At 72.3% G+C, this 57,671-nt stretch carries 46 protein-coding genes and 1 tRNA gene (1 of these 47 running past the window's edge); 18 read left to right on the top strand and 29 right to left on the bottom strand.

Annotated features, from left to right (window positions below):
* A protein-coding gene (locus tag ACZ4QV_RS32990; RefSeq protein WP_467763790.1) for a hypothetical protein crosses the window boundary here: on the bottom strand, window positions 1-94 show its start. The gene continues 476 nt to the left of window position 1, outside the view; the window shows 94 of its 570 coding nt (coding positions 1-94); it begins with the start codon at window positions 92-94; the stop codon falls past the left edge of the window.
* A gap of 107 nt (window positions 95-201) precedes the next feature.
* Window positions 202-1,140, bottom strand: coding sequence for a tRNA (adenosine(37)-N6)-dimethylallyltransferase MiaA (gene miaA, locus ACZ4QV_RS32985; protein WP_361155707.1), 939 nt, complete (start codon window positions 1,138-1,140; stop codon window positions 202-204).
* Between the two features lie 182 nt (window positions 1,141-1,322).
* On the opposite strand from miaA, the gene ACZ4QV_RS32980 reads away from it, so the two are divergent.
* Both ACZ4QV_RS32980 and ACZ4QV_RS32975 read left to right on the top strand, forming a co-directional pair.
* A complete protein-coding gene (locus tag ACZ4QV_RS32980; RefSeq protein WP_361155705.1) occupies window positions 1,323-1,613 on the top strand; it encodes a gliding motility protein in 291 nt (96 codons plus the stop codon).
* 38 nt (window positions 1,614-1,651) lie between these two features.
* Complete coding sequence (locus tag ACZ4QV_RS32975) at window positions 1,652-1,918, top strand: antitoxin (protein WP_361155703.1); 267 nt, start codon at window positions 1,652-1,654, stop codon at window positions 1,916-1,918.
* Window positions 1,919-2,108: 190 nt separating this feature from the next.
* Here the strand turns inward: ACZ4QV_RS32975 and ACZ4QV_RS32970 are convergent, their stop codons facing one another.
* Both ACZ4QV_RS32970 and miaB read right to left on the bottom strand, forming a co-directional pair.
* Window positions 2,109-2,819 carry a class III extradiol dioxygenase subunit B-like domain-containing protein gene (locus ACZ4QV_RS32970; protein ID WP_361589963.1) on the bottom strand — a complete coding sequence of 237 codons (711 nt, stop codon included), beginning with the start codon at window positions 2,817-2,819 and terminating at the stop codon, window positions 2,109-2,111.
* Window positions 2,820-2,926: 107 nt separating this feature from the next.
* Window positions 2,927-4,411 carry a tRNA (N6-isopentenyl adenosine(37)-C2)-methylthiotransferase MiaB gene (gene miaB / locus ACZ4QV_RS32965; RefSeq protein ID WP_361589960.1) on the bottom strand — a complete coding sequence of 495 codons (1,485 nt, stop codon included), beginning with the start codon at window positions 4,409-4,411 and terminating at the stop codon, window positions 2,927-2,929.
* Window positions 4,412-4,489: 78 nt separating this feature from the next.
* On the opposite strand from miaB, the gene ACZ4QV_RS32960 reads away from it, so the two are divergent.
* Complete coding sequence (locus ACZ4QV_RS32960) at window positions 4,490-5,491, top strand: TAXI family TRAP transporter solute-binding subunit (RefSeq protein WP_361155698.1); 1,002 nt, start codon at window positions 4,490-4,492, stop codon at window positions 5,489-5,491.
* An 85-nt stretch (window positions 5,492-5,576) separates the two neighbouring features.
* On the opposite strand, the gene ACZ4QV_RS32955 is transcribed toward ACZ4QV_RS32960, so the two are convergent.
* From ACZ4QV_RS32955 to ACZ4QV_RS32940, 4 genes are all read right to left on the bottom strand, one after another.
* Window positions 5,577-7,007, bottom strand: coding sequence for a DEAD/DEAH box helicase (locus ACZ4QV_RS32955; protein ID WP_361591356.1), 1,431 nt, complete (start codon window positions 7,005-7,007; stop codon window positions 5,577-5,579).
* Between the two features lie 235 nt (window positions 7,008-7,242).
* Window positions 7,243-7,446: a cold-shock protein gene (locus tag ACZ4QV_RS32950; RefSeq protein ID WP_031008163.1), complete on the bottom strand. Its 204-nt coding sequence runs from the start codon at window positions 7,444-7,446 to the stop codon at window positions 7,243-7,245.
* A gap of 293 nt (window positions 7,447-7,739) precedes the next feature.
* Window positions 7,740-9,146 carry a sensor histidine kinase gene (locus tag ACZ4QV_RS32945; RefSeq protein WP_361155696.1) on the bottom strand — a complete coding sequence of 469 codons (1,407 nt, stop codon included), beginning with the start codon at window positions 9,144-9,146 and terminating at the stop codon, window positions 7,740-7,742.
* An 18-nt stretch (window positions 9,147-9,164) separates the two neighbouring features.
* A complete protein-coding gene (locus tag ACZ4QV_RS32940; RefSeq protein ID WP_361155694.1) occupies window positions 9,165-9,905 on the bottom strand; it encodes a response regulator transcription factor in 741 nt (246 codons plus the stop codon).
* 339 nt (window positions 9,906-10,244) lie between these two features.
* On the opposite strand from ACZ4QV_RS32940, the gene ACZ4QV_RS32935 reads away from it, so the two are divergent.
* The 8 genes from ACZ4QV_RS32935 to ACZ4QV_RS32900 all read left to right on the top strand — a co-directional run bounded on the left by ACZ4QV_RS32935 (window position 10,245) and on the right by ACZ4QV_RS32900 (window position 17,497).
* Window positions 10,245-11,030: an amino acid ABC transporter ATP-binding protein gene (locus ACZ4QV_RS32935; RefSeq protein WP_361591357.1), complete on the top strand. Its 786-nt coding sequence runs from the start codon at window positions 10,245-10,247 to the stop codon at window positions 11,028-11,030.
* Between the two features lie 55 nt (window positions 11,031-11,085).
* The gene (locus tag ACZ4QV_RS32930; RefSeq protein ID WP_361155691.1) at window positions 11,086-11,994 is read left to right on the top strand and encodes a glutamate ABC transporter substrate-binding protein; all 909 of its coding nucleotides are present in this window, start codon (window positions 11,086-11,088) and stop codon (window positions 11,992-11,994) included.
* A 278-nt stretch (window positions 11,995-12,272) separates the two neighbouring features.
* Entirely contained in the window at window positions 12,273-12,920 is a 648-nt protein-coding gene (locus tag ACZ4QV_RS32925) for an amino acid ABC transporter permease (RefSeq protein WP_361155690.1), read from the top strand.
* Entirely contained in the window at window positions 12,917-13,882 is a 966-nt protein-coding gene (locus tag ACZ4QV_RS32920) for an amino acid ABC transporter permease (protein ID WP_361591358.1), read from the top strand. Before ACZ4QV_RS32925 ends, ACZ4QV_RS32920 begins: the two co-directional genes overlap by 4 nt.
* Window positions 13,883-14,045: 163 nt before the next feature.
* A complete protein-coding gene (locus ACZ4QV_RS32915) occupies window positions 14,046-16,301 on the top strand; it encodes an FAD-dependent monooxygenase (protein WP_361591359.1) in 2,256 nt (751 codons plus the stop codon).
* Window positions 16,302-16,408: 107 nt separating this feature from the next.
* On the top strand, window positions 16,409-16,495 hold the full coding sequence (locus tag ACZ4QV_RS32910) for a putative leader peptide (protein WP_324607239.1): 87 nt from the start codon (window positions 16,409-16,411) through the stop codon (window positions 16,493-16,495).
* A gap of 76 nt (window positions 16,496-16,571) precedes the next feature.
* Window positions 16,572-17,111 (top strand): cupin domain-containing protein, encoded by a 540-nt coding sequence (locus ACZ4QV_RS32905; RefSeq protein WP_361155684.1) that lies wholly within the window; start codon window positions 16,572-16,574, stop codon window positions 17,109-17,111.
* Window positions 17,108-17,497, top strand: coding sequence for a rhodanese-like domain-containing protein (locus ACZ4QV_RS32900; RefSeq protein ID WP_361591360.1), 390 nt, complete (start codon window positions 17,108-17,110; stop codon window positions 17,495-17,497). The genes ACZ4QV_RS32905 and ACZ4QV_RS32900 overlap by 4 nt, the downstream gene beginning before the upstream one ends.
* A gap of 84 nt (window positions 17,498-17,581) precedes the next feature.
* Here the strand turns inward: ACZ4QV_RS32900 and ACZ4QV_RS32895 are convergent, their stop codons facing one another.
* The 5 genes from ACZ4QV_RS32895 to ACZ4QV_RS32875 all read right to left on the bottom strand — a co-directional run bounded on the left by ACZ4QV_RS32895 (window position 17,582) and on the right by ACZ4QV_RS32875 (window position 23,680).
* Window positions 17,582-18,679 (bottom strand): alpha/beta hydrolase, encoded by a 1,098-nt coding sequence (locus ACZ4QV_RS32895; protein ID WP_361591362.1) that lies wholly within the window; start codon window positions 18,677-18,679, stop codon window positions 17,582-17,584.
* A 1,288-nt stretch (window positions 18,680-19,967) separates the two neighbouring features.
* Window positions 19,968-20,660, bottom strand: a complete 693-nt coding sequence (recX, locus tag ACZ4QV_RS32890; RefSeq protein ID WP_361155681.1) for a recombination regulator RecX — start codon at window positions 20,658-20,660, stop codon at window positions 19,968-19,970.
* Between the two features lie 6 nt (window positions 20,661-20,666).
* The gene (gene recA / locus ACZ4QV_RS32885; RefSeq protein WP_125053912.1) at window positions 20,667-21,794 is read right to left on the bottom strand and encodes a recombinase RecA; all 1,128 of its coding nucleotides are present in this window, start codon (window positions 21,792-21,794) and stop codon (window positions 20,667-20,669) included.
* A gap of 219 nt (window positions 21,795-22,013) precedes the next feature.
* Complete coding sequence (locus ACZ4QV_RS32880) at window positions 22,014-23,249, bottom strand: AI-2E family transporter (protein WP_467763801.1); 1,236 nt, start codon at window positions 23,247-23,249, stop codon at window positions 22,014-22,016.
* Between the two features lie 236 nt (window positions 23,250-23,485).
* Window positions 23,486-23,680, bottom strand: coding sequence for a DUF3046 domain-containing protein (locus ACZ4QV_RS32875; RefSeq protein WP_361155678.1), 195 nt, complete (start codon window positions 23,678-23,680; stop codon window positions 23,486-23,488).
* A 339-nt stretch (window positions 23,681-24,019) separates the two neighbouring features.
* Between ACZ4QV_RS32875 and ACZ4QV_RS32870 the strand changes: the two genes are divergently transcribed.
* Window positions 24,020-24,946, top strand: coding sequence for a hypothetical protein (locus ACZ4QV_RS32870; protein ID WP_361591366.1), 927 nt, complete (start codon window positions 24,020-24,022; stop codon window positions 24,944-24,946).
* A 39-nt stretch (window positions 24,947-24,985) separates the two neighbouring features.
* Here the strand turns inward: ACZ4QV_RS32870 and ACZ4QV_RS32865 are convergent, their stop codons facing one another.
* Complete coding sequence (locus ACZ4QV_RS32865; RefSeq protein ID WP_361638509.1) at window positions 24,986-25,132, bottom strand: hypothetical protein; 147 nt, start codon at window positions 25,130-25,132, stop codon at window positions 24,986-24,988.
* 412 nt (window positions 25,133-25,544) lie between these two features.
* Between ACZ4QV_RS32865 and ACZ4QV_RS32860 the strand changes: the two genes are divergently transcribed.
* Window positions 25,545-26,939, top strand: a complete 1,395-nt coding sequence (locus tag ACZ4QV_RS32860; protein ID WP_361638507.1) for an MFS transporter — start codon at window positions 25,545-25,547, stop codon at window positions 26,937-26,939.
* A gap of 44 nt (window positions 26,940-26,983) precedes the next feature.
* Here the strand turns inward: ACZ4QV_RS32860 and ACZ4QV_RS32855 are convergent, their stop codons facing one another.
* The 3 genes from ACZ4QV_RS32855 to ACZ4QV_RS32845 all read right to left on the bottom strand — a co-directional run bounded on the left by ACZ4QV_RS32855 (window position 26,984) and on the right by ACZ4QV_RS32845 (window position 29,296).
* Window positions 26,984-27,292 carry an AzlD domain-containing protein gene (locus tag ACZ4QV_RS32855; protein ID WP_361155671.1) on the bottom strand — a complete coding sequence of 103 codons (309 nt, stop codon included), beginning with the start codon at window positions 27,290-27,292 and terminating at the stop codon, window positions 26,984-26,986.
* Window positions 27,289-28,071, bottom strand: coding sequence for an AzlC family ABC transporter permease (locus ACZ4QV_RS32850; RefSeq protein ID WP_361618357.1), 783 nt, complete (start codon window positions 28,069-28,071; stop codon window positions 27,289-27,291). The genes ACZ4QV_RS32855 and ACZ4QV_RS32850 overlap by 4 nt, the downstream gene beginning before the upstream one ends.
* Before the next feature lie 244 nt (window positions 28,072-28,315).
* The gene (locus ACZ4QV_RS32845) at window positions 28,316-29,296 is read right to left on the bottom strand and encodes an AraC family transcriptional regulator (RefSeq protein WP_361155669.1); all 981 of its coding nucleotides are present in this window, start codon (window positions 29,294-29,296) and stop codon (window positions 28,316-28,318) included.
* A gap of 143 nt (window positions 29,297-29,439) precedes the next feature.
* Here ACZ4QV_RS32845 and ACZ4QV_RS32840 point away from each other — a divergent pair, with 143 nt between their 5' ends.
* The 4 genes from ACZ4QV_RS32840 (at window position 29,440) to ACZ4QV_RS32825 (ending at window position 37,862) form a co-directional block, all read left to right on the top strand.
* Window positions 29,440-34,239: an ATP-dependent helicase gene (locus ACZ4QV_RS32840; RefSeq protein ID WP_361638505.1), complete on the top strand. Its 4,800-nt coding sequence runs from the start codon at window positions 29,440-29,442 to the stop codon at window positions 34,237-34,239.
* A gap of 286 nt (window positions 34,240-34,525) precedes the next feature.
* The gene (locus ACZ4QV_RS32835) at window positions 34,526-35,362 is read left to right on the top strand and encodes an Fpg/Nei family DNA glycosylase (RefSeq protein ID WP_361618350.1); all 837 of its coding nucleotides are present in this window, start codon (window positions 34,526-34,528) and stop codon (window positions 35,360-35,362) included.
* 850 nt (window positions 35,363-36,212) lie between these two features.
* Window positions 36,213-37,232, top strand: coding sequence for a hydroxymethylbilane synthase (gene hemC / locus ACZ4QV_RS32830; RefSeq protein ID WP_361155665.1), 1,020 nt, complete (start codon window positions 36,213-36,215; stop codon window positions 37,230-37,232).
* A gap of 120 nt (window positions 37,233-37,352) precedes the next feature.
* The gene (locus ACZ4QV_RS32825) at window positions 37,353-37,862 is read left to right on the top strand and encodes a hypothetical protein (protein WP_361155664.1); all 510 of its coding nucleotides are present in this window, start codon (window positions 37,353-37,355) and stop codon (window positions 37,860-37,862) included.
* Between the two features lie 89 nt (window positions 37,863-37,951).
* Here the strand turns inward: ACZ4QV_RS32825 and ACZ4QV_RS32820 are convergent, their stop codons facing one another.
* The 10 genes from ACZ4QV_RS32820 to ACZ4QV_RS32775 form a co-directional block, all read right to left on the bottom strand.
* The gene (locus ACZ4QV_RS32820; RefSeq protein ID WP_361155662.1) at window positions 37,952-38,371 is read right to left on the bottom strand and encodes a PPOX class F420-dependent oxidoreductase; all 420 of its coding nucleotides are present in this window, start codon (window positions 38,369-38,371) and stop codon (window positions 37,952-37,954) included.
* Between the two features lie 281 nt (window positions 38,372-38,652).
* Entirely contained in the window at window positions 38,653-39,123 is a 471-nt protein-coding gene (locus tag ACZ4QV_RS32815) for a Dps family protein (protein WP_125044652.1), read from the bottom strand.
* 343 nt (window positions 39,124-39,466) lie between these two features.
* Window positions 39,467-39,850, bottom strand: a complete 384-nt coding sequence (locus ACZ4QV_RS32810) for a helix-turn-helix domain-containing protein (protein ID WP_030024638.1) — start codon at window positions 39,848-39,850, stop codon at window positions 39,467-39,469.
* A 109-nt stretch (window positions 39,851-39,959) separates the two neighbouring features.
* Entirely contained in the window at window positions 39,960-40,517 is a 558-nt protein-coding gene (locus ACZ4QV_RS32805) for a CinA family protein (protein WP_467763800.1), read from the bottom strand.
* Window positions 40,518-40,667: 150 nt separating this feature from the next.
* Window positions 40,668-41,411 carry a CDP-diacylglycerol--glycerol-3-phosphate 3-phosphatidyltransferase gene (gene pgsA / locus ACZ4QV_RS32800; RefSeq protein ID WP_361155660.1) on the bottom strand — a complete coding sequence of 248 codons (744 nt, stop codon included), beginning with the start codon at window positions 41,409-41,411 and terminating at the stop codon, window positions 40,668-40,670.
* On the bottom strand, window positions 41,408-42,901 hold the full coding sequence (gene rimO, locus ACZ4QV_RS32795; protein WP_361155658.1) for a 30S ribosomal protein S12 methylthiotransferase RimO: 1,494 nt from the start codon (window positions 42,899-42,901) through the stop codon (window positions 41,408-41,410). Before rimO ends, pgsA begins: the two co-directional genes overlap by 4 nt.
* Before the next feature lie 102 nt (window positions 42,902-43,003).
* Complete coding sequence (locus ACZ4QV_RS32790) at window positions 43,004-43,819, bottom strand: helix-turn-helix domain-containing protein (protein ID WP_361155657.1); 816 nt, start codon at window positions 43,817-43,819, stop codon at window positions 43,004-43,006.
* A 329-nt stretch (window positions 43,820-44,148) separates the two neighbouring features.
* Window positions 44,149-46,974, bottom strand: coding sequence for a DNA translocase FtsK (locus ACZ4QV_RS32785; RefSeq protein WP_361591388.1), 2,826 nt, complete (start codon window positions 46,972-46,974; stop codon window positions 44,149-44,151).
* Between the two features lie 226 nt (window positions 46,975-47,200).
* Window positions 47,201-47,860, bottom strand: coding sequence for a response regulator (locus ACZ4QV_RS32780; RefSeq protein WP_031008240.1), 660 nt, complete (start codon window positions 47,858-47,860; stop codon window positions 47,201-47,203).
* A 253-nt stretch (window positions 47,861-48,113) separates the two neighbouring features.
* On the bottom strand, window positions 48,114-53,624 hold the full coding sequence (locus tag ACZ4QV_RS32775; protein ID WP_361638502.1) for a HAMP domain-containing protein: 5,511 nt from the start codon (window positions 53,622-53,624) through the stop codon (window positions 48,114-48,116).
* Between the two features lie 288 nt (window positions 53,625-53,912).
* Here ACZ4QV_RS32775 and ACZ4QV_RS32770 point away from each other — a divergent pair, with 288 nt between their 5' ends.
* A complete protein-coding gene (locus tag ACZ4QV_RS32770; RefSeq protein ID WP_361155651.1) occupies window positions 53,913-56,555 on the top strand; it encodes a SpoIIE family protein phosphatase in 2,643 nt (880 codons plus the stop codon).
* Between the two features lie 76 nt (window positions 56,556-56,631).
* On the opposite strand, the gene ACZ4QV_RS32765 is transcribed toward ACZ4QV_RS32770, so the two are convergent.
* Both ACZ4QV_RS32765 and ACZ4QV_RS32760 read right to left on the bottom strand, forming a co-directional pair.
* Window positions 56,632-56,707 (bottom strand) — tRNA-Thr (locus ACZ4QV_RS32765).
* A 109-nt stretch (window positions 56,708-56,816) separates the two neighbouring features.
* Window positions 56,817-57,515, bottom strand: a complete 699-nt coding sequence (locus tag ACZ4QV_RS32760; protein ID WP_467763789.1) for a DegT/DnrJ/EryC1/StrS family aminotransferase — start codon at window positions 57,513-57,515, stop codon at window positions 56,817-56,819.
* Window positions 57,516-57,671 lie beyond the last annotated feature (156 nt).

Here is a 57,671-nt window from a genome sequence, read left to right as displayed (position 1 = left end):
CGGGTCCGTCCTGGGTCAGCGACTCGGTCGCGTCCCGCTGTCCGTCTCTCGGCCCGTCCGGTTGCTGCGGTCTGTTGCGAGGGCCGGCCTCCATCGCCACGCGCCCTCCCCACTCCGACTGCACGCCTCGATCGAAGGTCGATGATGACACGCTCCCGGGGGCACGGATGACGGGCGGAGCGTCCCGATGCCATGACGTGATCAGGCTGTGACCGGTCGTTCGACCAACGCCAGCGCCCGCCCCGGGAGTTCCGCGCGGTCCGCGGCGGCGCCGCTGAGCCAGTGGACCCGGGGGTCCCGGCGGAACCAGGAGTCCTGGCGGCGCGCGAAGCGCTTGGTGGCACGGACCGTCTCGGCCCGGGCCTGCTCCTCCGTGCACTCCCCCGCGAGCTGGGCGAGCACCTGCTGGTAGCCGAGGGCGCGGGAGGCGGTACGGCCCTCGCGCAGCCCTTCGCCCTCCAGCCGCTGCACCTCGTCGACCAGCCCTTCCTCCCACATCCGGTCCACCCTGCGGGCGATGCGGTCGTCGAGTTCGGGGCGTGCCACGTCGACGCCGATCTGCACGGTGTCGTAGACCGCCTCGTGCCCGGGGAGGTTGGCGGTGAAGGGGCGGCCGGTGATCTCGATGACCTCCAGGGCGCGCACGATGCGGCGCCCGTTGCTCGCCAGGATGGCGCGGGCGGCCTCCGGGTCGGCGGCGGCGAGCCGGGCGTGCAGGGCGCCGCTGCCCTGCTCGGCGAGCTCGGTCTCCAGCCGGGCCCGCACCTCCGGGTCCGTGCCGGGGAAGTCCAGGGCGTCGATGGCGCCCCGTACGTACAGGCCGGAGCCGCCGACGAGGACGGGGGTGCGGCCCTCGGCGAGCAGCCGGTCGATCTCGGCGCGGGCCAGCCGCTGGTACTCGGCGACGTTCGCGGCCCGGGTCACGTCCCAGATGTCCAGGAGGTGGTGCGGGACGCCGTGGCGCTCGGGCACCGTCAGCTTGGCGGTGCCGATGTCCATTCCCCGGTAGAGCTGCATGGAGTCGGCGTTGACGACTTCGCCACCGAGATGGCGGGCGAGTGCGACGCCCAGATCGGACTTTCCGGCCGCGGTGGGACCGACGACGGCGATGACCCGGGGTGCGGGAACTGCGGTGTTCACCGGCCCAGTCTCGCAAACCTGCGGGCCACATCTCGAACGAGCGACGTGACGGCTCGCCTCCGTGTTCGTTGCCTGTTGCGAGGTTCCGGCCGCCGGTTCACGGACCGGGGCCCGCGGGCGGCGCAATGGGACGCTCCGGGCGCCCCGGGATTTCGCCCACACGAGTAGGCTATGGAGTAGTTATGGGCGTGTTTTCACGGTTTCGTCGCAAGGCAGCAGAGGCATCGACGGAGGAAGCCGCCGCCGCCACGCTGACGGCGGAGCCGTCGGCTCCGGAGGGCGGGGAGCCCGCCGCCGAGCAGTCCGCCGAGGCCGCTACGGAGGCGGAGCAGGGCGCGGCGGCAGCCGCGGACGGGAAGCCATCCGCGGAGGAGGCCGGCGAGGCGGCGATCGCCGAGGGGGTCGAGATCCCCAAGCAGCAGTCGGCCGAGGAGGCTGCGGACCGCGAAGCCGGGGAAGGCGCCCGCAAGTAGGACGCACGCCGCACGAAGCAGCACGAAGGAAGGTGCCCATGGGTCTGCTGGACAACCTCAAGGCCAAGCTCGGTCCTCTGAAGAGCAAGGCCGGTGACCTCGCGCAGCAGCACGGGGACAAGATCGAGCAGGGGCTCGACAAGGCCGCGCGGGCGGTCGACGAGAGGACCAAGGGCAAGTACAGCAGCCAGATCGGCACCGGTGCGGGCAAGGCGAAGGACGCCCTCGGCCGGCTGTCCGAGGAGTCCCGCCGCACCGGGGGCCAGGGCTCCGGCGGCTCCGGCCCGCAGGGACCGGCTTCCTGACCTTTTCGCCGGGCCCGCGGCGGGGCGGCCCGGACGGACGGCACCACGGCCGCGGAGCGACCCGCTCCGCGGCCGTCGCGCGGTCCCGGGGGGCGCGGCGAACGCCGCTTCCGTACAGCTCAGAGCCAGCTCCCGCCGATCCCGTACGCCTCGGCACACTTCCGTACGCCTCAGCACACTTCCGTACGCCTCAGGACCAGGCCGCCACGAAGTACCCCACTCCGTACGGCGCCTCCTCGCGCAGCAGCTCGCCGTGCAGACCGGCGCCCTGTGCGGCGCCTGCCAGGACCTGCCAGCAGGACCGGCCCGAGACCTTCAGCTCCTCCGCCAGCTCCGCGTCCAGCCCGGTCAGCGCCTCGGTGTCGGCGGCGCCCAGGGCGCGTCCCACGGCGGCGTCGAAGTCCTCGGCCCGCTCGTCGTAGTAGCCCGGCGCCTTCACCGTGCGGCACGCGCTGCCGTCGCCCATGACCAGCAGGGCGACCCGCTCCGCCGATGCCGCGATGTCCCGTCCGGCCTGCACGCAGCGGTCGGTGGCCAGCGGTTCGCCGACGCCCAGCCCTGCCATCGGCGCGTCGGCCCAGTCCGTACGGGCCAGCAGCCAGGCGCCGACCGACAGCGACGGTGGAAGCGGCCGTTCCGGGGTGGTCCCGGCGGCGCCCAGGCGGACTTCGAGGTCCACGCCGAAGCCGCGGAACGAGCCCACCGCGCCCTGTTCGTACGGCCCGCGGCCGGCCTCTCCGGCGGGGCCGGCGACGACCAGACGGTCCGGCCGGGCCGCCGCGAGCACGCCGATCGCGTCGAGGGCGGCGGCCCGCAGGCCGTCCAGCTCGGGTGCGGCTCCGGAGGCGACCTCCGGGACGAGCACCGGCGGACACGGGCAGACGGCGGCGGCGACAAGCATGGCTGGAACCCTAGCAAGGCCGCGGCGCCGGGCCCGCGGTCCCGGGCGGCGGGTCCGCGACGCTTCCGGCGCCGGTCGTACGGGGCGGCTGTCCCGCCCTCACGCCGTCAGTCGCACCCGCAGCCCGCGGCCGGGGCCGGGGCCGGTGCCGGGGCGCCGATCGTCGGCAGGCCGAGCATGACGCCGGCCGGCTTGTCGGCCGGTGCGGCGTTGCGCTTCTCCCAGGCGTCGCCCGCGCGCGTACGGCGGACGGCCTGGGCGGGGCCCTCGGCGAGCAGGTGGTGCGGCGCGGCGTAGGTGATCTCGACGGTCACCATGTCGCCGGGGCGGACCGGCTCCTCGGGGCGGGTGAAGTGCACCAGACGGTTGTCGGGCGCGCGGCCGGACAGGCGGCGCGTGGCGTCGTCCTTGCGCCCCTCGCCCTCGGCGACCATGACCTCCAGCACGCGGCCGACCTGCTTCTTGTTCTCCTCCCAGGAGATCTCCTCCTGGAGGGCCACCAGCCGCTCGTAACGCGCCTGGACGACCTCCTTGGGGATCTGGCCGTCCATCGTGGCGGCCGGGGTCCCGGGGCGCTTGGAGTACTGGAAGGTGAAGGCCTGCGCGAAGCGGGACTCGCGGACCGTGTGCAGGGTCTGCTCGAAGTCCTCCTCGGTCTCGCCCGGGAAGCCGACGATGATGTCCGTGGAGATGGCGGCGTCCGGCATCGCGGCGCGCACCTTCTCGATGATGCCGAGGAAGCGCTCCTGGCGGTACGAGCGGCGCATCGCCTTGAGGACCGTGTCCGAGCCGGACTGCAGCGGCATGTGCAGCTGCGGCATCACGTTCGGCGTCTCGGCCATGGCGGCGATGACGTCGTCGGTGAAGTCGCGGGGGTGCGGCGAGGTGAACCGGACCCGCTCCAGCCCTTCGATCTTGCCGCAGGCGCGCAGCAGCTTGCTGAACGCCTCGCGGTCGCCGATGTCGGAGCCGTACGCGTTGACGTTCTGGCCGAGCAGGGTGATCTCGGAGACGCCCTCGCCCACCAGTGCCTCGATCTCGGCGAGGATGTCGCCGGGGCGGCGGTCCTTCTCCTTGCCGCGCAGGGCCGGGACGATGCAGAAGGTGCAGGTGTTGTTGCAGCCCACGGAGATCGAGACCCAGGCCGCGTACGCGCTCTCGCGGCGGGTGGGCAGCGTGGAGGGGAACGCCTCCAGCGACTCGGCGATCTCGACCTGGGCCTCCTCCTGGACGCGGGCCCGCTCCAGGAGCACCGGCAGCTTGCCGATGTTGTGCGTCCCGAAGACCACGTCGACCCAGGGGGCCTTCCTGACGATGGTGTCGCGGTCCTTCTGGGCCAGACAGCCGCCGACGGCGATCTGCATCCCGGGCCGCGCGGCCTTGCGGGGCGCGAGCTGGCCGAGGTTGCCGTAGAGCCGGTTGTCGGCGTTCTCCCGCACCGCGCAGGTGTTGAAGACGACGACATCGGCCCCGTCGGCGCCCTGCGGCGCGGGGACGTATCCGGCGTCCTCCAGCAGGCCCGACAGCCGCTCGGAGTCGTGGACGTTCATCTGGCACCCGTAGGTGCGCACCTCGTATGTCTTCGCACTCATCTCAATCGACCAGGGTACGTGCTTCCACCATCACCTCGCCCCTCCCTTTCCCGGTACCGGGCTGGCAGGATCCCGCCCATGGTTTCCGCATTCCCCCGTTCCGGCGGCCGCCGGGCGTTCCTCGCGGTTGCCGCGGTACTGGCCGTACTCGGCCTGCTGCTGTGGTGGCTGCCGCCGGTGGTGGCCAGGCCGCCCGCGCCCGGCGGGCAGCTCACGCTGTCCACCGGCGTGCGCTCCGGGGTGTACGCGCGCTACGGGGAGCTCCTCAAGCAGGATCTGCGCCGGGACCTGCCGCGGGTGGACGTACGGCTGATGAACAGCGCGGGGTCACTGGACAATCTGGAGCACCTGGCGACCGGGAAGGCGCAGTTCGCGATCGCGACCGCGGACGCGGTGGCCGAGCGGCAGCGTCTCCATCCGCGGCAGGCGGCAAGGCTGCGGGCCTGCGCGCGGCTGTACGACGACTACCTGCAACTGATCGTGCCCGCGGACTCACCGGTCGGCTCGGCCAAGGACCTCGGGAAGCTGCGCGTCGGCGTGGGGGCGGACGGCTCCGGCGTCCAACTGACCACCCGGCGGCTGGTCGCGGCGGCCGGGCTGGACTTCGACCACGGCATCGAGGCGGTGCGGGTCGGCATCGACCGGATGCCGAAGCTGCTGGAGGAGGGGAAGCTGGACGCCTTCTTCTGGTCGGGCGGGCTGCCGACCTCGGCCGTGCAGCAGGTGGCCCGGCGGATGCCGATACGGCTCGTCCAGCTCGGGGACCTGATTCCGGCGCTGCACCGGCAGGGCGGGCGGAGCCGTCACTACCGGGCGGCCGTGATGCCGGCCGACGCCTATCCGCTGGTCCAGAAGGGGCAGGCGGTCAGGACGATCGCGGTCGCGAATCTCCTGGTCACCACCGACCGGCAGGACCCGGTTCGGACGGAGGCGATCACCCGGACCGTCATAAGGAGCCGGGACCGCATCGGTACCGAGGTGCATGCCGCGCAGAAGGTGGATCTGCGGACCGCGGTGTTCACCGATCCGCTGCCGCTGCACGAGGGCGCGCGGCGTTATTACGTGTCGGAGAAGCCGTAGCGGGCCGTTCCCGGGAAGGGGCGGCTTCCGAGGTGCCCGAAGGCGCCGGGGCGTGCGCGGACTTCCGTGCACGCCCCGGCGCGCGTCATGCCTTGGGCGCCCGCGGGGTGCGCGGCGCCTTGGGGGCACGGGAGGGACGCCGGGACGGACGGCCGCCGCCCGCCGCGCCGGTGCCGCCGCCCGCCGCGCCGCCGGAGCCACCGCGGCGCGGACGCCGCCGCCCGCCGCCGCCCGTGGACTTGGGCCGGTCCTGCTGCGCGGGGACGGCGATCACGACCGGCTGGCCGGACGGCGCCTGGGCGCCCGTGATCCGTATGAGCTCGCTGTCGCCGGGCCGGACCCGGGCCGTACCGGGGGTGATCTTCGCCCGGGACATCAGCCGGGTCATGTCCCGGCGCTGGCCGGGCGTGACCAGGGTGACGACGGTGCCCGACTCGCCGGCTCGCGCGGTACGGCCGCCGCGGTGCAGGTAGTCCTTGGCCTCGGTCGGCGGGTCGACGTTGACCACGAGGTCGAGGCCGTCGATGTGGATGCCGCGGGCGGCGACGTTGGTGGCGATCAGCGCGGTGGCCTGGCCGGTGCGGAACTGCTCCAGGGTGCGGGTGCGCTGCGGCTGGGACTTGCCGCCGTGCAGCGCCGCGGCCCGTACACCCTGCGACAGCAGGTGCTTGGTCAGCCGGTCGGCGCCGCGCTTGGTGTCCACGAACATGATCACGCGGCCGTCGCGGGCGGCGATCTCGGTGGTGGTGGCCCGCTTGTCGGTGTCGTCCACGTACAGGACGTGGTGCTCCATGGTGGTGACCGTCGCGGCCGACGGGTCCACGGAGTGGGTGACCGGGTCGGTCAGGAACCGGCGCACGAGCTTGTCGACGTTGCGGTCCAGCGTCGCGGAGAACAGCATCCGCTGGCCGTTCGGGTCCACCTTCTCCATCAGGCGGGTGACCTGCGGCAGGAAGCCCATGTCGGTCATCTGGTCGGCCTCGTCGAGGACGGTGACGGTGACCTGGTCGAGCTTGCAGGCGCGGCGGTCCAGCAGGTCGGCGAGCCGGCCCGGGGTGGCGACCAGGATCTCGGCGCCCTTGCGCAGCGCGTCGACCTGGCGGTTGATCGAGGTGCCGCCGACGACCGTGGTCGTGCGCAGACCGACCGCGGTGGCGTACGGGGCGAGCGCCTGGGAGACCTGGGTGGCCAGCTCACGGGTGGGCACGAGCACCATCGCGAGGGGGCTCTTGCTCTCGGCGCGGCGCCCCGCCGTACGGCTGAGCATCGCCAGTCCGAAGGCCAGGGTCTTGCCGGAGCCGGTCCGGCCGCGGCCGAGGACGTCCCGGCCCGCGAGGGTGGCGGGCAGCGTCGCGGCCTGGATGGGGAACGGCTCGGTGACGCCCTGCGCGCGCAGCGCGGTGAGAAGGGCCGGTGCCAGCGGCAGCTCGTCGAAGGAGACGGCGGGCGGCTGGGGGGCCGTCCGCGGGGACGGCTGGGATGCGGCGCTCTGTCGCGGTGCGGTCGCTCGGGTCACTGAAAGCCCTTCTGTGGCGGGAGGCCGAGCGCGTACGGCACGGTGCCGTGCGGTCTCGGGCCGCATGGGTACGGGGTGTACGCATACGGGTGTCGTGCGGCTGCGGTGTGCTCGCGCGACGACGTTCGGCGCGGACGGCGAGCCGCGCGGGGACGGGGGTACGGCGGTGGGCCGTACGGATACGGACGGGGCCCGCACCGGCCGGTGCGGGCCCCGTCCGCTGACGTGCGGTCCGTCAGGCGGGGATGATGTTCTCCGCCTGCGGGCCCTTCGGGCCCTGGGTCACGTCGAAGCTGACCTTCTGGCCCTCCAGGAGCTCGCGGAAGCCCTGCGCCTGGATGTTCGAGTAGTGGGCGAAGACGTCGGGGCCGCCGCCGTCCTGCTCGATGAAGCCGAAGCCCTTTTCCGCGTTGAACCACTTCACGGTGCCGGTGGCCATGTTTTTCTCCTTCTAGGGGCAAACCGAAGACCGCACTGCGCGGCCTCCCTGTCGCCGAGATGATCGCCCCACACCGGAGAAAGGTCCGGAAAAACAAGGAACGCCCGGGGCTTCCAGCCACCGGGCGCGCACAAAGTTCATGGGTACCACAACTGCAACACCGTCAACGGTAACACAACACTTTCACGGTCCTGAAGCGGGCTGTCCGGGGCCGGACCTGGAACGGGCCCGGACCGGGCCGGGACTGGTCGGGGCCGGGACCGGTCGGGGCCGGGACTGGTCGGGACCGGCGGTCACGGCGCGCTGCGCGGCACCACCACGGTCACCCGCAGCCCGTGCGGCCGGTGCGGCGCGAAGGAGAGCGTGGCGCCGCCGGCGGCGAGCAGCGCGCGGGTGATCGACAAGCCCAGCCCGGAGCCGGAGACGTTCTGGTGGCGGCCGCTGCGCCAGAAACGGTCACCGATCCGGGCCAGCTCGTCCTCGGTGAGGCCGGGGCCGTGATCGCAGACGGTGATCCGTACGCACTCGCCGTCCGGCGCCACCCCGACAGTGACCCGTTCCCCGGCGGGCGTGAACTTCAGGGCGTTGTCGACCAGGGCGTCCAGGGCGCTGGACAGGGCGACCGGATCCGCCCAGCCCGTCACGGCCCGCTGGCCCTCGTAGGACAGCAGCACCCCTTTGTCGTCGGCCAGCGGGCGCCAGGAGCCGACCCGCTCGGCGGTGAGCGCGGCGATGTCGGTGAGCTGGAGGTCGGCGGCAGCGTGCTCGGCCAGCGCCAGGCCCAGGAGGTCGTCCAGGACCCGGGCCAGGCGCTTGCCCTCCGTACGGACGGAGGCGATCTCCTCGTTGCCGTCGGGGAGTTCCAGGGCGAGGAGTTCGATGCGCAGCAGCAGTGCGGAGAGCGGGTTGCGCAGTTGGTGGGAGGCGTCGGCGACGAAGGCTCGCTGCTGTTCCAGCACCTCCTCGACGTTGTCGGCCATCTCGTTGAACGAACGGGCCAGGCGGCGGAGTTCCGGGGGGCCGGAAGCGGCCGCGACCCGGGACTTCATCCGGCCGGTGGCGATGTCGTGACTCGCGGCGTCCAGGACGCGCACCGGGCGCAGCACCCAGCCGGTGAGCCGGAAGGCGGCGCCCACCGCGACGAGCATGGCCGCGCACTCCCCCGCCCCGATCAGCAGCCAGCCGTGCAGGGTGCGGGAGCGCATCCGCCCGGTGGGCGAGTCGGTGACGACGACGGCCACCACGTCACCGTCCCGGACGACGGGCGAGGCGACGGGGATCCGGCCGCCGTCGTCCCAGGGCCAGATCTGGTGCGGGTCGTGGCTGCGGCGGCCCGCCAGGGCCTCGCTGAAGGCCCGTGCGCCTTCGCCCTCCTCCGGTACGCGCCAGTCGGCGGGGGCCGCCGCCATGGGCGTCCCGTCGCGGAAGAACACGCCGGCGCGGATGCCGTAGAGCTGGTGGTAGCGCTTGAGTTCGGCACTCAGCGTGGCCTGCCGTTCGTCCTCGTCGGGGGTCTTGCCGGCGCCCGGGCGGGCGGTGACGTACTGGGCGAGGGAGGCGAACCGCGCCGCGTCGTCGATCCGGTCGACGACCACCCGCTGTTGTTCGACGCCGGCGGTGATGCCGGCGAGCGGGAAGCCGAGCGCGAGCAGCACCCCGGCCATCAGGACGATCAGGAGCGGGAGGAGTCGGGTGCGCACGGTACGGGCCGCCGGCCGTCAGGAGGCCGGGCCGGCCGGTGACACGGCGGCGGGCGGTGTCACGAGGCGGTAGCCGACGCCGCGCACCGTCTCGATCAGCGCGGGCATCCGCAGCTTGGCGCGCAGCGACGCGATGTGCACTTCCAGGGTCCGGCCGGTCCCCTCCCAGCTGGTGCGCCACACCTCGCTGATGATCTGCTCGCGGCGGAAGACGACGCCCGGCCGCTGCGCGAGCAGGGCGAGCAGGTCGAACTCCTTGCGGGTCAGGGGGACGGCGGTGCCGGCCACGGTCACCTGCCGGGTGGACAGTTCGATGGTGACGGCGCCGAGCCGCAGGTCACCGGGCGGGGCGCCCTCCTGTGCGGGCGGCTCCCCCGCGGCGGCGGGCGTGGCGGCGCGGCGGCGGCTGACGGCGTGGATGCGGGCGAGCAGTTCGCCGGTGTCGTAGGGCTTGACCACGTAGTCGTCGGCGCCGAGGTTCAGGCCGTGGATCCGGGACCGTACGTCCGCCCGCGCGGTCACCATGATCACCGGGCTGCCGCACATCCGCCGGATCCGCCCGCAGACCTCGAAGCCGTCCTGGTCGGGCAGGCCGAGGTCGAGCAGGACCACACCGAAGGGCTCCCGGTCGCCGGGCAGCAGGGCTTGCAGCGCCTCCTCACCGTTGCGGGCGTGGGTGACGTCGAAGCCGTGCCGGGACAGCACGGCGGACAGGGCGGCCGCGACATGGTCGTCGTCCTCCACGAGCAGCAGCCGCACCGGCCCCCTCCTCACAGTGTGTGCCCGGCCGCGCATACCTGGACGCGCGGGTGCATGGGTGTACACCCGTACGCGGGCGCGTACGGATCGCGGGCCGTCCACGGAGCGGCCAAAAGGCATCTACGGCGATGGACGGCACGCACGTCAAGGGGGTATTCCCGGAGGGGCGGTTCCGTTATGCAGCCGGTACACCGGGGCGCCCGGTCCGCGCGCCCCGTTCACGCCGTGTGTCCCTTCGCGGCCGTATCGTTATGCTCAAATCCCGCTCAGATGTAATGACGCTGGTCGCAGGGCGTTACTAGGGTCCTCCCCAACCGAGGAGGACGGAGCTGTACGCCGATGAGCGAAGTATCGGTGACCAAGAGCGACAAGGGGCCCGCGCCGGCGGGCGACCCGCTGGTCGTGCTGGACAACGTGAACAAGCACTTCGGCGCGCTGCACGTACTCCAGGACATCGACCTGACCATCCGGCGCGGTGAGGTGGTCGTGGTGATCGGGCCCTCCGGGTCCGGCAAGTCGACGTTGTGCCGCACGATCAACCGGCTGGAGACCGTGGACTCCGGCGCCATCACGATCGACGGCAAGCCGCTGCCGCAGGAGGGGCGCGAGCTGGCCCGGCTCCGTGCCGACGTGGGCATGGTCTTCCAGTCCTTCAACCTCTTCGCGCACAAGACGGTGCTGGAGAACGTGATGCTGGGCCAGACCAAGGTCCGCTGCACGGACAAGAAGGCGGCCGAGGAGAAGGCCCGGGCCCTGCTGGACCGGGTGGGGGTCGGCACGCAGGCGGAGAAGTACCCCGCCCAGCTGTCCGGCGGACAGCAGCAGCGGGTGGCCATCGCCCGGGCCCTGGCGATGGACCCCAAGGTCATGCTTTTCGACGAGCCGACCTCCGCACTCGACCCGGAGATGATCAACGAGGTGCTGGAGGTCATGCAGCAGCTCGCCCGGGACGGCATGACGATGGTCGTGGTCACGCACGAGATGGGCTTCGCCCGCTCGGCGGCCCACCGCGTCGTCTTCATGGCGGACGGCCGCATCGTCGAAGAGGCCGAGCCGAACCAGTTCTTCAACAACCCGCGCAGCGACCGGGCCAAGGACTTCCTCTCGAAGATCCTCCACCACTGACCCTGCGGCCGGTCGTCATGATTGCCACCTTCCGCTGAACCAAAGGATGTTCACCATGAGGATTCGTAAGACGGCCGCGGCGGGTGCGGTGGTGCTCGCGCTGACGGCGACCGCGACCGCGTGCGGCGGCGAGTCGGGCACGGCCGGCGACAAGGCGTCCGGCGGAGAAGTCTTCAGCGGTACGTACGCGGTCAACGCCAAGGCGAACGTGAACTCGCCGGCCTGGAAGAAGGCCAAGCAGGCCGGGAAGATCACCATCGGCGCCAAGGCCGACCAGCCCTACCTCGGCTTCCAGGACACCACCGGCAAGCGGAGCGGCTTCGACATCGAGATCGCCAAGATGATCGCCGCCGAACTGGGCTTCTCCGAGAAGCAGATCGAGTTCAAGACGGTCGACTCCAACGTCCGCGAGACCGCGATCTCCAAGGGTCAGGTCGACTACTACGTCGGCACGTACACGATCAACGAGGAGCGCAAGAAGCAGATCGACTTCGCGGGCCCGTACTACACCGCGGGCGCGGACCTCCTGGTGCGCAGGGACGACAAGTCCATCACCGGCCCGGACACCGTCAAGGGCAAGAAGGTCTGCTCGATCGTCGGCTCCACCCCGCTCCAGGAGATCAAGAAGCCGAAGTACGGGGCCACCACCACCGAGCTGGCCAAGTACTCGCTGTGCGTCAAGCAGCTCCTCGACGGCCAGGTGGACGCGGTCACCACGGACGACGCGATCCTCAAGGGGTACGCGGCCGAGCGGCCCAAGAAGCTGCGGGTCGTCGGCAAGCCGTTCACCAAGGAGCCGTACGGCGTCGGCCTGACGAAGGGCGACAAGGCGCTGCGGGACGCGATCACCGACGCGCTGGAGAAGCACATCAAGAACGGCGACTACAAGAAGGCGTACGAAGGCACCCTCGGCAAGTCCGGGACCAGCTTCGTCGCGCCGGAGACGCCGCTGCCGCGCGGCTGACCCGGGTCGCGCACCCGCCGTCCACCGCCGCACGCCCCGTACGCCGCTCCGGCGGGTGTACGGGGCGCGGGTGCCTGAGGATCCACGCGCCGGGGCGCCCGTGCGCACACCGTCGCGGACCGCGCCCGCGCTCCCGGCCGTACACCGGTACGCCGCGCACGCAAGCGCCCGCACGCCGGGCCGCGCTCCCGTACCCCGCGCGCCGCGCACGCCCCGCGCACCCCGCACCGGGCCGTCCACCCGTCCGCCGCTGACCTGACCGCTACCGCGGAGAACCCATGAACGTACTCCTCGACTATCTTCCCGAGTTCCGCACCGGGTTCCTCGGAACCGTGTCGCTCACCGCGGCCAGCGGGGCGCTCGCCCTCCTGCTGGGCCTCCTCGTCGCCGGTTTCCGGGTCTCGCCGGTGCCCCCGCTGCGCGCCTTCGGGACGGCCTGGGTGACGCTGCTGCGCAACACCCCGCTCACCCTGCTGTTCCTGGTCGCCTTCTTCGTCGTCCCGCAGATCTTCTTCCCGGGCATCAGCCCGTTCGTGCTCGCGACGCTGGCCCTGGGCTTCTACACGTCCTCGTTCATCTGCGAGGCCGTCCGCTCGGGCATCAACACCGTGCCGCTGGGCCAGGCGGAGGCCGCCCGCAGCATCGGGATGACCTTCGTCCAGACACTGCGCATCATCGTCCTGCCGCAGGCCACCCGCACCGTGATCCCGCCGCTGAGCAGCATCCTGATCGCGCTCACCAAGAACTCGGCCATCGCGGGCGCCTTCAGCAACGCGGAGCTGTTCAACGTCTCCAAGCTCCTGAACGACCAGGGTCGGCCGATCGGCTGGATCTTCCTCTGGATCGCCCTCGCCTACTTGATCATCACGTTCGCCATCAGCGGCATCTTCCGGCTGCTCGAACGCCGCCTGGAGGTGGCCCGATGACCAGCGTCCTCTACGACGCCCCGGGGCCCAAGGCCAAGGTCCGCAACCGCGTCTACACCGTCGCCGGCGCGCTCGCCGTGCTCGGCCTGCTCGCCTTCGCCGTGCTGCGACTGGCCGCGAAGGGCCAGTTCGAGCCGGAGATGTGGAACATCTTCAACAACGCCGGCGTGCGGACCAACATCCGCAACGGCGTCCTGACGACCCTCCAGGTCTTCGCGGTCGCCGCGGTGCTCTCCCTCGCGCTCGGCGTGCTGCTCGCCGTCGCCCGGCTCTCCGACCACAAGCCGGTGCGCTGGCTGGCCACCGGGTTCATCGAGCTCTTCCGGGCCGTCCCGCTGCTGATCACGATCTACGCCCTGTGGGTGATCCTGCTCTCCTACAAGGAGGAGCTGGGCCTGACCGGCGACTCGCCGCAGTTCTGGGCCCTGGTCGTGGGTCTGACCGTCTACAACGGCTCGGTGCAGGCGGAGGTGCTGCGGGCCGGCATCAACGCGGTGCCCCGGGGCCAGCGCGAGGCGGCGTACGCGCTCGGCATGAGCAAGACGCAGGTCATGACGACGGTGCTGATGCCGCAGGCCGTCCGGGCGATGCTCCCGACGATCATCAGCCAGTTGGTGGTGACCCTCAAGGACACCTCGCTCGGTTACGTGATCACCTTCGAGGAGCTGCTCTACACGATCCAGCAGATGGCCAGCACCATCGTCGTCAACGACGAGAACCCGTACGTGCCGATGATCATCGTGGCCGGTGCGATCTACGTGGCGATGTGTCTGGCGCTGTCCGCGCTGGCCAACTGGATCGAGCGGCGTGGCCGGCGGGCCAAGACCGGCATCGTGATGGCCGGGGCGGCCGAGCCGGTCACCGCGTCGGACGCGCTGGAAGGCGCCGACGGCACGGTCGGCGGCCCGGTCGGCACCCGGCGGCCCCCGGACATGGGCGGCGGGGGCGGCATCACGCCCTGACGGTGTGACACCGTGAACGGGGGCAGTGCCGCGGGCGCCGCTGCCCCCGTCACTTGACGCGGGCGCCCGCAATGGGTTGCATACGCTGTGTGATCGCGCACCGGGCTCCAACTGCCAGTTCCTGTACGTCCCGTAAGAACCCGCGGACCGGGGGAGCCACGCCGTGGACCCGGTGATCGTCGTCGGGGCCGGGCCCGTCGGCCTCGCGCTCGCCCTCGCCCTCGCCCGCCTCGACGTCCCGTGCGTGGTGCTGGACGAAGCCCCCGGTGCGATCGATCCGCGGCCCGCCCGCACCGTGGTCCTGCGGCCGGACACCGCCGCGTTCCTGGAGCGGCTGGGCTGCGGTCCGGCCCTGGAGTCCGCGGGCACCCGCTGGACGGCCTGGCGCTCGGTGCGGCGGAGGCGGCTGCTGGAGCGGGTGGAGTTCGGCCCGGAGTCGCCGTTTTCCGGCTCACCCGCTTCACCCGCTTCTCCTGTTTCTCCCGTTTTCCCCGCTTCTCCCGCTTCCCCTGTGTCTCCCGTGCACGTGCCGCAGCACGCGCTGGCCCGGGCCCTGCGCACCGCGCTCGCGGCGCAGCCCGGCGCCCGGATCGTCGCCGGCAGCCGACTCGACGACCTGCGGCAGGACGAGTACGGGGTCAGCGCGCACACCCGTGGCGCCAACGGCGCGTGGTGGCGCGCCAGTTACCTGGTCGGCTGCGACGGCCCGCGCTCGACGGTCCGCAAACTGCTGGAGATCCGCTTCCCGGGGCGTACGGCAGTCGAGCGGCACGCCGTGGCGGCGCTGCGTACGGAACTCCCCTGGCCGGGCGAGGCGTTGCTGCACCGCTCGCCCGCGCGGCAGGGCGGCGGCGGGTCCGGCGGCGAGGTCACCGCCCGGCCGCTGCCCGGCGGGGTGTGGCGGCTGGACTGGCTGCTGCCGCCCGGCCGCGATCTGGTCACCCCGGACGCGCTGGTGGCCCGGATCCGCGACTCGCTGGCGGTGTGGACCGCCGAGGCGGAGGCAGGGGCCGGGTCGGGGGCGGGGATTGGCCCGGGGGCGGGAATCGTCTCGGGGGCCGACGCCGGAATCGGGCCCGGCTCCGGGAACCGGGCCGGGTCGGAGGCGGGCGCCGGGGCCTGGGGCGGGCCCGGCGCGGGCGCCGGGCCGGTGCCTGGTTCCGGCGGGAGGGGTGGGGGCCGGGGTGGCCCGCACGTTCCCGCCGTACCGCCGTACGAACTCCTCGACACCGGCGTGCACACGGTCCACCACCGGCTGGCCCGGCGCTGGCGGCGCGGCCGCGCCTTCCTCGCCGGCGACGCCGCCCACCTGCTCGGCGCGCTCGGCACCCAGGGCCTGGACGAGGGCCTGCGGGACGCCGAGAACCTCGCATGGAAGCTGGCCCTGGCCTGGCACCAGGGCGCTTCGGAAGCCCTGCTGGACAGTTATCAGGCCGAGCGCAGGGGCGCCGTCACGGCTCGGCTGCGCGCCGCCGACCGGGCCCTGCCGCTGCTGCGCGACGGCGAGCGGGGCGGCCGGTGGCGGGCCGTCCTGCCGGGGGCGGCCCGCGGGCACACGGCGATGCTCACCGACGGGCACTTGGGGCGCGGACCGCTCGGCGCGCCCCCCGCGTACGCCCGCTCACCGCTCGCCCCGGCCACCGACCCGTCGTGCGCGATGACGGTGGGCACGCAGGTCGGCGCGCCGGTCGCGGACGTCCCCGTGACGGCCTCGGACGGCTCCGAGGTACCGCTCCGGGCCCGGCTGGGACGGGGACTGCTGGTGGTGCTGGTGGCGCCCGGTACGGGCGTGTGGGACCGGCGGCACTGGAAGTCGGCCGGCCTGATGCCGCGCCTCTCGAAGACGGTGGACGCCCTGCCGATGCCCGCCGAGGTACTGGTCGCCGAGTCCTACCCGGGCGCGGTCGCCCACACCGTCCTGGTCGTACGACCGGACGGGCACCTGGTCGCGGCCATGGGCGGTGTCCGGCCGGCGGAACTGTACGCGTGCGCGGAGGCGGTACGGGGCGGGGGCTCGGGGGGCGGCCCGGAGGACGGCCCGCGGGACGGGACGGGGGACGGTTCGGGAGCTGCGGGGCGCGCGGAGGGCGCAGGGCTTGCGGGGCGCGCGGAGGGCGCTGCGGTGTTCGAAGGGGAGGCGCGGGTCAGGGCTGAGAACGGGGGTGGGGCCGGGGGTGGGCTCGGGGCCAGGAACGGGACCGAGGCCGGGGCCGGGATCGGAACCGGGGCCGGGGCGGGTTCGGAGGGGCCGTTCGCGCATCCGGCACGGCCGGAGGGCGGGCGTGAGCCTGCCGGGGGAACGCCGTCCCCGCAGGCCGACAGGGACGCGGGGCGGGACATGGCTCGGGGCACGGATCGGGACGCGGCCCGGGACGTTACGGAAGCGGAGGTCCGGTCGGGGGGCGGGGCCGGCCGGTGAGCGCTCCGGCGAGCCTCGATGCGCCGGTCGGCGTGCGCCCCTTTACGCACCTCTCGGCGCCGGTCGGCGGTTGACCCTGCGGGAAGCCCCGTGCTTGACTCCGGAACGTGACGGAGAACGGTTCGCGCTTCTGGCGGAGGGTCCATCTGGACCTGGTCCGCTACGCGGGCTGCGTGTGTCGTCCGTCCTGCTGATCCGCATCCCTTTCCCGCGCGCCGCCGCGTTCGCCGCCGGTCGCGCGCCTCTTCGCGATCACTCAGGACGGTTCCTGTGCCCGACGTACGTACCCCGGCGCGCCCGCGTCCGGACGCCACCGGCGGCCCCACCGCCGCCGAACTCCTCGACTTCGCCCGCCGTACCGCCGCCGACGCCTCGCTCATCGCCTCGCTGCCCCTCGACCCCGAAGGCCGGACCTGGATCCGTCTGGACGGTCCCGGCGGCAGCGAGGCGTGGCTGATCGGCTGGCCGCCCGGTACGGGCACCGGCTGGCACGACCACGGCGGTTCGCACGGCGCGTTCGCCGCCGCCGCGGGCGAACTGACCGAGCAGTCGCTCGCCGCCCAACTGCCCACCGAGGGCTGGAAGACACTGGAACTGGCGGACGGCGTGGACCGGCAACGGAAGCTGGCCGGCGGCCGCGGCCGCGCCTTCGGCCCGCACCACGTCCACCAGGTGCTCAATCTCTCCGACGACGCGCACGCCGTCTCGGTGCACGCCTACTACCCGCCGTTGCCGCTGATGCGCCGCTACAGCCGCACCGGTCCCGTCCTGCGCCTCGAAGAGGTCGAGTTGCCCGAGGACTGGCGGTGAGCGCGGTCGACGCGCTTCTGGAGGCGGCGCGTGCCGGGCTGGACCGGGTGTCCCCCGGGCAGGCCGCGTCGCTCCAGCGGGACGGCGGGCTGCTGGTCGACATCCGCTACGCGGCGCTGCGTGAACGTGACGGCACCATCCCGGGTGCGCTGATCGTCGAACGCAACGAGCTGGAGTGGCGCCTTGACCCCACCGGGGCCCACCGCGCCCCGGAAGCCACCGGCCACGACCTGGCGGTGGTCGTCGTCTGCAACGAGGGCTACGCGTCGAGCCTCGCGGCCGTCTCCCTGCGGCAGCTGGGCCTGTACCGGGCAACCGACCTGGTGGGCGGCTTCCAGGCATGGCGGGCGGCGGGACTGCCGGTCCGCGCCCACGTCCCCGGATGAGGTGACGGCGGGTCCGCCCGGAGCGGACCCGCCGTCGGCGCAGAGGGCGGCGTCCCGGTGTGCGGCGTCTCAGGGTGTGGCGTCTCAGGGAGCGGCGTCGAACTGCCTGACCACGAGCGGCAGGGCCTTGCGCACCGTCCCGTTGTGGTCCACGTCCCCGACGTCCGTGAGCCGGTGGGCGGCCCCGTTGGCGGTCAGCTGCCGTTCGCAGTGGCGCGCGTTCTCGAACGCCACGTCCTTGTCGCCCTTGGCGTGGTACAGGTGCACCGGAACCTCCGGGCGCCAGTCACAGGTGGTGTCCAGCGCCTCCAGTTGCCGCCGCAGCTTCCCCCGCGGGCTGCGGATCGTGTCGAGGAATTCCGGCGTGAACAGTTCCTTCGAGGTCGCCGGCAGCGCCGCCGCGATCTCCGCCGACTTGTGGTCGCCGTCGAACAGGGACTCCACCGTCTTGTCGTACGGCGCACGGAACGCCTGCCCCGGTGTGTCGTACAAGCCGTACATCCGGTCCCACGCGGTCACGAAGTAGGCCAGGTAGAGCGACGACCGGATGATCTCGTCGTCGGCCGCGGCGGCCTCGAACCCGCTCAGGTCGAAGGGCCCGGCGATGGGGGCGAGCGCCCCCGGCCGGAAGTACGGGTCGGCGCCCCGCTGGAGGGCCCGGCCGACCATCATGGTGGCGGGACCCCCCTGGGAGAAGCCGCTGACCAGCACGTTCCTGTCGAGGGTGCGCTGCTCCCGCCGGACGAACGCCCGTGCCGCGCGCAGCGCGTCGACCGAGGCGGTGACGGTCGCCTGCGGATGGCCGTACGGGTGGATGCCGGGGCCCTCGCCCAGCCCCAGGTAGTCCGGCGCGGAGACGGCCCGGCCGGTCGAAGCGAAGAGCAGGGCCGCCGCGCGGTCGGTGGACCGCTCGTTCACCGAGGCCGCGTCCCCTCGGTACACGGTTGTCCCGTGCAGCCAGGACACGGTCCGGAGGGCACGCTTGCCGTTCTTGGGCACGGCGACCAGCTGGCTGGCCGTGGTGGGCTCGCCCCGGACGCCGCGGGTGCGGTAGACGAGGCGGTGGGCGCGTACGCCGTAGCGCACCTGGGCCGCGTCGATACCGGCTGCCTCCAGGCGGTCCGCGACCTCCTTCGCCTTCAGGTCGGCGACGAGAGTGACGGAAACAACCGAACCAGGCACCGGGCGCCGCTCGACGGCGTCGGGTCCGGCAGTGGGTGAGGTTCTGGTTGCGGCTGTGGGTGCGGCTGAGGTTCCGGTCGCGGTGGCGGTGGCGGTCGTCGTGTCCGTCCCCGTACCAGGGCTCTTGGGCAACGCTGACGCAGTGGTCGTCGCCACTGCCCCCGTGGCCAGTAAGGCCGCGGCGCATCCCAGGACGAGGACGCCGGGCGCGGCGGACCATCCACGGTGTTTCCGAGTGAAGATCATGCACCGCACTCTGCCGCCCACGGCATGCCCAGCACATTGCGGCCAGCCCCCTCCCCGGAGGGGGGTTCCCCAGAAACCGGAAAGCCGACTGGCGCAGCTCCGACCGCCGAAGAGGCGAACACGGCTGTGGGCACCGGCCCCGTCACCAGCCGAACTGTCCGTACGGGCCGGACGGCACACCGCAGGCCTGTACCAGCCGTCACAAGGTTCGACCGCACGCCACAGGCCGCACCGAACGCCACAGGACCTGGCCGCACGCCACAGGCCGCACCAGCCGTCGCACGGCTCGACCGCACGCCACAGGCCATACCGAACGCCACAGAGCCTGGCCGCACCAGCCCTCGCGGGGCGCGACCGCACGTCACAGGCCGTACCGAACCGCCACGGGGCCTGGCCGCGCGCCACAGGCCATATCGGACGTCACGGGGCCTGGCCGCACGCCGCAGGCCATGCAGCCGTCGCAGGGCTCGGCCGCACGTCGCAGAGCCTGGCCGCACGTCACAGGCCGCACCAGCCGTCGCGGAGCTCGATCGCACGTCACAGGGCGTACCAGCCGTGGGGAACCCGCCCTGGGGCGCTGCACTGAGCCAGTCGCGGCCGAGACCACTGCACGGTCACGGGTCCGCAGAACGTAGCGGCGCGTGCACCCGTGGCACGTCCACCCGACGGGCGAGCGTCCGCGCCTCCCGGCTGACGGCCGACCAACAGCAGCCGACGGCCGTCTCGCCCGCCACGCCTGCCGTCCCACTCCCCCGGCCGCACAGCTACGGCCTCGCTCCTCGCCGGGGCACTGCTCCGCCGGGCCACCGCTCCCCGGAGTCACAGCTCCGCCGAGCCACGCCTGCTCGATCTCATGCCCCACCGGGCCCTGGGCCACCTCCTCGCCGAGCCGCGTCCCCACCGGGCCGCGCCTCCGCCAGGTCACCACCACCGGCTCGGGTCCCCGCCGGATCACGTCTCCACCGGCTCACACCACCGCCAGGCACGCCCCACCGGCTCATGCCCCACCAGGCCACGCCCCTACCGGCTCACGCCCACCGGATCACGCGTCCGGCAAGTGGTACTCCATCAGCTCCGGATCTTCCCCCTCCTCCTCCAGTGCCTGCCGGACCACCCGCAGGGCCAGGCCCTCCGGGTAGCCCTTGCGGGCCAGCATTCCCGCGAGGCGCCGTATCCGCTTCTCCCGGTCCAGGCCCCGGGTCGTCCGCAGCTTGCGGTCGACCAGTTCGCGGGCCGTGCGTTCCTCCTGCTCGGAGTCCAGCTGTCCGAGGGCTTCGTCGACCGTCGAGGGGTCGACGCCCTTGGTGCGCAGCTCGCGGGCGAGCGCCCGGCGGGCCAGCCCCCGGCCGTGGTGCCGGGACTCCACCCAGGCGTCGGCGAACTTCGCGTCGTCGATCAGCCCCACCTCCTCGAAGCGGGACAGCACCTCCTGTGCGGCGTCCTCGGGGATGCCCCGCTCGCGCAGGGCGTCCCCGAGCTGCTTGCGCGTCCGCGCGGACCCGGTGAGCAGGCGCAGACAGATGGCCCGCGCCTGCTCCTCGGGCGTACGCGGCGGTCCCGCCTCGGCCCTCGACGAGGAGGAACCACCGCCGTCCTTGCGTTTCCTACGGTTCTCGGCGCCGCCCGCGGCGCTGCCGCTCCCGCCCCGGCCGTCGTCGTCACGTCCCCCGTCGTGACCGACTCCCGCGCCGAGGCCGTAGCCGTGGTCGTCGGGCCATTCCGTTCGCCGCGTCACGACGGACTAGCTCTTGGCCGCGGCGGCCTTGGTGCCCTTGGCGCCCTTGGCGGCCGGTGCCGGTACGGACTTGGCCGGGGCCTCCGCGTCGGCCGCCGCACCCGCCGCGTCCGCGCCGGGCTCCGCCAGGTCCGCCGGCTTGACGCCGATGCCCAGCTTCTCCTTGATCTTTTTCTCCACCTCGTTGGCGAGGTCGGGGTTGTCCTTGAGGAAGTTGCGGGCGTTCTCCTTGCCCTGGCCGAGCTGGTCGCCCTCGTAGGTGTACCAGGCGCCGGACTTGCGGATGAAGCCGTGCTCCACACCCATGTCGATCAGGCCGCCCTCGCGGCTGATGCCCTGGCCGTACAGGATGTCGAACTCCGCCTGCTTGAAGGGCGGGGCGACCTTGTTCTTGACGACCTTGCAGCGGGTGCGGTTGCCGACCGCCTCGGTGCCGTCCTTGAGGGTCTCGATACGGCGGATGTCGATCCGCACCGAGGCGTAGAACTTCAGGGCGCGGCCACCGGTCGTGGTCTCCGGCGAGCCGAACATCACGCCGATCTTCTCGCGGAGCTGGTTGATGAAGATCGCGGTGGTCTTGGACTGGTTGAGCGCGCTGGTGATCTTCCGCAGCGCCTGGCTCATCAGCCGGGCCTGGAGACCCACGTGGGAGTCGCCCATCTCACCCTCGATCTCGGCCCGGGGCACCAGTGCGGCGACCGAGTCGATCACGATGAGGTCGAGCGCGCCGGAGCGGACCAGCATGTCCGTGATCTCCAGGGCCTGCTCGCCGTTGTCCGGCTGGGACAGGATCAGCGCGTCCGTGTCCACGCCCAGCTTCTTGGCGTACTCGGGGTCGAGCGCGTGCTCGGCGTCGATGAAGGCGACGGAGCCGCCGGCCTTCTGCGCGTTCGCCACCGCGTGCAGGGTCAGGGTCGTCTTGCCGGAGGACTCCGGGCCGTAGACCTCCACCACACGGCCGCGCGGGATGCCGCCGACGCCGAGCGCGACATCGAGTGCGGTCGACCCGGTGGGGATGACCTCGATGGGCTCGTTCGGGCGTTCGCCCATCCGCATCACGGCGCCCTTGCCGAATTGCCGTTCAATCTGTGCGAGCGCGGCGTCCAGCGCCTTCTCGCGGTCAGTGCCTGCCATGGCTTCCACCCGGTTTGCTTGAGTCGATCGCTTCACGTCCATGACGCTAACGCCTGCCACTGACAATGCGCCCGGACCCGGCTCCGGCCTGTGGATAACTCCCGGGAACTCCGGGCGGAAACACGGGTCGGACGTCTCATAAGAATAGATGTTCGATTTCAGTGTCAAGCGCACCACGCGGGGTCCGGTCCGGTCGCCCCGGACCGGCCGCCCGGCCTCTCAGCCCTCCTTGTCCCCCGCGCCGGGCCCGTTCCCGCCGCGCCCGCCGCGATCACCCTCGTCCCCGGCCCCGGACCCGTTCCCGTCCCCACCGGTTCCGCGGTCCTCCAGCGGTGCGGCCGGCGGCTCGTCGTGCAGGGACCGGCGCAGCCGCCGCAGGGCCGAGGTCGCGCGCCGGCGCCGGCCGCCGCCCCGTACCCGGGCGTCGTCCGTGATCTCGTACCGCTTCACGTACGCCCCCAGGAACGCCTGCAGTGTCGCGGTCGCCGGGATGGCGATCAGCGCCCCGACCGCGCCCATCAGCGCCGTACCGGCGATCACCGACCCGAAGGCGACGGCCGGGTGGATGTCCACGGTCTTGGCCGTGATGCGCGGCTGGAGCAGGTAGTTCTCGAACTGCTGGTAGACCACGACGAACCCGAAGACCCACAGCGCGTACCAGGGATTGACGGTGAAGGCGATCAGGATCGGCAGCGCGCCGGCGAGGTACGTGCCGATGGTCGGGATGAACTGGGAGACGAGCCCGACCCACATGCCGAGCGCGGGTGCGTACGGCACGCCCAGGATCTCCAGCAGGACGTAGTGCGCGATGCCGGAGATCAGTGCCATCAGACCGCGGGAGTAGAGGTACCCGCCGGTCTTGGCGACCGCGATCTCCCAGGCGCGCAGCACCTCGGCCTGCCGGGACGGCGGCAGGACCGAGCACAGGGCGCGGCGCAGCCGGGGGCCGTCGGCGGCGAAGTAGAAGGAGAACAGCGCCACGGTCAGGAGGTTGAACAGGCTGCCCAGGACGGTCGCGGAGACGGCGAGCACATTGTTGGCGCTGTCCTGGACGTACTTCTGCAGCCAGTCGGACTTCAGCAGATTGTTCTGCACCTCGACCCGCGAGAGGTGGGTGTGGAAGGTGGTGTTGATCCAGCTGATCACCGAGTCCAGGTACTGCGGGAACTCCTGGACCATGGTGGCGATCTGGCCCGCGAGCATCGAACCGAGCAGCGCGAAGAAGCCCGCGGTCCCGACGAGTATGCCGAGGAAGACCAGCCCGGTGGCGCCCCCTCGGCGCATCCCGCGCGCCGCCATCCAGTCCACGGCCGGCTCGACGGCCAGCGCGAGGAAGAAGGCGATCAGCACGTTGAGCAGCAGCGAGATGAGCTGGTGGAACGCCCAGCTGGCAAGCTGGAAGCAGGCCACGAGGGCGAGCGCCAGCACCATGGCGCGGGGCAGCCACCGTGGCATCCGCTGGGCGGCACCCCTGGGGCGCGGGTCGTCGTGGGTGGTGGGATTCTCGGTCGCTGGCACGGGCCCAGTGTCGCTCACACGTCTGACAACTCCCGCCCTGCCCCGCTCGGCACGGCCGCCCGCCGCCGCCCGAAACCTCCGTGCGGCCCCACCGCCCAGGAAGCGTCTCCCCCGGGACCGTCGCCCCCGAAGCCGACGCCCCTGGAACCGTCACCCCGGAGCCGTGACTCCCGTCAGCGCTTGTCGTACGGCACGTCCATCGTCGCGCAGACCACCCGCCACACGTCCTTGGCCTCCCACCCGTCCGCCAGCGCCTGATGCACGGTCCGCCCGCCGAGCCCGGACATCACATGATCGCGCGCGAACGAGTCCGCGTACGCCTCGCCGAAGTGATCCGCCATCCGCTCCCAGAAGACCGTCAACCGCATGAAACCCACTCCACACTCGCCTTGACCTGCACGTATCTCATATCCCGCACTCCCGCACGACCGCCAGGGGCCTCTCGAAGGAGTGCCCTCCCCTGCGGCAGGGCCGCGCCACCCTGGCGACGCGGCCTCCCGAACCGGCACGAAGGACGTTCATGTACGCAGAGTAAAGCCCGGGCCCTCCGCCACCGAGTGGCCATCCGCTGTCAGGCAGCCGTCCGCCACACGGCAGCCGTCCGCCGCCGGCCGGCCGTCAACCGCGCACGTCCGGTACCCCGCCCCTGAGAGTGCAGCCGCGTCCACGCCGATGCCGGGCGGAGCGCACGGCCCTACCGTCGGTCCATGGCGGAAAACGGAGCACCACAGCCGACCTCACTGGCACGTGCCGAGCGCTTCATCTGGCTCACTGCCCGGGTGCTCGAACAGCGCCGTTTCGCGTACCACTTCCTGGGAGGGAGCGCGGACGGTGTCGACGCCGCGCTCGCCGCGTACGCGAATCCCGACGGCGGTTACGGACACGCCCTGGAGCCCGACCTGCGCGGCCCGGTCAGCCAGCCGCTGCACACCGCGCACGCCCTGTACGTCCTCGACCTGATCGGGCGCTGCGGCGGGCAGCGGGCCGAGCGGATCTGCCGCTATCTGACCAGGGTGTCCACTCCGGAGGGCGCGCTGCCCGCCGTGCGTCCCGAGTTGCGCGGCTATCCGGCCGCGCCGTGGCTTCCGGTGCCCGACGACCCGCCGAGCGCCCTCCTGACCACCGGGCCCGTCGTGGGCCTGCTGCACCGCAACGAGGTGTGGCACGCCTGGCTCTTCCGGGCCACGGACTTCTGCTGGCAGGCGGTGGAGTCCTTGGAGAACACCCATCCGTACGAGGTCCAGGCGGCGCTCGCCTTCCTGGAGGGCGCACCCGACCGGCTGCGCGCCGAGGCGGCCGCGCAGCGCCTGGGCATCATGGTGCGCGAGCAGCGGCTGGTCCTGCTGGACCCGGACCGGACGGCGGACGCCCCCGTGCCCGACGGCTACGCGCCAGGTGAGCATCATTTCGCGTACGACTACGCGGCGAACCCCGGCTCGCTCGCCCGCCGCTGGTTCACCGACACGGAGACGGACCGGGCGCTGGACCACCTCGCCGCCCTCCAGCGGGAGGACGGCGGCTGGCCCGTGAACTGGCGCGTGTGGGCCCCCGGGACAGCGCTGGAGGGCCGCCCGATGGTGACGGTCAAGGCGCTGCTGACGTTGCGCGCGTACGGGCGCCTGACCGCCCGGTAGCGGTCGGCGGCGGGCCGGGCCCGTCCGCGTCCTCCTGGCTCAGCAGCGGGGCCGCCAGGGCGAGGCGGTGCCGTGCGGCGACGTCAGGTCGATGCCGGTCAGCTCACTGATCCGGGTGAGCCGGTTGTCCACCGTGTCCAGGATCTCGGCGTGACCGGGCAAGCCTTCGAAGGCGCTCGCGGACACCGGACTCGTACGGACGGGGCTGACCGACCGGAGGACCGACCGACCGGAGGACCAACAGCGGCACCTGGCCGGCACAGGTGCCCGACGCGCATGAGGAGCCGCTCGGCATGACGGATGGCAGAACGCAGCACGGTCCGCACAGGAAGAGCACCGGGGCGGGGGCCGGAGCCCCCGGCCCCGCTCTCAAGGGCGTCTCCGGGTCGGCCCCCGGGCACCTCGCGTACGCGAACCGCATCAGGGCGGGCGGGGACTCCCTGCCGCCCCACTGCACGGGCGCGTACGCCGGGGCTGGGCCGGTACGACCGGAAGCCGGCTCGTCCCAAGCCCACGCCGGTGGCGCAGAGCGGGGCAGGGGGGCCGTTCGGTGACCCGGGGCGCCGGAACCGGGGCACACCCCGGCAAGCAATCCGGAATGACTGCTTCCGAGCGTCGGCGGGCCTGGCGCACCACCTGGCTACTGGTCGCCTTCATGCTCGTCAACTTCGCCGACAAGACGGTGATGGGCCTGGTCGCCAACCCGGTGATGGCCGAACTGCACCTGACCCGCGAACAGTTCGGCACCGCGTCCGCCGCATTCTTCGCGCTCTTCAGCCTGGCGGCGCTCGGCGGCTCCTTCCTCACCCGTACGGCAGGTACCCCGGTCCTGCTGCTCGGCATGGCGCTGCTCTGGTCCGCGGCCCAGTTGCCGATGCTGTTCGGCGTGGCCGGGTTCGGCGTCCTGGTCGCCACCCGGGTGCTGCTGGGCGCGGCGGAGGGCCCGGCGACCCCGGTGGCGGTGCACCACCTGCACGGCTGGTTCGAGGAGCGCGACCGTACGCTGCCGACCGCGATCTTCCTGGGCGGCGCGGCGGTGGGTGTCGCCGTCGCGGCGCCCGTACTCGGCGCGGTCACCGCCGCGTGGGGCTGGCGCTGGGCGTTCGGCGTGGTGGGCCTCGTCGGCCTGGTGTGGGCGGCGGTGTGGCTCCGGTACGGCGAGGAAGGACCACTGGCGCCCCCGGTGGGGCGGCGGCCCGCCGACAGCGTCCCGGTAGGACAGCGGCCCGCCGGTAGCGTCCCGAGGGAACGGCAGGTTGTCGGTAGCGACCCGGTAGGTCAGCAGTCCTCCGGTGGCACCTCCGTAGCCGGCACCTCCGTCCCGTACCGGAAGCTGCTGCTCTCCAAGACCTGGCTGTCCGCGGCCTTCGGCGCGTTCGCCGCCTTCTGGACGGTGTCGGCCACGCTCACCTGGGCCGCGGACTACTTTCAGGAGGTCGGCGGGCTGGAGCTGCGCCAGGCGAGCCTGCTGATCATGCTGGCCGCACTGGCCAAGGGCACCGCGATGCTGGTCCACGGCCTGCTCGTACAGCGCGCGGGCCGGCGCGCGGCAGCCGGTCTGCGCCCCCGCATCCCCCTGCCCTCCGGTGTGAAGAACGGGCTGGTGCTGCTCCTCTCCGGCGCGGCGACCCTGGCCTTCGCCGCGACGGACGCACTGTGGCTGAAGGCCGTGCTGCTGCTCGGCCCGATGGCCGTCTCGGACATCATCATGACGGTGGCGCAGACCTCGGTCTCCCGGATCTCCCCCGCGGACCGGCGCGGCGTTACGCTCGGCGCGTTGACCTGCGTCTTCGCCCTGGCGGGCATCCTGGCGCCCGCGGTGACGGGCCGGCTGGTGGACGCCGGGGAGACCGTCGCGGACGGGTACCTCGGCGCGTTCGGCACGATGGCGGGCCTGACGGTGCTGGCCGGAGTGGCCGTGACGCTCTTCCTGCGCCCCGAACGGGATGCACGGCGGCTGGGGGTGGCGGAGGCGACGGTCGTACGGGGGTGAGCGCCGCGCGCCACCCGCCTCGCACCACCCGTACCCACCTGGTCTCACCCGCCCAGCGCCCGCACCCCCGCCGTCACCACCACCGCGACCGCCACGACCAGCAGGAACGGCGCGCGGAACAGCAGCGCCACCACCGCGGCACCGACGCCCGCCACCTTGGCGTCGAACAGCAGCTGCTGCCCGTCACTGAAGGTCTCCTGGGCGGTGAGCGCGGCGAGCAGCGCCACCGGCAACAGGGCTGCGAGGCGCTTGACGAGCGGCCGCTCCAGAGCACCCGCCGGTACCAGGAGGCCGAGGTACTTCACCAGGTAGCAGCCCACGGCGGTGACGCCGATCGCGATCCAGACACTCATCGTGCGTCCACCTCTCTCGCGCCGTTCCCCCGTACGGGCGTATCCACGACGGTTTCGTGCCCGTCGGAGGTACGCATACGGGCCCGGCGCCCCTCCAGGTAAAGGACGGCCGGTGCGGCGAGCGCCGCGACCAGGACCGGCACGCCCGCCGGCAGCAGCGGCAGCGACACCAGGAGCAGCACGACCGCGAGCCCCGCGGCGGCGCGTTCCACCGCCGAGGTGAGCAGAGGAGCCAGCAACGCCACGAAGACCGCGGGACCGGCAGCGTCCAGGCCCCAGGCCGCCCGGTCGCCCAGGGCACCGGCGCCCCTGGCCCCGGCGAACGTGGTGAGGTTCCACAGGAGGTACAGGGTCAGCCCGGTGACCGCGAACCCGAGGCGCGCGCTGCGCCGGTCGGGCTGGGTCAGGGCGACGGCCGAGGTCTCGTCGATGACCCAGTGGGCGGCGAACGGCTTGGCCGCGGCCCGGAGTCCGAGGAGGCCGGACAGTCGCAGCCCGTAGAACGCGTTGCGGGTGCCCAGGAAGAACGCCCCGGCCGCGGCGGTGAACGGATTGCCGCCCGCGGCCAGCGCGCCGACCAGCGCGAACTGCGAGGCGCCGGTGAACACCAGCAGGCTCAGCGCGCAGGTCTGCGCCACCGACAGTCCCGAGCCCACCGCGGTCACCCCGAAGGCGAAGCCGGACAGCCCGACGGCGACGCCGACGCCGAGCGCGTCCCTGACGACGGCGGAACGGGGCTTGGCCTGTCGTGACGGAGGCGTCTGCCGAAGCTCATGGATGTCTTGGGCCCCCTGGACCCCTCGGAGGTCTTGGGTTTCTTCTGTCTCCTGGGCCTCTGGGATATCTCGGATCTCTAGGATCTCCTGGACCCCTCGGGTCTCTTGGCTTCCCTGGACCTCTCGGAACTCCTGGTCCGCCTGGCCCTCCTGGCCTCCCTGGAACTCTTCGGACGTGTGTATCTCTTGGGGCAGTTGCGACTGCTGATCTCGTTCTCGCTGCGTTTCCTGTGCCACGCTCCGGACCCTAGGAAGCGCCCTCCCCCGCGGTCTTGTACGTTCTTGCGCCGCCCGCCCGCTCCCGCCGGTAGGCGCCCGGCGGCACGCCCACGATCCGGGTGAAGTGCCGGTTCAGGTGGGGCTGGTCGGCGAACCCGACGGCGACGGCGGCTTCGGCCGGTGCCGTACCGGCCTCCAGGAGCCGGCGCGCCCGGCGTATGCGGGCGTTCGTGAGCCAGGCGTGCGGCGGCATCCCGTACGCGTTCTTGAAGGCGCGCAGCAGCGCGAACGGGCCGGTGCCCAGTTCCCGGGCCAGTTGTTCCAGGGTCGGTGGTGCGGTCAGTCGTGCTTCCAGGAGCGCTCGGGCGCGTTCGGCGGTACGGGCTCCCGCCGTGGCGGGCATCCGGGTCGGCAGCGGGCCGCCGTGGCGCCGCAGCAGCCGGGCCACCACGATGCGCAGCAGGCTGTCGGCGGCCAGCGCGTTGCCTTCCTCGGCCGCGCGGTGCACGCCGTTGACGAGGCGGACGGCGAGCGTGTCGTCCACGAGGGTCTCGGTGAACGCGGCGGTGCCGGTCAGGCCGGTCGTCTCGGCCGCGATACCGGCGACGAGCTGTTCGGAGGGGTAGAGCGTGGAGTACGACCAGCCTTCCGGCGCACCGGCCTGCGCGGTGTGCGGCACCTCGGGATTGATCATGATGATGCCGCCGTGCCCGGCGTCCGTGACGCCGTCCGGCAGTCCGACCCGCTCGACGCCGCCGGTGACGGCGCCCAGGACGTAACCGTCGTGGGAGTGGCGGGGGAAGGAGTGCCGTACGTAGCGGGCGCGCAGCAGGTCCAGGCCGGGGAGTTCGCCGTACTGCCAGTGCCGGGCCCACTCGCCGCCTTTGCGGCCGGCGGGCGCCGAGGCCCGGGGCCCGCCCGTACGGGCTCCCGCGCCCGCCGCCACCGGGTCCGCCGGCCCCGGCCCGCCTTCCGCGCCTCGCGTGTCCTCCGCCCCGTGCCCCGTCATGGCTCAATTGTGCGGCGGACCGGCCCGCCGCGGCCGGTCCGTCCGGCACGTGGACTGCGCCGACCGCCGCCGCTCGCCCGCATCACCGCAGGTGAACGGCGGGTCACCGGCGATTGTCAGTGGTCCGTTGCACGATGGGGGACATGGCCAAGGCAGCGCTCGACTCGTTCTCCCCCGCGACCCGCGACTGGTTCACGGGGGCGTTCCGCGCGCCCACCGCCGCGCAGGAGGGGGCCTGGCGGGCCATCGGCGAGGGTTCGGACGTGCTGGTGGTCGCGCCGACCGGCTCCGGCAAGACGCTGGCCGCCTTCCTCGCCTCGCTCGACCGGCTCGCGAGCGTCCCGGTGCCCGCCGAGCCGAAGAAGCGCTGCCGCGTGCTGTACGTCTCCCCGCTGAAAGCCCTGGCGGTCGACGTCGAGCGCAATCTGCGCAGCCCGCTGACCGGCATCCGCCAGGAGTCCGTACGTCTCGGGCTGCCGGAGCCCGACATCCGGGTGGGCATCCGCTCCGGTGACACCCCGGCCACCGAGCGCCGGGCGATCGCGAACCGGCCGCCGGACATCCTCATCACCACCCCCGAGTCGCTCTTCCTGATGCTGACCTCCTCGGCCCGGGAGGCCCTGGAAGGCGTCGAGACGGTGATCGTGGACGAGGTGCACGCGGTCGCGGGCACGAAGCGCGGCGCCCACCTCGCGCTCTCCCTGGAGCGGCTCGACCGTCTGCTGGAGCGTCCGGCCCGGCGCATCGGCCTGTCGGCGACCGTGCGTCCGGTGGAGGAGGTGGCCCGCTACCTGTCGCCGCAGCGCCGGGTGGAGATCGTCCAGCCGCCGTCCGGCAAGGAGTTCGACCTGTCGGTGGTCGTCCCCGTCGAGGACCTGGGCGAGCTGGGCGGCTCCCCCGTCCAGGAGGGCGACACCGGCGAGAAGCCGTCCATCTGGCCGCATGTCGAGGAGAAGATCGCCGACCTGGTGCAGGCGCACCGCTCGACGATCGTCTTCGCCAACTCCCGGCGCCTCGCCGAGCGCCTGTGCAACCGGCTCAACGAGATCGCGTACGAGCGTGCCACCGGCGAGGCGCTGCCCGAGGACCACTCCCCCGCCGAGCTGATGGCGGAGGCCGGCGCCGCCAAGGGGGCACCCGCGCTGCTGGCCCGCGCCCACCACGGCTCGGTGTCCAAGGAGCAGCGGGCCCAGGTGGAGGAGGATCTGAAGGCGGGGCGGCTGCCGGCCGTGGTCGCCACGTCCAGCCTGGAGCTGGGTATCGACATGGGCGCGGTCGACCTGGTGGTGCAGGTGGAGTCCCCGCCGTCGGTCGCCTCCGGCCTTCAGCGGGTCGGCCGGGCCGGCCATCAGGTCGGCGCGGTGTCCCGGGGCGTGGTCTTCCCCAAGTACCGCGGCGACCTCGTGCAGGCCGCGGTGGTCACGGAGCGGATGCGCGCGGGGGCCATCGAATCGCTGCGCGTGCCCGCCAATCCGCTCGACGTGCTGGCCCAGCAACTGGTCGCGATGGCGTCGATGGACACCTGGGACGTGACCGAGCTGCTGGCCCTGGTCCGCCGGTCCGCCTCCTTCGCGGCCCTGCCCGAGTCGGCGTTCAACGGCGTGCTGGACATGCTCGCGGGCCGCTATCCGTCCGACGCCTTCGCCGAGTTGCGTCCGCGCGTCGTCTGGGACCGGGTGGCGCAGACGGTCACCGGCCGCCCGGGGGCACAGCGGCTGGCCGTCACGTCCGGCGGCACGATTCCCGACCGGGGCCTCTTCGGCGTCTTCCTGGCCGGCGCCGAACCGACGAAGGGCGGCGGCTCCACCCGGGGTGGCGGGCGACGGGTGGGCGAACTGGACGAGGAGATGGTCTACGAGTCCCGCGTCGGCGACGTCTTCACCCTCGGTACGACGTCCTGGCGCATCGAGGACATCACCCGTGACCGGGTGCTGGTCTCCCCGGCCCCCGGTGTGCCCGGCAGGCTGCCCTTCTGGAAGGGCGACCAGCTCGGCCGCCCCCTCGAACTGGGCCGCGCGCTCGGCGCGTTCCTCCGCGAGATCGGCGCGCTCGCCCCGGAGGCCGCCCGCGAGCGGCTGGCCGCCGCCGGCCTGGACGACTGGGCGACGGGCAACGTCCTCGCGTACCTCGCCGAGCAGAAGCAGACCTGCGGCCATGTGCCGGACGACCGCACGATCGTCGTCGAGCGCTTCCGCGACGAGCTGGGCGACTGGCGGGTGGTGGTGCACTCCCCGTTCGGCGCGCAGGTGCACGCCCCCTGGGCGCTCGCCCTCGGTGCCCGCCTCGCCGAGCGCTACGGCATGGACGCGCAGGTCATGCACGCCGACGACGGCATCGTGCTGCGCCTGCCGGACGCCGACCTGATGGGCCTGGACCTGCTCGACAGCGACACCGGCGACTTCGACCCGGCGGCCCGCGGCATGGAGTACGACCCCGAGCAGTCCCCCGTGGGCGCCGCCGACGTCGTCTTCGACAAGGGCGAGGTCGACCAGGTGGTCACGGACCAGGTGGGCGGCTCGGCCCTGTTCGCCTCCCGGTTCCGCGAGTGCGCGGCCCGCGCCCTGCTGCTGCCCCGCCGCACCCCCGGCAAGCGCACTCCCCTGTGGCAGCAGCGGCAGCGTGCCTCCCAGCTCCTCCAGGTGGCGGGCGAGTTCGGATCGTTCCCGATCGTGCTGGAAGCCGTCCGCGAGTGCCTCCAGGACGTCTTCGACGTACCCGGCCTGACCGAGCTGATGGGCGACATCGAGGCCCGCCGGGTCCGCCTCGTCGAGGTCACCACCCCCGAGCCCTCCCCCTTCGCCCGCTCCCTGCTGTTCGGGTACGTGGCCCAGTTCCTGTACGAGGGCGACTCCCCCCTCGCCGAACGCCGGGCCGCCGCGCTCTCCCTGGACTCCCGGCTGCTGGCCGAGCTGCTCGGCCAGGCCGAACTGCGCGAACTGCTCGACGCCGACGTCCTGGCCGAGCTGGAGAGCGAGCTCCAGTGGCGCACCGAGGACCGCCGGGTCAAGGACGCGGAAGGCGTCGCCGACCTGCTGCGGATGCTCGGCCCGCTCACCGACGGCGAACTGGCCGAGCGCGGCGCCGAGTCAGGGTGGGTACGGGAGCTGGCGTCGGCCCGCCGGGCCATCACGGTCCGTATCGCCGGCCGGGACCACTGGGCCGCGATCGAGGACGCCGGCCGGCTGCGCGACGCCCTGGGCACGGCGCTGCCCGTGGGCGTCCCCGAGTCGTTCACCGAGCCCGTGAAGGATCCGCTCGGCGATCTCCTGTCCCGCTATGCGCGTACGCACGGCCCGTTCACCTCCGAACAGGCCGCCACCCGCTTCGGTCTCGGCACGGCCGTCACCGACGGCGCCCTGCAGCGCCTGGCCGCGGCCGGCCGCGTGGTACAAGGCGAGTTCCACCCCTCCGGCATCGGCCAGGAATGGTGCGACGCCCAAGTGCTGCGCCGCCTGCGCCGCCGCTCCCTGGCCGCACTGCGGCACGAGCTGGAGCCCGTACCGCCCGCCGCCCTCGCGTCCTTCCTCCCGCAGTGGCAGCAAGTGGGGCCCCTGGCGCCCAAGGCTCCCTACGGACCGGGGACGGGCGGGTCGGGCGCGCGGCGCGGCGGCTCGTACGGCCTGCGCGGCATCGACGGCCTGGTCCGCGCCGTCGAGCAGTTGCAAGGGGCGTCCGTGCCCGCCTCCGCCCTGGAGAAACTGGTCCTGCCGTCCCGGGTCGGCGACTACGCCCCGGCGCTGCTGGACGAGCTGACCTCCACCGGCGAAGTGCTGTGGGCCGGCGCGGGAGCGCTGCCCGGCAAGGACGGCTGGGTGTCCCTCTACCTCGCCGACACCGCCCCGTTGCTCCTGCCGCCACCGCACCCGCTGGAGCTGTCCCCCCTCCACGAATCCGTCCTCCAGGCCCTCGCCCCCGGCTACGGCCTCTTCTTCCGCCAGCTCGCCGACCAGGTCCGCGCCACCACCCACCCCGAAGCGACGGATCCCCAACTCGCCGATGCCCTGTGGGACCTGGCCTGGTCCGGCCGCCTCACCAACGACACCCTCGCCCCGCTCCGGTCCCTCCTCGGCTCGGGCCGCACGTCCGGCTCGACCGCGCACCGCGCCAAGCGCGCGGTCCCCCGCGGCCGGTACGGCACACTGACCGCCGCCACCGGCCGTACGGGCCGCCCCACCGCCTCCCGCTCCGGCCCGCCCACCGTCGCCGGCCGCTGGTCGCTGCTCCCCGCCCCCGAACCGGAACCCACCCACCGCGCCCACGCCCTGGCACGCGCGCTCCTGGACCGCCACGGCGTCGTCACCCGCGGCGCCGTGGCCGCCGAAGGCGTCGAGGGCGGCTTCTCCGCCGCGTACCGCGTCCTGGCCGCCTTCGAGGAGACCGGGCAGGCCCGGCGCGGCTATGTGGTCGAAGGGCTGGGAGCGGCGCAGTTCGCGATGGACGGTGCGGTCGACCGGCTCCGCGCCGTCAACACCGGCCGCGAGCGGGCCGCCGACGCGTACGCCCAGGACGGCCCGGGGGACCGCCGCTCCGCCGGACCGCAGCGGGCCCTGGTACTGGCCGCCGCCGACCCGGCGAACGCCTACGGAGCCGCCCTGTCCTGGCCCGAGCCGCCCGACGGTTCCACGCACAAACCGGGCCGCAAGGCGGGCTCCCTGGTCGTCCTCGTCGACGGCGAACTGACGCTCTACATGGAGCGCGGCGGCAAGACACTGCTGGCCTGGACGCACGCCTCCGACGGCACGGCGCCCGACAGCGGCTCCCCCGCCGGCACCCGGCTGCGGCTCGCCCTCGAAGCGCTCACCGACGCGGCCCGCGCGGGCGCCCTCGGCACGATCACCGTGGAGCGCGTCAACGGCACCGCCGCCCTCACCGCCCCGCTCGCCCCTGCCCTGGAGGACGCCGGTTTCCACCCCACCCCACGCGGCTTCCGCCTCCGCCCCTGACCACCACGACGCAGCCGCCCGCACACCGGGTCCGCGGTCCGCATCCGCAGACCGCGTCCGTACGCCCCGTCCGCGTATCGCGACCGCACACGACGTACGTGGACGGCACCCGCACACGAATTCGGGGACGGCACCCGCACACCGCATCCGTACACGGTCCAGGACTCGCCCGGCCCGGCCCCGGACCAGCCGATTCAGCGCCCCCGCACCTGTCCTCCACATCCGGCCCCCACCCCCAGCTCCCACACCCGACCCACCACCCGCCCTCACCCGGCACAATGTCCCCATGCCCGAAGGCGACACCGTTTGGCGCACCGCCCGCCGTCTGCACGAAGCGCTGGCCGGCAAGCCACTGACCCGCTCCGACCTGCGCGTGCCGAAGCTCGCCACCGCCGACCTGTCCGGCCGTACGGTCCTGGAGGTGGTCCCGCGCGGCAAGCATCTCCTCACCCGCGTCGAAGGCGGACTGACCCTCCACTCCCATCTGCGCATGGACGGCGCCTGGAAGATCTACGCGCCCGCGGAGCGCTGGCGGGGCGGCCCCGCCCACCAGATCCGCGCGGTCCTCGCCACCGCCGACCGCACCGCCGTCGGCTACCGCCTCCCCGTCCTCGAACTCCTGCGCACCGCCGACGAGGACGACGCCGTGGGCCATCTGGGCCCCGACCTGCTCGGCCCCGACTGGGACCCGGCCGAGGCCCTGCGCCGTCTGCTCGCCGACCCCGCCCGCCCCCTCGGCGAGGCCCTGCTCGACCAGCGCAACCTGGCCGGCATCGGCAACGTCTTCAAGTGCGAACTGTGCTTCCTGCTGCGCGCCTCTCCCTGGCTCCCGATCGGCCGCCTGCCGACACCGGAGCGCGCCACCGCCCTCGCCAAGAAGCTCCTGGAAGCCAACAAGGACCGTCTCGCCCGCGTCACGACGCCGAGCGCCCGCCCGGACCGTCGCCAGTGGGTCTACGGCCGCGCCGGCCGGCCCTGCTTCCGCTGCGGCACACCGATCCGTACGGGAGAACAGGGTCCGCCCACCCAGGAACGCGTCACCTACTGGTGCCCCACCTGCCAACCGGAGGAGGACGGAACGGCACCGGAGGGCCACAAGGCAACGCCGACGCACGGCACCTGACGGTGCGTCACCTCACGGTCCCGCCCTACCGCCACCCAGCGCCGCCCCGTCCCGGCACCACCACGCCCCAACTCCGTCACCGAAGCCGACGCCGCCAGGCCGCCACGCCACCGACGCCGCCACCCCGGCTGATCCGCCCTCCCGTCCCTTCGGCCGATCGGGTGACCACCCTCCCCCTCCCAGCGGCCCGACGCCCCTACCACCGGCCGCCGGAACCTCCACCCCGCCTCCGGCCCCACCCACTTCGCCTCCTGTTCCCGTTCCTGCCACCGCTGCCGCCCCCACCCCTGCCCCGCATCCGCTCCGCCCACGGCACGCAGTGCACCGGCAGCAGGCTCAGCCCCCACCCGCCGGCCGCCACCGCTCCCTCGACGATCCCTTGTGTGCCCGGCCACAGCGTCAGCCGGAGTACGGCCCACCACCACAGGCACGCGGCCGCAGCCCTGGCCGCCAGCCGGGCCGGGGATATACCGAACCGGGCGAAGAAGTCGTGCCTAGCCATGGCTGCCTCCTCCGGCCGACGCTAGACGGACGCAGCCGCCCAGCGGGAGGGCGCACCGGGGCACAACCGGCGCGAACGTTTCGACGGGGCCCGCTCGTCCATGCCCCGTTCTCACGGATCTCTGTCTTCCCGGTATTTTCGCCCGCCACCACCCCGACCGCATCCAGACGCCCCGCGCCCGGCGCCCGGCGCGACGGACGCGCGCACCGGCGCCGCCGCCCCCTCCCACCCCGTACACCAGCCCGAACCCGTACCTCCCCGGCCCGTCGCCCGGAGTCTCTTACGCTGCACTGAATGATCACCGCCGACGGCGGGCACCGCCCGAGATCCACCGAACGGAGGCCGCCCGTGAGCACCGATTTCCCCGCCCGCGAGCTGCGCATCGGAACCCGTACGAGCCCCATGGCCCTCGCCCAGACCGCCCACGTCACCCACCTGCTGCACCAGCTCGACCCGGAGCTGCGGACCGTGGCCGTCCCGGTCCGGACCGAGGCCGACCTCTGGCACGGCGAGTTGTCCGGCATCGGCGGGAAGGACCTGTTCGTCAAGGCTCTCGACGCGCGGTTGCAGAGCGGCGACGTCGATCTCGCGCTGCACTGCCTCAAGGACGTGCCCGGCGACGTGCCGCTCCGCGCGGGCCTGGTCGTCGCCGCGCATCTGGAGCGCGCCGACGTCCGGGACGTCCTGGTCGTCCCCGAGCACTCGGCGGTGCGCCACCTCGACGAACTCCCTCCCGGCGCCCGGATCGGCACCGCTTCCGTACGCCGCCGGGCCCAGCTCCTGCGTACCCGCCCCGACCTGCGGATCGTTCCGGTACGTGGCGCGGTGGGCACCCGCCTCGACCTCCTGGACGGCAAGCACACCGGCCCCGTCGACCCCACCGAACCGGCCGACTCCACCGAACCCGTCCACCCCACCGGCCTCGACGCCCTGATCCTGGCAAGCGCCGGGCTGGCGCGGCTCGGCCTGAGCCATCGGGCGCGGCAGGTCTTCGAGGTCGAGGAACTGCTGCCGGCCGTCGGTGCCGGTGTCCTGTCCCTGGAGTGCCGGCGCGACGACAGCGCCGTCGCCGCCCTGCTGGAACAGCTCAACCACGAGCCCACGCTCACCGAGGCGACCGCCGAACGCGTCATGCTCCAGGGGTTGCGCGGCCACTGCAACAGCCCCATCGCGGGCTACTGCGTCACCGGCCCGGGCGGCCGGCTCTCCCTGCGCGGCATGGTCTTCTCCCCGGACGGCGCCGCCTTCGCGCAGGTCCATCTGTGCAGCGACGCCCCGCACGACCCGGCGGCACTCGGCGCGCACGCCGCCACCGAACTCCTCAGCCAGGGCGCCCGCTCCCTGATCGACACCGGAATCCCGCTTTGAACCCCCCGCTTTGAACCCCCGCTCTGAACCGCCGCGTTGAACCGCTTTCCCGCACCTGCCGCATTTCGCACACCGACCCCGACCCGAAAGGCCGGTGCAGGCAGGCGTACGCTCCCGATCATGGAGGGGCGTAAGGCGCTTCGGCGCCGTATTCGTATCTGGCTTGTCGTCTTCATCATCGGTCTCGTGCTGAGCGGACTGACGGCATTTCCGCTCAGCGCCGAAATCCGGTGGGCCGATGAACTGTTGCGGTCGGACGCGTCACCACTCGCCGGGCAACTTCCGGGGCTGGTGGAGTGGATCGGCAAAGCCCGGGAGGGGCTGGAGGCGACCGACGCGAAGTATCCGTTCCTGCTGTACGGAACGGACTGGCTGGCGTTCGCGCACCTGGTCATCGCGGTGGCCTTCTACGGTCCGTTCCGCGACCCGGTCCGTAACATCTGGGTCATCGACTTCGGCATGATCGCATGCGCGGGAATCATTCCGCTGGCCCTCATCTGCGGGCCGATCCGCGGAATTCCGTTCTACTGGCAGCTGATTGACATGTCGTTCGGCGTCTTCGGCGTGATTCCCCTGCTGGTGGTCCGCCGAATGATCAAACGTCTGGAGGCGTACGAACTCGCCGCCTAGCCGCGAACCGCACACCGCACATCGCACACCGCACCGAACAGCAGCAGGACCTCCCCCGAATTTCCGGGGGAGGTCCATCGCACGGAACGTCAGCCCGCCTGGCTGCTGTCCTTGAGCGTGCCCCAGCCGTGCCAGCGGTCGATCTCGATCCAGGCGCTGACCCGGGCACGGTCGCGCTGCGGGTAGGGGTCGCCGAGGTAGTGGTGGGCCAGCCGGTCGATGTCGGCCAGGTCCTTGTCCTCACGGAACTCGGTGACGCGGCCCATGATGCTGATGTGGGTGTACCAGCTCGACTCGTCGAGAACGGTGATCGTCACCCGGGGGTCGTTCCGCAGGTGCTGCAGGCGCTTGCGTCCCTCGTCCATGTTGACGAGCACCCGGCCGTCGTCCCAGAGGTACCAGGTGGCCGTGGAGACCGGCTGCCCGTCCGACCGCAGGGTCGTGATGACGGCCGGGTTGGCCTTCTCCAGCATGGCGACCGCCTCTTGCGGCAGCGGGGGTTTCGACATAGCGGACACTCCTCCATACGTTGCTGATCCGGCGTTCGTCTCCCCAACATGATCGTCCGCCCATACCTTCCCCCTTCACAGACACGCCACTACGGCGCTCCGTCACAGAGGGCGCACCACCGCGTCACCGTTCCGCCCCGCCGCGACGGCCGAGCGCCCCCCTGACGGCGTCAGAGGGGCGCTGAAGAGGCCGGGCCACGTCCGGTCATGTGCGACACGGACCGGCCGGGAAGAACCGAGCAGACGGACCGCGTTTGGGTCGGCCGGAGACCAGGCAAAGGTCAGGCGGACTCGGCCTGGAACATCCAGTGGTGCTTTTCGAGGTCGGCGGTGAGGCCGATGAGGATGTCCTGGGAGACCGGGTCGGGCTCGTCCGTAACGCGGATGCGCTCGCGCATCCGGGCGATGACGGCACCGAGCGCGTCGGTCACGACGCGGACGACCTCGGCGTCCTTGATCCAGTTGTCCTGCACCGTGTCGATGCCGCTGGTCTTCGAAACCGTCTCGGCCCGGCCGTCCGGCGAGACGCCGATCGCCGAGGCACGCTCGGCCACCGTGTCGGCGTAGGCGCGGGCCGTGTCCACGACATCGTCGAGCTGGAGATGTACGGACCGGAAACGCGGGCCGATGATGTTCCAGTGGACCTGCTTCGCCACGAGCGAGAGATCCACCAGGTCGACGAGGGCTCCCTGCAGTGCGTCCCCGACCACCTTGCGCGCGTCGTCGGACAGCGTGCTCTTGACGACAGACATCCATTTACTCCTTTTCAGGGCGAATGAATACGTTCGCCCATCGTACAAACGATTGGTCCTGTCTGTACGGATCGGGTACCCAGATGCGTTGCGGTAATGCGCGGACGCTTCACCTTGAGGACGAAGGTCCTCACCGCCCCCGTCTTTCTCTCCGGGGCCTCGGGCCCTTCGCCCTCCTCTTCGGCTCTCCCGTAGGGCTTGCCGGGGCGGGCCGCCTCTCACAGGCCCGTGAACGCCTCGAACCCCGCCCGGCGGCGCCGGACGGGGTTCAGGGAAGTCGACAGAGCATTCAGGAAGACACGGGGGGGACCCAGCGGCCTCGGGCCCCAACGGCCCGGCAGCCTCAGGCCGCCACGACGTCCACGGCCTCCGCGGGGGCCTTGATCGTCACACGGTCCTCCGGCACCCCGGCCAGCGAGGTCACGGACACCGAGTTCAGCTTGGGGCGGACCGGTGCGGGCACCGGGTCGCTCGCGGCGGCGGACCGCGCCAGCTCCGCGAGTGCCAGCTCGTCGCTGACCTCCCGCATGAGTTCGGACATGCGCACGTCCAGCGCGTCACAGATCGCCGAGAGCAGTTCGGAAGAGGCTTCCTTCTGTCCCCGTTCGACCTCGGACAAGTAGCCGAGCGACACCCGGGCGGAGGAGGAGACCTCGCGCAGGGTGCGGCCCTGGCGCTGACGCTGTCGGCGCAGCACGTCACCCAGCAGGCGACGAAGCAGAATCATCGCTGGCTCCCTCCTCGGACCTCGGATCCGGATCCTTCTCGCCCCACCGTACCGCCTCGGGCCTCGGCCGTGCGGGGCGCGAGTTCGTGTTCACTCAGGGCTGCAAACATCAAATTTCCCCCCGTTGTTCCGTATCCTGTGCCGCCGCGTTCTCTGTCAGTTGGCTCACCAGCAGCCGGAGCACCGCCGCCACGGTGTCCCGGCGGATCCGTCGGCGGTCACCTTCCAGCGTGAGGCGCAGCACAACGCCCGCTCCGCCGGGGCCCTCGGCCGCGACGAATACGGTGCCCACGGGTTGTCCGTCCTGGGGGTCAGGGCCGGCAACCCCTGTAGTGGCGATACCCCAGTGGGCGCTCAGCACACGCCTTACACCACGGGCCATCTGTCGGGCAACCTCCGCGTCCACGGCTCCGCGCGCGTCGAGCAGCGGCCCGTCGACCCCGAGAATGTCCCGTTTGAGCCCGGTCGCGTACGCCGTCACCGAGCCCCGGAAGACCCGGGAGGCTCCGGGTACCCCGGTGAGCGCTCCGGCCACCAGCCCGCCCGTGAGCGATTCGGCCACGGCCAGGGTCTGCCCGCGCGCCGCGAGCGCGTCGAGCGCCCGCGCCGCCGCGGACGACGTCTCGGCGGCCGGCTCCCCGTCGCCCTCGCCCGTACAGGCACGCACGGCCTCAGGGGCCTCAGGGGCCTCAGAAGGCCCGGGGACACCAGCAGGGGCGGCAGCCTCGCCGCCCGCCGCCACGCCCGCCTTCCGACCCGTATCAGCGTGCATTTCCGCGGCCACTTCGGAAGGTCGCCCAGGCGGTCGGCTCCGTCTTCACCGTACGGAGTTCCCGTCGTCCGCCACGGCCCCGGACCGGCCCGCGGCTCGCGCGCCCCCGGCAGGGCCGTCGCCGTGTGCCTCGGCGGCCGACCTGGCCCGCTGCTCGGCCTGTACGGCCCGCGCCTCGGCCAGCCCGGCCCGCCGCAGGACGATCGCCTGCCGTACGTAGTCCAGGCCGGTCACGACGGTCAGCGCCACGGCCACCGCCATCACCCACCACCGGAACGACGCCAGCGGCCCGGTCAGCATGAGCACGTACATGCCGACGGCGGTGCCCTGGGCGAGGGTCTTCAGCTTCCCGCCGCGGCTGGCGGGGATCACCCCGTGCTTGATCACCCAGAAGCGCATCAGGGTGATGCCCAGCTCACGGAAGAGGATGACACCCGTCACCCACCACGGAAGGTCGTCCAGCACGGACAGGCAGATCAGCGCCGCACCCATGATCGCTTTGTCCGCGATCGGGTCGGCGATCTTCCCGAAGTCCGTGACCAGGTTGTACTGGCGCGCCAGGTGGCCGTCGAACAGGTCGGTGATCATGGCGATGGCGAACGCCGCCCAGGCGAACGAGCGCCAGGCCGGGTCGTAGCCGTCCCCGTGCATCAGCAGCATCACGAAGGCCGGTACGAGCAGCAGCCGCACCATCGTCAGGACGTTGGCGATGTTCCACAGCCCGGCCGTCCGGACGGCCGGCGCCGGGCGGTGGTGCCCACCGGCCGCGGAAGCCGGGACTCCGGTCATCTGCCCGCCTCCTCAGTACACGGCGCGCCGTCCACCGACAGCACCTCGGCCACCAGGTCGACGCCTTCACTGGCCACGACCTTTGCTTCGACCATACGACCCGGCGCAAGGTCGAGTGAGGTGCGCAGCAAGGTGACGCCGTCGGTCTCGGGGGCCTGGTGCGCGGCGCGCCCCACGACCCCGTCCTCCTCGTCGACGCTGTCCACCAGGACCGTCAGGGTCTCCCCCAGCCGTTCCTCGGCGCGCTGCGCGGTCAGCTCCTCGGCCAGCCGGGAGATGTGCGCGAGGCGCTCGGCGACCTCGTCCGGGTCGACCTTCTTGTCGTACGTGGCGGCTTCGGTGCCGTCCTCGTCGGAGTAGCCGAACACGCCGATCGCGTCCAGCCGGGCCCCGGTCAGGAAGCGCTCCAGCTCGGCGACGTCGTCCTCGGTCTCGCCGGGGAAGCCGACGATGAAGTTCGAGCGGGCACCGGCCTGCGGCGCCTTCGCCCGGATCTGCTCCAGCAGGTCCAGGAAGCGGTCGGTGTCGCCGAAGCGCCGCATGGCGCGCAGCACGCCTGGTGCCGAGTGCTGGAAGGACAGGTCGAAGTACGGGGCGACCTTGTCGGTCTCCGTCAGCACGTCGATCAGGCCGGGGCGCATCTCGGCGGGCTGGAGGTAGCTGACCCGGACGCGTTCCAGGCCGTCGACGGCGGCCAGCTCCGGCAGCAGCGTCTCCAGCAGGCGGATGTCGCCCAGGTCCTTGCCGTAGGACGTGTTGTTCTCGGAGACCAGCATGATCTCCTTCACGCCCTGCTCCGCCAGCCAGCGCGTCTCGCCGAGCACGTCGGAGGGGCGGCGGGAGATGAAGGAGCCGCGGAAGGACGGGATGGCGCAGAAGGAGCAGCGGCGGTCGCAGCCGGAGGCCAGCTTCACGGAGGCGACCGGGCTGGTGCCCAGGCGGCGCCGGAGCGGCGCACGGGGCCCTGAGGCGGGCGCCACGCCCTCCGGCAGGTCCGCGGGGGCCGGGGCCGGTTCCGCCGCGCCGTGGCCGGGCAGGGCGACGCCTGCGGCGTCCTGGCGCTCGGCGGGGCTGATCGGCAGCAGCTTGCGGCGGTCGCGCGGGGCGTGGGCCTCGACGTTGCCGCCGCTCAGGATCGTCTGCAGCCGGCCGGAGATGTCGCTGTAATCGTCGAAGCCGAGGACGCCGTCGGCCTCCGGGAGGGCGTCGGCCAGCTCCTTGCCGTACCGCTCGGCCATGCAGCCGACGGCCACCACCGCCTGGGTGCGGCCGTGGTCCTTCAGGTCGTTGGCCTCCAGCAGGGCATCGACGGAGTCCTTCTTGGCGGCCTCGACGAAACCGCAGGTGTTGACGACGGCGACATCGGCATCGGCGGCGTCCTCGACGAGGTCCCAGCCGTCCGCTGCCAGGCGGCCTGCGAGCTCCTCCGAGTCCACCTCGTTACGGGCGCAGCCAAGAGTGACAAGGGCGACGGTACGGCGTTCGGGCATGGAGCCAGCGTACTTTGTCCCGGCAACCTCCATCGCTGCCAGGGTTGCCCCGTCCGGCCGACGCCCCGGTCCCGGCCCGGCTCGGGCCCGGTCCTGGCCTGGTCAGCCCGCCTGCGGGCCCGCCGAGTAGCTCAGCCGCTCGACCGCTCCCTTGTCGCCGACCTTCTCGACCTCCTTGCCGTTGACGAACAGCTGCACGACGCCGGCGTTGCCGACGACCAGGTCGATCCGCTTCTTGTCCGTGAAGGTCTTGGACTCGCCCTTCTTGAGCAGGCCGTCCTCCAGCAGCCGGCCGTTGGCGTCCTTGGCGGAGATCCAGCTCTGCCCGTCCTTCGCGGTGATCTTGATGGTGACCTTGTCCTTCGGGACGCCCGCGATGGCGCTCTCCGAGGGCCCGGGGCCGGGGACGGTGCTGGGCCTGGCGGTCTTGCCGGACTTGCCGGCGGCGGGCTTGGTCGGCTGCACCGGCGCGACGGTGTTCTCCCCCTCGGCGACCGCGCTCCCCTTGCCGCCGCCGCTGAAGAGGGTGAAGCCCACGAAGCCGACGACCACGACGATGGCCGCGACCATCGCCGCCGTCCAGTTCGGGCGGCCCCGCTCGGGCCGGATGCGCTCGGCCTCGAAGAGCGGCGCCGCGGGGGTCGGCTCGGGACGGCCGCCGCGGTCCCCGTCGAACTGCGCGACCAGCGGTTCCGGATCGAGCCCGACGGCGCGTGCGAGCGTACGCAGGTGCCCCCGCGCGTAGACGTCGCCGCCGCACCGGGAGAAGTCGTCCTGCTCGATGCCCTGCACGATGGGCACGCGCACCCGGGTGGTGGTACTGACCTCGTCGACGGTCAGTCCCGCCGCGATACGGGCCTGCTGGATGGCGTGGCCGATGGAGGGCCGGTCGTCTTCGGAGGAGTTGCCGATGGACACGTGGGCGCCTTTCGAGCGTGAGCCACCTGCTGGAGGTTCAGTCTAGGGGTGTACCGAAAGGGTCGGGCAAGCGGAAGAGCGGACTTTGTACGCCATCAGAAGGCCGGGTGAGGCCGCCGGACGCCCGGTCCGGTTGCCGATGGTGCACCATCCTTCCACCACCTCCCTCAACTTGACGTAGCGACGGAGGAAACGGTTGCTTTCGATCTCCCACAGCCGCTTCGGACCGCCCGTACGAGTGAACTTGGAGCGTGACTCCTGGACTTCCTCCGCCGTCGCCGCGCGTCCGATGGACATCCCCGGACGACGGCTGCGGAGAACAGCAGCCGCTATGAAGGCGTCTCCCCCCGGATGACCGCCAGTACGCCCTCCAACTCGTCCGGCTTGACCATGACGTCGCGCGCCTTGGACCCCTCGCTCGGCCCGACGATGTTGCGCGACTCCATCAGGTCCATCAGCCGCCCGGCCTTGGCGAAGCCCACCCGCAGCTTCCGCTGGAGCATGGACGTGGACCCGAACTGGGTGGAAACCACCAGCTCAGCGGCCTGGCACAGCAGGTCCAGGTCGTCGCCGATGTCCTCGTCGATCTCCTTCTTCCTGGCCGTGCCGACGGTGACGTCGTCCCGGAAGACCGGCGCCATCTGGTCCTTGCAGTGCTGGACGACCTGCTGGACCTCGTCCTCCTGGACGAACGCGCCCTGCATCCGCACCGGTTTGTTCGCGCCCATCGGCAGGAACAGGCTGTCGCCCTTGCCGATCAGCTTCTCCGCGCCGGGCTGGTCGAGGATGACCCGGCTGTCGGCGAGCGAGGAGGTCGCGAACGCCAGCCGGGACGGCACGTTCGCCTTGATCAGACCGGTCACCACGTCCACCGAGGGACGCTGGGTGGCCAGCACCAGGTGGATGCCGGCGGCGCGCGCGAGCTGGGTGATGCGGACGATGGAGTCCTCCACGTCGCGCGGCGCGACCATCATCAGGTCCGCCAGCTCGTCCACGATCACCAGCAGATACGGGTACGGCGACAGGTCGCGCTCGCTGCCCTCCGGCGGCTTCGCCTTGCCGCTGCGCACGGCCGCGTTGAAGTCGTCGATGTGCCGGTAGCCGTAGGCCGCCAGGTCGTCGTACCGCAGGTCCATCTCGCGCACGACCCACTGCAGGGCCTCGGCGGCCTTCTTGGGGTTGGTGATGATCGGGGTGATCAGGTGCGGGATGCCCTCGTACGCGGTCAGCTCGACGCGCTTGGGGTCGACCAGCACCATGCGCACCTCGTCGGGGGTGGCGCGCGCCATCACCGAGGTGATCAGGCAGTTGATGCAGGACGACTTGCCGGAGCCGGTCGCGCCGGCCACCAGGATGTGCGGCATCCGCGCCAGGTTGGCCGAGACGTACCCGCCCTCGACGTCCTTGCCGAGGCCGACCAGCAGCGGGTGGTCCTCGCCCACCGACTCCGCCGAGCGCAGCACGTCGCCGAGGTTGACCATCTCCCGGTCGCTGTTGGGGATCTCGATGCCGACCGCGGACTTGCCGGGGATCGGGCTGATGATCCGTACGTCCGGGCTGGCGACGGCGTACGCGATGTTCTTGGCCAGCGCGGTGATCTTCTCCACCTTCACTGCGGGGCCCAGTTCGATCTCGTAGCGGGTGACCGTGGGGCCGCGGGTGAAGCCGGTGACCGCCGCGTCGACCTTGAACTCCTGGAAGACGGTGGTCAGCGACTCCACGACGGCGTCGTTGGCCGCGCTGCGGGTCTTGCCGGGGCCGCCGCGGGTGAGCAGGTCCAGCGACGGCAGCGCGTAGGTGATGTCGTTGGACAGCAGTAGCTGCTCGGCCCGCGAGGGCAGCTCGCCGGGCGGCTCCGGCGCGGGCTTCGTGAAGTCCGGCACCGGGCCCGAGGGCTTGTCCGTGTCGTCCCGGCCCGGGCCGCGGGCGGGCGGCACCGCGCCGCTGTCCTGCTTCCTGCCGGGCGTGGGCCGCTCGTCGTCGCCACGCTCACCGTCGCGGTCCTCCCCGTCACGGCGCTCGCCGGAGATGCTGCTGCTGAGGTCGGCGACCAGGGGGGACGGCTGGACGCCGTGCAGGACGGCCCCGTCCAGCGAGGCGGCGGCCGCGGCGGCCACGTCGACCGCGTCCATGGGACGGTCGGCGGGCTGCAGGGGCGTACGGCGCCCGCGGCGGCGCTTGGCCAGCGCCGCCTCCTCTATGGCGTCCGGATCGTCCACGGGAGCCGGGCCGACGGCGCGCCGCGCGCCCCGCCCGGACCGGTCGCGCCGGTCCTCGGCGTACTCCTCCGGCTCCACGGCGACCGGCTCGGGCTCGTACACCTCGACCAGGCCCAGCCGGGCGCCGAGCAGCCGCAGCCGCTGCGGGATGGCGTTGACGGGTGTGGCGGTGACGACGAGCAGGCCGAAGACGGTGAGCAGCACCAGCAGCGCCACCGCCAGGGTCTGGCCGACGGTGAAGATCAGCGGCTTGGACGCGGCCCAGCCGACATAGCCTCCGGCGTCCTGCACGGCCGCTATGCCGTCGCCCCGGCCGGGCGACCCGCAGGCGATCGCGACCTGGCCCAGGACGCCGAAGACCAGGGCGGTCAGGCCGATCACGATCCGCCCGTTGGCCTCGGGCTGCTCCGGATGCCGGATCAGCCGCAGCGCGATGCCGCCGAGGAGTATCGGTACGACCAGGTCCAAGCGGCCGAAGGCACCGGTGACCAGCAACTGGACGAGGTCGCCGACCGGGCCGCTGAGGTTGGACCAGGTGCCGGCCGCGATGACCAGGGCGAGGCCGAGGAGCAGCAGCGACACCCCGTCCTTGCGGTGCGCCGGGTCCAGGTTCTTCGCACCGCGCCCGAAGCCGCGGAACATCGCGCCGACAGCGTGTGCCAGCCCGAGCCAGCAGGCCCGCACCAGGCGGTAGACGCCGCTGGTGGGCGACGGCGCGGGTCTCGGCGGCGCCTTCTTGGCGGCCGCCTTCTTCGCCGGCGCGCGCTTGGCCGGTGCGGTCTTCTTGGCGGGCGCCCTCCTGGCCGGAGCCGGCGCCTTCTTCGCCGGTGCTTTCTTCGCGGCGGCCTTCTTGGCGGCGCCCCCGGGCTGTCCGGCGCGCTGCTTCGAGGGGCCCGCCGTGCTCTGGGAACCCTTGCCGGACGTACGTGAGGCCATGGTGACGAGATTACAGGCGACGGCCACAGTGACACGAGCGCTCGGCCCTTCACCCATTCGTGTCGCGCTCCGCGCCGGACACTTCACGCCGACGGCCCACGACACCGGCACCGCACACGGCTGGTGATGGGCCGTCAGAGCCGCGCCGGGGCGGCAACCCGCCGCCGTGGCCCGCAGGCCGCCCGGCAGGCGACTGGAGCGCCAGGCGGCGCCGCAGGGCGCCGCGTCAGGAGGCGGCGTTGCCCGTGCCGGGTTCCAGGGCGTCCAGCGCCCGCCGCAGTCCGGTGAGCTTGCGCTCCAGATGGGCCGCGGTCGCGATGGCCGCCGCGTCCGCCGACTCGTCCAGCTGCTTGGACAGCGCCTCGGCCTGCTCCTCCACGGCCGCGAGCCGGGCGGACAGCTCGGCGAGCAGCCCCGCGGGCTCCCTGGCCTCGTCCGCCGCGGCACGGCCGCTCTCCAGTTGCAGCCGCAGCAGCGTCGCCTGCTCCCGCAGTTGACAGTTCTTCATGTACAGCTCGACGAAGACCGAGACCTTGGCGCGCAGCACCCACGGGTCGAACGGCTTGGAGATGTAGTCGACCGCTCCCGCCGCGTAACCACGGAAGGTGTGGTGCGGGCCGTGGTTGATGGCGGTCAGGAAGATGATCGGGATGTCGCGGGTGCGTTCGCGCCGCTTGATGTGCGCGGCTGTCTCGAACCCGTCCATCCCCGGCATCTGCACATCGAGCAGGATCACCGCGAAATCGTCGGTGAGCAGTGCCTTGAGCGCTTCCTCCCCGGACGATGCCCGCACCAGTGTCTGATCGAGCGCGGAGAGGATCGCCTCCAGCGCCAGCAGATTCTCCGGCCGGTCATCGACCAGGAGGATCTTGGCCTTCTGCACCATGGCCCGTCCTCCTCGCCCCGGCAATGAACCGGACGCCGCCCCAGGGGACGGCTCTGTCATGCCGCCCGTCCTTGTGCCGGTCATCGTAGCCGCACCCCGCCTGTCGCCACACCCTGTCACCGCGATGTCACTGTGCACGTAGCACAAACGCAGCGAGAGACCAGAAGGTTCCCCGAATACCGCTCTCCCACACGTGGTCGGCCACACTGAGTCAACATGCGGGGAACCTTACGAGCCTCATTTGACGAACGTGTCACCGCGTGCGCATCCATTGCTCCATCACCGTCAGCAGGTGGTCGGTGTCCACCGGCTTGGTCACGTAGTCGGACGCCCCGGCCTCGATGCTCTTCTCCCGGTCGCCCTTCATCGCCTTCGCGGTCAGCGCGATGATCGGCAGCCCGGCGAACTGCGGCATCCGCCGGATCGCGGCCGTGGTCGCGTAGCCGTCCATCTCCGGCATCATGATGTCCATCAGGACGAGCACCACGTCGTCGTGCTGCTCCAGGACCTCGATGCCCTCCCGGCCGTTCTCCGCGTACAGCACCGACAGCCCGTTCTGCTCCAGCACGCTGGTGAGCGCGAACACGTTGCGGATGTCGTCGTCGACGATCAGCACCTTCTCGCCGTGGAAGCCGCCGTCGAACCCGGCCGACACCAGGTCCTGGCCGTTGCCGATCCAGGGCTCCTCGACATGCGTCCGCGCGGGCTCCTCCACGGGCTGCGGCGCCGCCGGCGCGGGCGCCGCCGGCAGCTCCGGCCGCGGCGTCTCGACGGCGGCCGCCCGGCGGCGCCGCCGGGCGATCCCCGGACCGCTGCCCCGGGACGGCGCGACGCCGGTCTGCACGGCGTCCTCCGCGGCCTGCCGCCCCAGCTCCGCGTCGCGCGCCTCGGCGTCCATCGCGAGCCCGCCCGCGACCAGCTGCGGGTAACCCTGCGGCGGCAGCCCGCCCGGGTTGTACGGCAGGTAGAGCGTGAAGGTCGAGCCGCGGCCCGGCTCACTGGCGGCGTGGATCTCGCCGCCGAGCAGCCGGGCGATCTCCCTGCTGATGGACAGGCCCAGGCCCGTACCGCCGTACTTGCGGCTCGTGGTGCCGTCCGCCTGCTTGAACGCCTCGAAGATCACCCGCATCTTGCTGGACGCGATGCCGATGCCGGTGTCCGTCACCGAGAACGCGATCATGTCGGCGTCCGGCTCGCGCAGCGCGCCGTGCTCCAGCAGGTGCTCGCGGATGTCCGTCGGCACGTCGTCACCGGCGGGCCGGATGACCAGCTCGACGGCGCCGCTGTCGGTGAACTTCACCGCGTTGGCCAGCAGGTTGCGGAGCACCTGGAGCAGCCGCTGCTCGTCGGTGTGCAGCGTGGCGGGCAGCTCCGGGGAGACCCGTACGGAGAAGTCGAGTCCCTTCTCCGCGGTCAGCGGCCGGAACGTGGCCTCGACGTAGTCGACGAGCTGGACCAGCGCGATACGGGTCGGGCTGACGTCCATCTTGCCCGCCTCGACCTTCGACAGGTCCAGGATGTCGTTGATGAGCTGGAGCAGGTCGGAACCGGCGCCGTGGATGGTCTCGGAGAATTCGACCTGCTTCGGGGAGAGATTCCCCTCCGCGTTGTCGGCGAGCAGTTTGGCGAGAATCAGCAGCGAGTTCAGCGGCGTCCGCAGCTCGTGCGACATGTTCGCCAGGAATTCCGACTTGTAGCGCATCGAGACGGCGAGCTGCTCGGCGCGCTCCTCCAGGACCTGCCGCGCCTCCTCGATCTCGGTGTTCTTCACCTCGATGTCGCGGTTCTGCGCGCGCAGTTGCTCGGCCTTCTCCTCCAGTTCGGAGTTGGACAGCTCCAGCGCCTTCTGGCGGCTCTCCAACTCGCCGGAACGTTCCTTGAGTTGTTCGGTCAGCTCCTGCGACTGCTTGAGCAGCACCTCGGTCTTGGTGTTGACGGAGATGGTGTTGACGCTGGTCGCGATCATCTCCGCGATCTGGCTGAGGAAGTCCTTCTGGATCTGCGTGAACGGCTGGAAGGAGGCCAGCTCGATCACACCGAGCACCTTGTCCTCGAAGAGCACCGGCAGCACGATCACATTGGCCGGCGGCGCCTCGCCGAGCCCGGAGGCGATCTTCAGATAGCCGGAGGGCACGTTCTCCACCAGGATGGTGCGCTTCTCCTCCGCCGCCGTGCCGATCAGGGTCTCCCCCGGCCGGAACGTCGTCGGCATGCTGCCCATCGAGTAGCCGTACGAGCCCATCAGCCGCAGCTCGTAGGCGCCCGGCTCGCCGCCGTCCGCACCGATCTCGTTGCTGTCGCCGGGCTGCGCGGCGAGGAAGAACGCGCCGTGCTGCGCCGAGACCGCCGGGGACAGCTCGCTCATGATCAGCGTCGCCACGTCCTTGAGGTCGCGGCGGCCCTGCATCAGACCGGAGATCCGGGCCAGGTTGCCCTTGAGCCAGTCCTGCTCCTCGTTGGCCAGGGTGGTCTCGCGGAGCGTGGCGATCATCGTGTTGACGTTGTCCTGGAGCTCCAGGATCTCGCCCGCCGCGTCCACGTCGATCCGGACGTTGTGGTCGCCCAGCGTCACCGCCGCGGCGACGGCGGCGATCGCCCGCACCTGGCGGGTCAGGTTGCCCGCCATCTCGTTCACCGACTCCGTCAGGTCCTTCCAGGTGCCGGCCACGCCCCGCACCTGCGCCTGACCGCCCAGCTGGCCGTCCGTCCCCACCTCGCGGGCCACCCGGGTGACCTGCTCGGCGAAGGAGGAGAGCTGGTCGACCATCGTGTTGATGGTCGTCTTCAGGGCCAGGATCTCGCCCCGCGCGTCGATGTCGATCTTCTTGGTCAGGTCGCCCTTGGCGATGGCCGTGGTGACCATCGCGATGTTGCGCACCTGGCCGGTCAGGTTGTTGGCCATCGAGTTCACCGACTCGGTCAGGTCCTTCCACGTACCGGCGACGCCGGGTACGCGGGCCTGGCCGCCCAGGATGCCGTCGGTGCCCACCTCACGGGCCACCCTGGTGACCTCGTCGGCGAACGACGACAGCGTCGTGACCATCGTGTTGACCGTGTCGGCGAGCTGCGCGACCTCGCCGCGCGCCTCGACCGTGACCTTCTTGGTCAGGTCGCCGTTGGCGACCGCCGCCGAGACCTGGGAGATGTTGCGCACCTGGATGGTCAGGTTGTTGGCCATCAGGTTGACGTTGTCGCTCAGGTCCTTCCAGATGCCGGTGACCCCCGGCACCCGGGCCTGGCCACCGAGCTGGCCCTCCGTACCCACCTCACGGGCGACGCGCGTCACCTGCTCGGCGAACAGGGAGAGCTGGTCGACCATCGTGTTCACGGTCGTGACCAGTTCGAGGATCTCGCCCTTGGCGTCGACGGTGATCTTCTTCGACAGGTCGCCGCGCGCGACCGCGGTAGTCACCTCGCCGATGCTGCGCACCTGGGACGTCAGGTTGTTCGCCATGAAGTTGACGGACTGGGTGAGGTCCTTCCACGTACCGCTGACGCCCTGCACCTCGGCCTGGCCGCCCAGGATGCCCTCGGTGCCCACCTCGCGGGCGACGCGCGTCACCTGGTCGGCGAACGACGAGAGCTGGTCGACCATCGTGTTCAGGGTGTTCTTCAGCTCCAGGATCTCGCCCCGGGCGTCCACGTCGATCTTCTGCGACAGGTCACCGCGGGCCACCGCCGTCGCGACCTGCGCGATGTTGCGGACCTGGGCGGTGAGGTTGCCGGCCATGCCGTTCACCGAGTCGGTCAGATCGCGCCAGACCCCCGCGACGCCCGGCACCTGCGCCTGGCCGCCGAGCCTGCCGTCCGTACCGACCTCGCGGGCCACCCGGGTGACCTGCTCCGCGAAGGCCGAGAGCTGGTCGACCATCGTGTTGATGGTGTTCTTCAGCTCCAGGATCTCGCCGCGCGCGTCGACGTCGATCTTCTGCGACAGGTCGCCGCGCGCGACCGCCGTCGTCACCTGGGCGATCTGCCGCACCTGGGACGTCAGGTTGCCCGCCATGAAGTTGACGGAGTCGGTCAGTTCCTTCCACGTACCGCTGACGCCGTCCACCCGGGCCTGACCGCCCAGCCGGCCCTCCGTACCCACGTCCCGGGCCATCCGGGTGACCTGGTCGGCGAACGAGGAAAGCTGGTCCACCATGGTGTTCACGGTGTTCTTCAGCTGGAGCATCTCGCCAGACACGTCGACGGTGACCTTCTGCGACAGATCACCGTTGGCCACCGCCGTCGTCACCTGCGCGATGTTGCGCACCTGACCCGTCAGGTTGCGGAAGGCGGTGTTCACGGAGTCCGTGAGGTCCTTCCAGGTGCCCGCGGCGCCCGGTACGGCGGCCTGGCCGCCCAGCTCGCCCTCGACGCCGATCTCGCGCGCGACGCGCGTCACCTCGGCGCCGAACGAGGAAAGCTGGTCCACCATGGTGTTCACGGTGTTCTTCAGTTCGAGCATCTCGCCCGCGACGTCGACCGTGACCTTCTGCGACAGATCACCGTTGGCCACCGCCGTCGTCACCTGCGCGATGTCACGGACCTGACCCGTCAGGTTGCGGAAGGCGTTGTTCACCGAGTCGGTGAGGTCCTTCCACGTACCGGCGGCGCCCGGCACCTGCGCCTGCCCGCCGAGCTGGCCCTCGGCACCGACCTCGTTGGCGACCCGCGTGACCTCGTCCGCGAACGTGCGCAGCGTCTCGGTCATCGTGTTGATCGTGTCGGCGAGCTGCGCGACCTCGCCGCGCGCGCTGACCGTGACCTTCTGCGACAGGTCGCCGTTGGCGACCGCCGTGGTCACCTGGGCGATCCCGCGCACCTGGGCGGTGAGGTTGCCGGCCATCAGGTTGACGGAGTCCGTGAGGTCCTTCCAGACCCCCGCGACGCCCGGCACCTGCGCCTGGCCGCCCAGCTCACCCTCCGTACCGACCTCGCGGGCCACCCGGGTGACCTCGGAGGCGAAGGAGGAGAGCTGGTCCACCATCGTGTTGACGGTGTTCTTCAGCTCCAGCATCTCGCCGGCGACATGCACGGTCACCTTGCGTGACAGATCGCCCTTGGCGACCGCGGTGGTGACCAGCGCGATGTCCCGCACCTGCGCCGTCAGCCGGGACGCCATCGTGTTGACGGACTCGGTCAGGTCCTTCCAGGACCCGGACATGCCGCGCACCCGCGCCTGCCCGCCGAGCTTGCCCTCCGTACCGACCTCGCTGGCGACCCGCGTCACCTCGTCGGTGAAGGCCGAGAGCTGGTCCACCAGGCCGTTGACCGTGCGGCCCACCTTCAGGAACTCACCGCGCAGCGGATGCGCCGAGGTCCCGTCCGTGCCGCGCGAGCGCAGGTCCATCCGCTGTTCCAGGTCGCCCTCGGACACCGCGGAGAGCACCCGGCCCACCTCGGACACCGGCCGTACGAGATCGTCGACCAGGGCGTTCGAGGCGTCCACGGCCGCGGCCCAGGAGCCCTCACAGGCCCCGGCCTCCAGCCGTTCCGTGAGTTTTCCCTCACGGCCGACGACCCGGCGCACCCGCGCCAGCTCTCCCGTCAGGTGCAGATTGCGGTCCGCCACCTCGTTGTAGACAGCGGCGATCTCCGACAGCACTCCGTCGCCGGAGACCGTCAGCCGCTTACGGAAATTCCCGTCCCGCATCGAGACGAGTGCAGCCAGCAGCCGGTTCAGCGCAGCCGTATCCACCTCAGTCGTCCCGTTGCTCCGGGAACGTCCGCCTTTCGCGCGCGTGCTCGTGCCCCGCGCCGCTGCGCCAGACTCCACCGTGTCCCTCCCGCAGGGTCGACCGTTCTACCCGGGCCTTCTCTTTGAGCTTGCCCAGTGTTTCACCATGGCCCAACCAGGCCATAACAGTTCGGCAGCATCGCATACCGTCCCGGAGCACGATCGGGGCGCAAACAGACGTGACCGGCATCCGCACGCGCGGCGAAGGTAAGTAACCTGGCATCCGGCTGTCCACCCGCCCTGGCCGTCCAGCACGGGCAGTGGGCGAGCACACCAGGCTTTCGGAGGGGCGCCGCCATGGTGGGAGAGCAGATCACCGACACACGCATGAGGAGACCAGTGATCACCGCGCGGGCCGCTGCCACGTTCGAGCCGGTCGGCCGCTCGGTCGCCACCGCCCGCGCCTTCGTGCGCGACACCCTCCAGGGCTGGGGCTACGGCGACATCGTCGACGACGCCGTCGTCCTGACCAGCGAACTGGTCACCAACGCCGTCGTCCACGCGGGCACCGCCGCCGACGTACTGTGCCTGCGCTCGGACGGCGGGGTGCGCATCGAGGTCGCGGACCGCTATCCGGAGCGCGAGATCCCGCTGCAGAACGCCGGCCGCGCGTTCGCCCATCCGGACCGCGAGGGCGGCCGAGGGCTGCTGCTGTGCGGCGCGCTGGCCACCCGCTGGGGCGTGGAGTACACCGCCTCCCAGAAGCACGTCTGGTTCCAGCTCGACCTGCCCGAGCGCCCGGCCGGCACCCGCTCGGCGGGCCCCGCCCTGCCCGTGGACGCCCTGCCGGTCGCCGACAGCCGGGTCCGCGTCGCCGTCGTCCAGGTCGACCGCGGCGGCTGCATCAGCTTCTGGAACGAGGACGCCCGGGACCTCTTCGCGTACGACCCCGAGCAGGTCGCCGGCAAGCCGCTCACCGACTTCGCGGCCTGGCCGCACACCCCCGGCACCGGCACCGGCATCGCCGAGGCCCTCCAGCTCTCCCGCTGGGAGGGGTCCTACGGCATACGGGGCGCCGACGGCCGGGTCGTCCCGGTGTACGCCTCCCACCTGCGCGTCCGCGACGCCGACGGCGAGCCGTACACGGTCTGCCTCCTGGTGCGCGACCACGAGCGCGCCGTCCTGCAGAGTCCGCTGCGCACCCCGGCCCCCGACCAGGCCGCCCAGCCGCCCGAGGGCCGCGGCCCCGCCGACCCGTTCGAGGTCTTCATCGGCTCGCCGGCCCCCGACGACCTGGACGGCCTGCTCCAGCGCACGGTCGAGCGCGCCCGCGACATGCTCGACGGCGACGCCGCGTACCTCCTGCTGGCCACCGACGACGAGACCGAGCTGGAGGTACGGGCCTCCACCGGCCTGCCCTCCGCCCGCCAGCGCTTCGCCCGCGTCCCGGTCGAGGCGGGCTCCGGACGGTACGGCTCCGCCCGGATGCCGGCCGTCCACGAGGACCTGACCGCCGTACCGGGCGCCGTGCCGCTGCTCTCCGGTACGGGCATGCGCTCGGTCGTCACGGTTCCCCTGAAGGTCGAGGGCCGCCTGACCGGCTCCCTGGGCGTCGCCGCCGAAGCTCCCGGCCGCTACACGAACGAGGAGGCGCTGCGCCTCCAGTTCGCCGCCGACCGCATCGCGCTGGCCGTCGAACGGGCCCGCCTGACCGAGCTGGAGCGGCTGCGCCGCGGCTCCCTCTCCTTCCTCGTCGAGGCGTCCGACCTGCTGGCCGGCACCCTCGACCGGGACCAGACGCTGGCCCTGATGGCCCAGATGACCGTCCCCACCCTCGCGACCTGGTGCGCCGTGTACACCGTCGCCGACCAGGCCTCCGAGCCGGAGCTGTCGTACGTCCTGCACGAGGACGAGGACCGCATCGACGGCCTCAAGTCGCTCCTGATGAAGGTCGCGCCGCCCGAGCCGGTGCCCACGCCCGGCGCCCGCCTGTGGAACGCGCCGACCGACGCCGCCCACGACGCGGCCCTGCGCACCTCCCTGCGCAGCCTGGGCCTCGGCAACTCGGCCCGTCCCTCCAAGGGCCCCGGCGCCACCCTCGCCACCGCCTCGGCGGTCGGCGGCGAGACCGTCGTCCTGCCCCTGGTCGCCCGCAACCGCGTCATCGGGATGCTCACCCTCGGCAAGCCCAGCGAGGAACACTTCCGCCAGGAGATCCTGGAACTCGCCGAGGACCTCTCCCGCCGGGCCGCGCTCGCCCTGGACAACGCGCGCCTGTACTCGGAGCGCACGGCCATCAGCCAGTCCCTCCAGCGCAGCCTGCTGCCCCCGGAGCTGCCCGAGGTCCCGGGCGTCGAGGTCGAGGTCATCTACCGCGCGGCCGGCGAGGGCAACGAGGTCGGCGGTGACTTCTACGACCTCTTCCCCATCCGCGACGGCGCGTACGGCTTCGCCATCGGTGATGTCTGCGGTACGGGCCCGGAGGCCGCCGCGGTCACCGGCCTGGCCCGGCACGCGCTGCGCCTGCTCGCGCGCGAGGGCTTCGGCGGTCCCGCCGTCCTGGAGCGCCTGAACGCCGCGATCCTCGACGAGGGCGCCCGCAGCCGCTTCCTGACCCTGCTGTACGGCGAACTGTGGCCGCAGCGCGACGGCAGCGCCGTCCTGAAGGTCGTCTGCGCGGGCCATCCGCTGCCGCTGCGCCTGCGCCAGGACGGCACGGTCGAGCCGGCCGCCGAGCCGCAGCCCCTGCTGGGCGTCATGGAAGACCTGGAGCTGTACGAGCAGACCGTCACGCTCGACCCGGGCGACGTCCTGCTGTGCGTCACCGACGGCGTCACCGAGCGCCGCGAAGGCACCCGGATGCTGGGGGACGACGGTCTCACGGACGTGCTGACGACCTGTACAGGTCTGACCGCCGGCGCCGTGGCCGCGCGCATCCTGCGGGCGGTGGAGCGCTTCGCCGCGGAACCGGCGTCCGACGACATGGCCATCCTCGCCATGCGCGTCCCCGAGGTCCCGCTCGACGCGTGACCCGGGGGCCCGTCGGCCCCTCCCTTTCCGCCGCATACGGGAAAGGCCCCCGCCGTTCGGCGGGGGCCTTTCCCTCTGGAGCCCCAATACGGAATCGAACCGTAGACCTTCTCCTTACCATGGAGACGCTCTGCCGACTGAGCTATTGGGGCGCGGCAACGAGGAAAACTCTACCCGAACTCGTCCGATAAACCGAATCAAGAAGCGCTCACCCGGAAGAGTGCCTGCGAAACGCACACCGCTCCCCCACAAAAGGGACTTTCAGAACGCCGGTTGCGGCGCCGGTCGCAGTAGTCCGCCGAGTGCGTTGCAGGCGGCGGCCATCTTCTGCAGTTCGCGTCGAGACAGTTCGAAGCGCACCGGCAGCGCGAGCGTCTCGTCCACGGCCCGCTCGGTCTGCGGCAGGAACACGTCCCGCCGCAGCCCCGGCATGCGGTACACAGGCGCCTGTACGGGCACGCGGCACGCGACACCCCGGGAGCGCAGGGCCCGCGCGAAGGCGTCGCGGTCCGGCCGTCCGTTGCCCGGCACCCGCACGACGTACTGCTCATAGGTGTGGCCCGCGACGGCGGACGGCGTCAGCACGCCGGTCAGCCGCCCGTCCAGGTAGGCGGCCCGGTCCTGCCTGCGCCGTACGTCGTCCTGGCCCGGCCGCCCGGCACCGGGCTCGTCGGCGGCGACGACCAGCAGACCGTACCGCCGCCCGGTCTCGCGTATCCAGCCCATGTCCGCCGGCCGTCCGAAGCGGTGTACGGCGACGACGGCCGCCGTACGCGGGGTGACCGCGTCGGCCACCGCGGCGGGATCGAGGCAGAGGCTGTCGGCGTCCACGTCGGCGAAGACCGGCAGCGCTCCCAGCTCCACGACCGCCCGGGCGACCTCGGGGCTGCCGTACGCCGACACCACCACCTCGTCGCCTTCGCGGACACCGGCCGACCTGAGCGTTTCCACTGTCGCCATGTCACGGAGCCTGACCACGTGAAGTGAACATGAAGTAACGCGCCGCACTGCACCGTGAGAACAAAAAAGCTCCGGTCCCTGAACCAGAGGTTCAGGGACCGGAGCTGAAAAATTGTTCGGCGGCGTCCTACTCTCCCACAGGGTCCCCCCTGCAGT

The organism is Streptomyces sp. NPDC026394, from assembly GCF_055567735.1.
This window is presented reverse-complemented; position numbering and strand designations above follow the sequence as displayed.

Bases quoted from the DNA above. Each gene is read 5' to 3' on its own strand.
- ACZ4QV_RS32975 (WP_361155703.1), top strand. From the start codon at position 1,652: ATGGGTCTGCTGGACAACCTCAAGGCCAAGCTCGGTCCTCTGAAGAGC.
- ACZ4QV_RS32960 (WP_361155698.1), top strand. From the start codon at position 4,490: ATGGTTTCCGCATTCCCCCGTTCCGGCGGCCGCCGGGCGTTCCTCGCG.
- ACZ4QV_RS32950 (WP_031008163.1), bottom strand. From the start codon at position 7,446: ATGGCCACCGGCACCGTGAAGTGGTTCAACGCGGAAAAGGGCTTCGGC.
- ACZ4QV_RS32815 (WP_125044652.1), bottom strand. From the start codon at position 39,123: ATGTCTGTCGTCAAGAGCACGCTGTCCGACGACGCGCGCAAGGTGGTC.
- ACZ4QV_RS32980 (WP_361155705.1), top strand. From the start codon at position 1,323: ATGGGCGTGTTTTCACGGTTTCGTCGCAAGGCAGCAGAGGCATCGACG.
- ACZ4QV_RS32875 (WP_361155678.1), bottom strand. From the start codon at position 23,680: ATGCGGTTGACGGTCTTCTGGGAGCGGATGGCGGATCACTTCGGCGAG.
- ACZ4QV_RS32930 (WP_361155691.1), top strand. From the start codon at position 11,086: ATGAGGATTCGTAAGACGGCCGCGGCGGGTGCGGTGGTGCTCGCGCTG.
- rimO (WP_361155658.1), bottom strand. From the start codon at position 42,901: ATGCCCGAACGCCGTACCGTCGCCCTTGTCACTCTTGGCTGCGCCCGT.
- ACZ4QV_RS32820 (WP_361155662.1), bottom strand. From the start codon at position 38,371: ATGTCGAAACCCCCGCTGCCGCAAGAGGCGGTCGCCATGCTGGAGAAG.
- ACZ4QV_RS32935 (WP_361591357.1), top strand. From the start codon at position 10,245: ATGAGCGAAGTATCGGTGACCAAGAGCGACAAGGGGCCCGCGCCGGCG.
- miaB (WP_361589960.1), bottom strand. From the start codon at position 4,411: ATGAGTGCGAAGACATACGAGGTGCGCACCTACGGGTGCCAGATGAAC.
- ACZ4QV_RS32860 (WP_361638507.1), top strand. From the start codon at position 25,545: ATGACTGCTTCCGAGCGTCGGCGGGCCTGGCGCACCACCTGGCTACTG.
- recA (WP_125053912.1), bottom strand. From the start codon at position 21,794: ATGGCAGGCACTGACCGCGAGAAGGCGCTGGACGCCGCGCTCGCACAG.
- ACZ4QV_RS32825 (WP_361155664.1), top strand. From the start codon at position 37,353: ATGGAGGGGCGTAAGGCGCTTCGGCGCCGTATTCGTATCTGGCTTGTC.
- pgsA (WP_361155660.1), bottom strand. From the start codon at position 41,411: ATGACCGGAGTCCCGGCTTCCGCGGCCGGTGGGCACCACCGCCCGGCG.
- ACZ4QV_RS32920 (WP_361591358.1), top strand. From the start codon at position 12,917: ATGACCAGCGTCCTCTACGACGCCCCGGGGCCCAAGGCCAAGGTCCGC.
- ACZ4QV_RS32840 (WP_361638505.1), top strand. From the start codon at position 29,440: ATGGCCAAGGCAGCGCTCGACTCGTTCTCCCCCGCGACCCGCGACTGG.
- ACZ4QV_RS32760 (WP_467763789.1), bottom strand. From the start codon at position 57,515: ATGGCGACAGTGGAAACGCTCAGGTCGGCCGGTGTCCGCGAAGGCGAC.
- ACZ4QV_RS32780 (WP_031008240.1), bottom strand. From the start codon at position 47,860: ATGGTGCAGAAGGCCAAGATCCTCCTGGTCGATGACCGGCCGGAGAAT.
- ACZ4QV_RS32810 (WP_030024638.1), bottom strand. From the start codon at position 39,850: ATGATTCTGCTTCGTCGCCTGCTGGGTGACGTGCTGCGCCGACAGCGT.
- ACZ4QV_RS32770 (WP_361155651.1), top strand. From the start codon at position 53,913: ATGAGGAGACCAGTGATCACCGCGCGGGCCGCTGCCACGTTCGAGCCG.
- ACZ4QV_RS32785 (WP_361591388.1), bottom strand. From the start codon at position 46,974: ATGGCCTCACGTACGTCCGGCAAGGGTTCCCAGAGCACGGCGGGCCCC.
- ACZ4QV_RS32835 (WP_361618350.1), top strand. From the start codon at position 34,526: ATGCCCGAAGGCGACACCGTTTGGCGCACCGCCCGCCGTCTGCACGAA.
- ACZ4QV_RS32845 (WP_361155669.1), bottom strand. From the start codon at position 29,296: ATGACGGGGCACGGGGCGGAGGACACGCGAGGCGCGGAAGGCGGGCCG.
- ACZ4QV_RS32870 (WP_361591366.1), top strand. From the start codon at position 24,020: ATGGCGGAAAACGGAGCACCACAGCCGACCTCACTGGCACGTGCCGAG.
- ACZ4QV_RS32855 (WP_361155671.1), bottom strand. From the start codon at position 27,292: ATGAGTGTCTGGATCGCGATCGGCGTCACCGCCGTGGGCTGCTACCTG.
- ACZ4QV_RS32970 (WP_361589963.1), bottom strand. From the start codon at position 2,819: ATGCTTGTCGCCGCCGCCGTCTGCCCGTGTCCGCCGGTGCTCGTCCCG.
- ACZ4QV_RS32925 (WP_361155690.1), top strand. From the start codon at position 12,273: ATGAACGTACTCCTCGACTATCTTCCCGAGTTCCGCACCGGGTTCCTC.
- ACZ4QV_RS32880 (WP_467763801.1), bottom strand. From the start codon at position 23,249: ATGCCACGGTGGCTGCCCCGCGCCATGGTGCTGGCGCTCGCCCTCGTG.